Here is a 56,760-nt window from a genome sequence, read left to right on the forward strand (position 1 = left end):
GTTCGGCCGCGCTCGCCACGATGCCCCGCAGGACGTCGCGTACCGGGTCGACGCCGGAGTCCTCGGGCTGTCCGGCGCGTACGCAGTAGAAGGCGCCCGAGCGGTAGTGCAGCAGCGCCGGGTCGGTCCAGCGCAGTGCCTCGGCGACGGCCGCGTTGCCCTCGTGGCCGGCCGAGCCGATGGTGTAGTACCCCTCGCCGAAGCTGCGCAGCCAGCGGGCGGCCAGATCGAGATGGCGGCTGGTCATCTGGGCCTCGAACAGACGCAGGGCCCGGTCGGGATCGAGTGTGCCCCAGCCGCGTCCGGGCAGGGCGGGTGGCGCCAGCCCGGCCACGGTACGCCGGAACCGCTCGTCCAGATCTTGCGGAGTCGTCACGTTGGCCAGCATGGCTCGTCCGGCGGGCCGCTGCCAGCCCAGAGGTGATCATCGGACACGCCGCCGGTACGCGTGTCGTCGGTTTTGGACGGATTTACCGGCATCATGTGGGCGTGCATTGGCTGTTGGCGCTGCTGCTCGCCGCTTCGCCCGTCCCGTCCTCCGTCCCGAGCGGGCCGATTCCGCGGGCGGAGCGGACGGCCGTGCTGGTCGGCGCCGGGGACATCGCCGTCTGCGGCCCCGGCACTGAGGCGACCGCGAAGATCCTCGACCGCACGCCCGGAACGGTGTTCACCCTCGGCGACAACGTCTACCCCGACGGGAGTGCCGCCAACTTCCGGCGCTGCTACGACCCGACCTGGGGCCGGGCGAAGGCGCGTACGCGGCCGGCCGTCGGCAACCACGACTACCGCACGGAGCACGCGAAGCCCTATTACGACTACTTCGGATCCGCGGCGGGCGACCGGACGAAGGGCTACTACTCCTACGACCTCGGCGGCTGGCACATCGTGGTGCTCAACTCGGTGTGCGCCGAGGTGTCCTGCTCGGTGTCGTCCGCGCAGAACAGGTGGTTGCGGGCCGATCTGCGGCGCTCGACGGCCCGGTGCACGGCCGCCCTGTGGCACCACCCGCTCTACACGTCCGGCAAGGACCACGGCCCCACCGCCGACGTACGCCCGCTCTACCAGACGCTCTACGACAACGGTGCCGACGTGAACCTCACCGGCCACAACCACAACTACGAACGGTTCTCCCCGATGGACCCGTGGGGCCATGTCGACGCGAAGCGCGGCCTCGTGCCCTTCGTCGTCGGCACGGGCGGGGCGAGCCACTACGGCTTCCGCAGCCCGGCCCCGGGCTCGCTCGTCCGCGACGCCCAGACCTTCGGCGTCCTCAAGCTGACGCTGCACCCGGACGGCGCGGAGTACGCGTTCTTGCCGATCGCGGGCAGGAAGTTCACCGACTCCGGGCGCATCACCTGCCACTGATCCCGCCCCGTTGACTCTTCGGGGTCATGGGGTATTGAATGTTCAGAGAGTTCTGAACTTTCAGGAGGTACTGTGCCGGATCCGGTCCCCGCCGACGAACGCCGGTTCGCCGAGGAGATGGGCACCGCCCTGGCGGGCATGGGCGTGACCCCCGCCTTCGGCAAGCTGCTCGGCTGGCTGCTCATCTGCGAACCCCCGGCCCAGACCAGCGCCCAGCTCGCCGAGGCGCTGGGGCTGTCGAAGGGTTCGATCAGCACCGGGATGCGGCTGCTCGAACGGACCGGGTTCGTCCGGCGCGTACCGGCGCCGGGGCGGGGGCACGCGTACGAGCTGATGCCGAACGCCATGATCAGCGGAACCGACGCCGCCGCCACGTACGCGGCGATGCGGCACGTGACCGAGCGGGGCCTGGCGCTCCTGGCGGCCCAGGGGTTCGCCGAGGACCACGACCGCGCCCGGCGGCTGCGGATCAATCGCGACTTCTTCCTGTTCATCGAGGAAGAGGTGCCGAAGCTCATCGACCGGTTCAAACAGGAGAACGACCTTTAGGAGTGGGCATGGCTGCCGATACTGGCGCGACCTCCGGGGCCCGCCCGTCCAGCGCCACCGAAACGACCGGCTCGCGCGGCGGACTCCTCGGTCCGATGCGCGGCACCCCGGCCATCCAGACCCAAGGGCTCCGCAAGATCTACGGCCACGGCAAGGCGGCGAAGACGGCTCTCAACGGGCTGGACCTGACCGTCGAGCGGGGCGAGGTCTTCGGCTTCCTCGGGCCCAACGGCGCCGGCAAGACCACCACCATCCGGCTGCTGCTGGACCTGCTGCGCCCGAGCGCCGGGCGGATCAGCGTCCTGGGCGAGGATCCCCGGTCGCGGCCGGAGCTGCGGCGGCGGATCGGGTACCTGGCCGGCGACTTCGTCGTGGACGGCCGGCAGACCGGCGCGGACCTGCTCGCGTACCTGGGGCGGTTGCGCGGCGGCGTCGACCGGGAGCGGGTCGCCGCGCTGGCCGAGCGGCTCGACCTCGACACGTCGCGGCGGATCAGCGGGCTGTCGAAGGGCAACCGGCAGAAGATCGGCGTGGTGCAGGCGTTCATGCACGCGCCGGAGCTGCTCATCCTGGACGAGCCGACCAGCGGGCTCGACCCGTTCCTGCAGCAGCAGTTCGTCGAGCTGGTGCAGGAGGCGAAGGCCGGCGGGCAGACCGTCTTCATGTCCTCGCACGTGATGAGCGAGGTCCAGGCGACCTGCGACCGGGTCGGCATCATCAGGGGCGGCGAGCTCGCCGCCGTCGAGCAGGTCGAGGGGCTGCGGCAGCGGGCGTTCCGCAAGATCGAGATCACCTTCGCCCAGCCGGTCGACCCGGCCGAGTTCGCGGGGCTGGCCGGAGTCTCCGACGTCACCGCCGACGGCCCCGTCGTACGCTGCCGGCTCGCCGGGACGGCCGACGAACTCGTGAAGACGGCCGCCCGCCACACGGTCGTGGACCTGCTCAGCGAGGAACCCGAGCTGGAGGAGCTCTTCTTCGCCTACTACGCCCACGGTGAAGGGAGCCGGCGGTGAACGTCTTCCGGAAGTACCTGCGCGACAACCGCCGGTCGATCATCGGCTGGACGATCGCCATGTCGGTCGTGTCCGCCATGTACACGTCGTTCTACCCGACCGTCGGGCAGAACCCGGACATGGCCAAGGCGATGGACGCGTACCCGCAGGCGCTCAAGGACGCCCTGCACATGCAGGACCTGACCGATCCGGCCAACTACCTCGCCTCCACCGTCTTCGGCCTGCTCATCCCGGCCCTGGTGATCGTGATGGCGATCGCGTACGGGGTGAAGGCCGTCGCGGCCGACGAGGAGGCGCACACCCTCGACCTCGTCCTCGCCCATCCGGTCGGCCGCGGATCGCTGGCGCTGCAACGGGTCGCCGCCATCGGGGCGAGCCTGGCGATCGTGAGCGCGGCCGTCCTCGCCGTGACGCTGGCGCTGCGGAACTCGGCCGGGCTGTCGGCCGTCGCCCCGGACCGGTTCGTGGCCGTGTGCGTCCAGCTGCTGCTGTTCGGGCTGGTCTACGGCAGCCTCGCGTACGCCGTCGGCGCGATCACCGGCCGCCGGGGCCTCGCCCTCGGGGTGTCCGCCGGCGTGGCCGTGCTGTCGTACCTCGCGTACTCGTTCTTCGTCCAGGTCGACGCTCTGCAGTGGACGAAGAACCTCTCGCCGTTCCAGTGGTACCTCGGCGGCGAACCGCTCAAGCACGGCCTCCAATGGGGTGATTCCGGCCTGTTGCTGCTGGTCAGCGCGGTACTCGTGGCGGCCGGCACGGCCCGGTTCACCCGGCGGGACGTGGCGGTCTGACGGTAGTGTCGGACGGATGACGGACAGCTTCGAAGCTCCCATCGTCGCCGTGACCGTGTTCCCCGACCGCGCCCGTGTGACGCGGTCGGGGAAGGTCTCGCTGCGCGCCGGCGAGCAGCAGGTCACCTGCGGCCCCCTCCCGCTGGGACTGCTGCACGACTCGATCCGGGTGACCGGCCGCGGCCCGGCCACCGTCCTCGGCGTCGACGTCTCGTACCGGCGCGCCGCCGAGACCTCCGACGAGGTCGTGCTGGCCCTGGAAAGCGAGATCCGCGAGATCGACGCCGCCCTCGGCGCGGCCGACGACGCCGACCAGGTGGCCGTCGACCGGCTGGCGTTCCTCGACCGCCTGGCTGTGCGTACGGCGAAGGAGCTGGCGGGGGACCTGGAACGGGTGACGGGGTTCGCGGACGGCTTGGACGCGCAGCGTGCAGCGGTTCTGCGCGGCCGGCGCGAGCGCACGGTCCTGCGGGAGGACCTGCACAAGCGGCGCGCGGCGGCCGAGCGGCGGCTGGGCGACGTGCGCGGGCAGAGCCAGCCCGACCGGCTGGTGGCGGTCGTGACGCTGGCCGCGGACGAGGCCGCGGACGCCGAGCTGGATCTGTCCTATGTGGTCCACGGGGCGAGCTGGTCGAGCAGCTACGACCTGCGGCTGGCCGGCGACCGGCTCGGGCTGAGCTGGTTCGGCCTGGTCAGCCAGCACACCGGTGAGGACTGGCCGGAGTGCGAGCTGAAGCTGTCGACGGCGCGGCCGTCCGGCACGCTGGTGGTGCCGGAACTCGACCCGTGGTACGTCGGGGTGGCCCGGCCGATGGTGCTCGCGGCCTCGGCGGACATGTACGGCGGGGCCCCCGGCGGCGGTCCGGTGCCGGCGCCCGCCGCGGCCCCGCGCGCCGCCATGGCCAAGCTGGCGTCGGCGCCCATGCGCGAGGCGGTCGCCCAGGTCGAGGACGGCCCGGTCGCCGCCACCTACACCCCGCAGCGCCCGGTCGCCGTCCCCGCCGACGGCACCAGCCACCGTACGCTGATCGGCACCTTCGAGCTCGACACGAAGATCGACCACGTCACCGCCCCGGTACGCGCGGAGGAGGCGGTGATGCGCGCGACGGTCCGCAACAGCACCTCGCACACCCTGCCGCCCGGCCGGGCGGGACTGTTCCACGAAGGCGACTTCATCGGGTCGACGAACCTCGACCCCTGGGCCCCGAACGAGGAACGGGAACTGGCCCTCGGCGTCGACGACCGCGTACGCGTCGAGCGCGAACTCACCAAGCGGACGGCGACCAAGGCGACCCTCGGGATGAACCGCCGGACCGAGACGGAGTACGAGATCCGGGTGGCCAACCACAGTGGACGGCCGATCGACGTCACAGTCCTCGACCAGGTGCCAGTGTCGCGGGAGGCGGCGGTCACGGTCAAGGAGACGACGGCCCGGCCGGAGCCGGCGGAGCGGTCGGAACTCGGGGTCGTGACCTGGAAGCTGCACCTGGAACCGCAGGCAGAAGGAAAGATCGCGTTCGGCATCCGGGTGGAAGCGGCCAAGGGCGTCGACATCAGCGGCTGGCGCGACTGACCCGACGGCCGAGTTTTCGACGATCTTGCGCGAATGTACCGGCATTCCGGGCGAATGCCGCGAAATTCGGGGCATTCGCGCAAGATCGTCGGGAGGGGGCAGGCGGCGCGGGAGCCGACGACGGCGCGGAGGGCGGGAGCGGGCGGCGGGGCGGGAGCGGGCGGGGCGGGTCAGCCTCGGGAGCCGCGGGCCATCGCGAAGATGACCGCCACCACCAGCAGTCCCACGATGAGCATCGCCCGCGACGCGACCCAGTACGCCCCGCGGGCCGCCTTCCGGGCCGCCTTCGCCTTGGGAATGGCCGCCTTCGCTCCGGCGTACCCTTTGCGGGCGGCCTGCAGCTTCGTCCAGCGAAGGCCGACGAAGACTCCGAACGCTACTCCGAGTAGCCCCACCATCACGGCTGCCGAGCCCATGAGGCGACGGTACTCAGTGGACGTCCGCCGCTCCACCGGCCTTTCGGGCAAAGCTAGCGATGCCGGGCCAGGCGGCAGGCCTGGTATGACGGGGTGCGGAGTTACGAGGCCGCGAGGGCCTTCAACGCGTCGCCGGTGACCCGGTGCGGCTGCCATTCCGGCATCGCGATCGCGCCCATCGCCCGGTAGAACGCGCGGGACGGGTCGAGCGCCGGATCGTCGAGCACCCACCATTCGAGGCGGGCGTAGCCGCGTTCGACGCAGAGGGCCGCCAGGTTCCGCAGCAGCGCCTTGCCGTGTCCCCCGCCGCGGGCGGCCGGGCGGACGTACAGGTCTTCGAGGTAGATGCCGTGGACACCGCGCCAGGTCGAGAAGTTGAGGAACCACAGCGCGAAGCCGACGACCTCGCCGGTCCCGTCGTCGACGGCGACATGCGTGAAGACGTGCGGCTCCGCCGCGAACAGCGCCTCGGTCAGCTGCTCGACGGTCGCCTCGGCCTCCTGCGGCGCGTTCTCGAACTCGGCCAGCTCGATGATCATCGCGTGGATCGCCGGCACGTCCGCCGGTTGCGCGTACCGGATCACGGCTGCACCGCCAGCTCGCCGTCCAGCATCGTGACCGCACGGCCGCGCAGGCGTACGCGGTCCCCGTCGACCTCGACCTCGACGCGTCCGGAGCGGGCCGACGCCTGTACGCCGACGAGGGTGGCGCGGCCGAGCCGGTCCGCCCACAGTGGACCGAGGGCGGTGTGGGCGCTGCCGGTCACCGGGTCCTCGTCGATGCCCACCGCCGGGCAGAACACCCGCGACACGAAGTCGTGGTCGCCGTCGCCGCGCGCCGTCACGATGACGCACCGCTCGCCGAACCCCGCGAGGCCGCGCAGGTCCGGCGCCAGGCCGCGTACCGTGGCCTCGTCCGCCACGTCGACCACCAGGTCGCCCAGGGCACCGGTGTCGAAGACTTTCTCCGGGTACGCGCCCAGTGCCTCGGCCAGTCCCGGCGGCGCCTCGACGGGTGTGGGCGGGTTGGCCGGGAAGTCCATGGTGACCGTGCCGTCGGGCGCGCACGAGGTGACCAGGACGCCGCTGCGGGTCAGGAAGCGCAGCGGCGCGTCGCCGCCGAGGACGTGGGCCGTCGCCAGGGTCGCGTGGCCGCACAGGTCCACCTCGACGGCCGGCGTGAACCAGCGCAGGTCCCAGTCCGCGGCCGGGTCGCCGCTCGGCTTCGCGAACGCGGTCTCGGCCAGGTTCAGCTCGGCCGCGACCGAGGCCATCCAGGCTTCGGCGGGCCAGTCGCCGGCAGGCAGCAGGCACACGCCGGCCGGGTTGCCCCGGAACGGCGTATCGGTGAAGGCGTCCACGATCCTGATCCGCATGGCGTTCACCGTACCGCGCACGGATTTCCCGGCCGGGCCCGCACGGTAGAATCGTGATCATGAACTTCGGCACCGTCCTGTCGGTGAACCTGGCCGTCCCCCGCGCGACCCGAGCCAAGGAGCACGGCGTCACCGGCATCGACAAGCGCCCGACCCAGAAGCCCGTCGACGTACGCGCGCCCGGCCCCAAGCACGGCGGCCTCGGCAGCGGCCTCGTCGGCGACCAGATCTTCGACGTTCGCCACCACGGCGGTGACGAGCAGGCCGTGTACGCGTACGCCCGGGAGGACCTCGACTGGTGGTCCGAGCAGCTCGGCGTCGACCTGCCCGGCGGATGTTTCGGGGAGAACCTGACCACGCGGGGACTCGACGTGACCGAGGCGCGGATCGGCGAGCGCTGGAAGATCGGCGACGACCTCGTCCTGCAGGTGACCGTGCCCCGCATCCCGTGCGGGACCTTCAAGAACTGGATGGCCGAGCAGCAGTACGCGCAGGGCCGCTGGATCAAGTCGTTCACACAGGCGGCGCGGCCGGGGGCGTACCTGAGCGTCGTGTCCCCGGGCACGGTACGCGCGGGCGACCGGATCGAGATCGTGCACCGGCCGGAGCACGACGTGACGATCGGGCTGACCTTCCGGGCGATCACCTTGGAGCCGGACCTGCTGCCGCTGCTGCTGACCGCCGAGGAGACCGCCGACGACATCCGGGAGACGGCCGAGCGGCGGATCGCGCCCTACCCCGGCGAGCCGGAGTTCGAGCCCGAGCCGACCTCGTCGCCGGCCTAGGGCCTGTCTCCCGGATCGTTCGCGGCCCGTTGGCGGCCACCGGACCACGAGATCCGGGAGACAGGCCCTAGTCCTCCGCGGTGCCGCCGGCGTCCACGACGTCGACGTCGACCTCCGTGATGTCGGCGGTGAGGCGGCCGGCGAGCAGTTCCGCCTCCACCTCGGTCACGTCCACACCCAGGTCTTCGATGAGGGCGGCCTGGGTGAACAGCACCCGGTCCTGCGGGCTCACCTCGGCCTCCGGCAGGATCACGATCTCGCCGTCGACCAGGGCCAGCACCGGCTGGTCGTCGGCCGACTGGGCGAGTGCGCGTACGTCGTCGGCGGTCACGGTCGTCATGACGGGAGAATACCCGGACAAGCCAGGCACCAACCCCGAATCAGCCGAGCAGATGCCCGTTGATCTCCACGACCTTGTCCGCGTACGTGTCGAGGTGCACGACCTCGAGGCCCGCGGCGGTGAGCAGCTCGACGCCCTCGCACTCGACGAAGAGCGGTGGTTCGCGCAGCGCGTAGACCACCCGGCGGACACCGGCGTCGATGATGAGACGGGTGCAGGACTTCGGCCGGGACGCGCGGCGGGAGCACGGTTCGAGCGTGCTGTAGACGGTGGCGCCGGTGAGGTCCACATCGGACAGCTTGGCGAGGGCCGCCTCCTCGGCGTGCACGGTGCGGTCGGTCTCCCGGGAGAAGCCGTAGGCCAGGCACTCCCCGTCCAGCACGACCACGGCCCCCACGTTGTACGCGGTCGGCACCGGCGGCGACTGGCGCGACCAGTCCAGCGCGGCGCTCATCCAGACGTCGTCGTCGGGGCGGTTGCGGGAGCTCACAGCTCGTACCTCAGCAGAACGCAGTCGCCGATCGGACGCGCCTCGGCCAGCCGCATCGGGCGGGTGGAGGTGAAGGGGAACGGGCCTGGGTTCACGAACCGGGGCGCCTGCCCGTCTCCGACGAAGAACGGGGCCACCACCAGGTGCAACTCATCGGCGAGACCGGCCGCGAGCACCTGCGTGTGCACGCTCGTGCCGCCCTCGACCATCAGCCGGCGTACGCCGCGCGCGGCCAGGTCGGCGAAGACCTCGGCGATCCCGGCGGCGGGCACGACCGTGGCGACCCCGCCGAGGTGCCCGGCCGCCTTGTCGAGCGCCTCGTCCGCGCAGTAGACCAGCTTCTCGCCGGTCCCGGTGGTGAAGAACGCGGCCGCCGGATCGAGGTCGCCGAGGCGGGTCAGGGTCACCTTCACCGGCGACTCCGGCTCCCCGCGCGCGACCCGGGCGGCCCGGCGGTCGGCCGAGCGGACGAGCAGGCGCGGATCGTCCCGGCGGATCGTGGTCGCCCCGACGAGGATCGCGTCGACGCCGGCGCGTACCTCGTCGACCCGGTCGAAATCCTCGCCGTTGGACAGCAGCAGGCGCTCGGGTGCCCCATCGTCGATGTAGCCGTCGACCGACATGGCGCAGCTCAGGATGACGTGCATCAGGTGCCCCCTCCTGCACAACGGGTGAGCAGCCCGCCGACGACCTCGGTGATCGCGTCGGCCTCCGCACAGGTCCGCAGCATGGCGAAGTCGCCGTCGGGCATCCAGCGGCGCAACTCTACGTCGCGCTCCAGGAGAGCGTACGCGCGCCGGGCAGCACCCCCGCTCGCATTGATCGGAATCAGCGGTACGCCGGCCGCCAGCGCCAGGTCGGTCTCGTCACGCGTACCCCCGCCGCCGCCGACGATGACCGCGGCGACGACTCCCCGCACGACGTTGGGCCGGCCGAAGACCCCGGTCACGTGACTGAGCCCGGGCGGCCGGTAGTGATCGGCGACGTACGTGAGCACCTCCACGCCGACGCCCAACGGCCCGTGGCTGACGTCCAGCCCGGCCGTCATGCACAGCCGGCCGAGTCCGCGTACCGCGGCGTCGATGACACGGTCGTCGCTCTCCGGGCCGCGGCTGCCGCACACGGCCACCCGGCGCCGGACCGCCAGGCCCTCGGCGGTCTGATGGGGAACGGCGGCCACCTCCGGGAGGACGTCCGCTGCGTGGCCGGCAGTCGCCTCATGGGCGCCGGTGGCCTGATGGGGCGCGGTCAGGCCGAGGCCGAGGAAGTGCCGGGGAATCTCCAGCCCTTCGGCGATCCGCTCCAGCACCGTGTACGCCAGCACCTGCCGGCGGCCGGCGGCGATCTCGCGTACGCGGGCGTCGGGCAGGCTCACCGCCGTCGCGATCGCGAACCAGCTCCACCCGCGCTGGTGGAGGAACTGGAAGAGGCTGCCGATGTCGCGTTCGGCCAGCACCATCGGCAGCACTCTGTCGCCGATGGCGCCCTCGGTCCACCACCGCGGGTCGATATGCCGCTCCACCGATGGCAGCATAGGCGGATATCGACCATGATCGCCGCATACTGCCGCGCGTTGTACCGACATCGTGAGCCGACACGGTGTCTCTGTGCCGTCCTGGACGGTGTTGGGAGAGTGAAACGGGACGGGTGGGTGGGACCGCACCCCTGCCCGCCCGTCCCAAACTCCTCCCGCCCACCGCCCCACCGGCCGGCCCCTGCCGGCCCCGCCGGCCCCACCGGCCGGCCCCTGCCGGCCCCGCCGGCCCCGCCGGGCGGCCCGGCGCGGCCCCAAGATCCCGTTTGGATCAGGGAAATCACCCGAATCTTGGGCCATGATTACGTGCGAAACCGTGATCCAAACCAGATCATGGAGCGGGCGAGGCGGGGCGGGGGCGCGGCGCGCGGGGGCGCGGGCCGCGGGAGCGCCAGGGGCGGGTCAGCGCGGGAGGCGCAGGCCGTGCATGCCGCCGTCGACCGCGAGCGAGATTCCCGTGGTAGCACCGTTGCGCGGGCTGGCCAGGTACAGCATGGCCGCCGCCACCTCGTCCGCGGAGACGAGCCGGCCCATCGGCTGCCGCGCTTCGAGCCGCGCCTTCTCCCCCGCCGGGTCCTCCGTACGCGCCAGCAGCCGCGCGACCCACGGCGTGTCGGCCGTCCCCGGGGCGACGCAGTTGACCCGGATGCCCTCGCCGACCAGGTCGGCCGCGAGCGCGAGGGTCAGCGAGTGCACGGCGCCCTTGGAGGCCGAGTAGAGCGCCCGCTTGGGCAGCCCGGCGCCGGCGGCGATCGACGAGGTGTTCACGATCGCGGCGTGGGCGCTGCGGCGCAGGTACGGCAGGGCGGCGCGGGTCGCCCGCACGAAGCCGACCACGTTCACGTCCAGGACGCGCAGCCATTCCGCGTCGTCGTTGTCCTCGACCGTGCCGACCGAGCTGATCCCCGCATTGTTGACCAGGATGTCGATCCCGCCGAAGGTCTCCGCCGCCGTACGCATCGCCGCCTCGACCGAGGCCCCGTCGGTGATGTCGGCCGTCAACGGCAGGGACGCGGGGGCGGCGTACTCGCCGGGGTGGACGTCGAGGATGCCGACCCGGGCCCCGGCGGCGACGAAGGCCTGGGCGGCGGCCGCCCCGATGCCCGAACCGCCGCCGGTGATCACCGCTACCAGGCCGTCCAGTTCACCCATCGCGACTTGCCTCCTATAGATCCTATGAATCGGGCGGTCTTCTCGCCGTATCCTAGGTTCGACCAGGGAGCGATGGGAAGATACACCCGACGAATCTGCGGCCGACTATCGTGGACGCATGATCAAGGCGGTGGTGTTCGACGTCGGCGAGACCCTCATCGACGAGACCCGGATCTGGTTGCGCTGGGCCGACCGGCTGGGCGTACCGGGGTTCGCGTTCCTCGGCGCGCTCGGCGGCTGCGCCGCCCTCGACCAGCCCCACACGTACGCCTTCGAGCTCTTCCGGCCCGGCTTCGACGTCGAATCCGAGGTCGGGAAGTGGGCCGCCGAGGATCCGGACGGGCTGCGCGAGAACTTCGACGGCGACGACCTCTACCCCGACGTCCGGCCGTCCTTCCAGGCGCTGCGCGATGCCGGGCTGACCGTGGTCGTCGCGGGCAACCAGCCGCCCCAGGCGCGTACCGCGCTGGAGGCCATGCGGCTGCCGGTCGACGCGATCTTCACGTCGGCCGAGTGGGGCGTCGAGAAGCCCCATCCCGACTTCTTCACCAAGGTCGCCGAGGTCGCCGGGGCGGTACCGGGCGAGATCGCGTACGTCGGGGACCGGCTGGACAACGACGTGCTGCCCGCCGCCGACGCCGGCATGCGCCCGATCCTGATCCGCCGGGGCCCCTGGGGCTACCTGCACGCCGAACGCCCGGCCGCCGCGCGCGCCACGATCGTCGACTCGCTCGCCGAACTGCCCGCGCTACTGGCCGCCTAGCGCCCGGCTCACCTCGGCGGCCGCGGCCACCACCGCCGCGCCCAGCGTGTGCGGGTCCGGCAGGTCGTGGCTCAACGTCGACACGCTCACCCCGCCGATCACGTGCCCCGCGTGGTCGCGTACCGCCGCGCCGACGCAGACGATCCCCGCCTCGTTCTCCTCCGCGTCGATCGCGTACCCCCGGGTGCGTGTCACCGCCAGGTCCGCGCGCAACGCGCTCACCGTCGTCAAGGTTCCGGGAGTACGCCGGGTCAGCCCCACGCGTCGCGCGAAGCCGCGTACGTCATCGTCGGGAAGCGCGGCGAGCACCGCCTTGCCGATGGCGGTCGAGTGCAGCGGGATGCTCATGCCGACCCGCGACGACATCTGGTAGGGCCGCAGCCCGGTCGTCTTCGCGACGTAGACCGCCTCGTCCCCGGTACGCAGTGCGAAGTGGACGGTGTGCCCGGTCTCGTCGCGCAGCCGCCGCAGGGCCGGCTCGGCCTGCCGGGCGGGGTCGAGCCGCTGGGTGACCTTGCCGGCGAGGGTGAGGATCCGCGGCCCCGGCTGGTACGCCCCGGCGCCGTCGCTGCGCGCGAAGCCGCGCTCGATGAGGGCCTGCAGGATCCGGTGCACGGTCGACTTCGGCAGCCCGGTCGCGGCGGCGATGTCGGTCACCCGCTCGAACTCGGCCAGGCTCTCCAGCACGTCGAACGCCTTGTCGATGGCGGTCCCGCCGCGCGCCGCACCCGCCTCGTCCACCCGCCCAGCCTAGCGAAACCCGCCCGCCAACCTGCCTGCCCGCCACGCTCGCCCGCCGGCAAGATCCGGTTTGGATCACGGTTCCGCACGTAATCATGGCCCAAGATTCGGGTGATTTCCCTGATCCAAGCGGGATCTTGGGGCGGGATCTTGGAGGCGGGCGGGGCGGCGGGGCGGGAGGGGCGGGAGGGGCGGGCTGGGGATTTCAGTTGCCGCCGGCGACGCGGAGGTTGGCGCCGGTGGTGAAGGACGCCTCGTCGCTCAGCAGCCACGCGATCGCGTTGGCGATCTCCTCGGGCTCCCCCGCCCGGCCGAGCGGGATCGACGGGCCGACCCGGTCGGCGCGGCCGGCCTCGCCGCTGCCCGCGTGGAACTCCGTGCGGATGATGCCGGGCGACACCGTGTTCACGCGGATGCCGCGCGGCGCGAGCTCCTTGGCCAGCCCGACGGTCAGCGTGTCCACCGCCGCCTTGCTCGCGGCGTAGTGGATGTACTCGCGCGGGCTGCCGAGGGTGGCCGCGCCCGACGAGACGTTCACCATCGCCCCGCCCTCGGCCATCCGGCGGGCCGCCTCCTGCGCGCAGAAGATGTAGCCGGCGACGTTGACGTCGAGGACCCGGCGTACGTCCTCCTCCGTCAGGTCGACGAACGGTCCGATGCGGCTGCTGACGCCCGCGTTGTTCACCAGGCCGGTGACCGGGCCCAGGGCCGCCTCGGTCAGCTCGAACAGCTCTGTGACCTGGGCGCGTACGGACGTGTCGACCGCGACCGCCACCGCCGGTACGCCGATCGCGCGGACGGCCGCGACGACCGCCTCGGCGGCCTGGGCGTCGCTGCGGAAGCCGACCGCGACCGCGTGGCCGTCCCGGGCGAGCCGGCGGCAGGTGGCCGCGCCGATCCCCCGGCTGCCGCCGGTCACCACGGTCACCTTCATGGGCTGCTGACTCATGCGGGTCAACGTAACCCCGGATCCCCGCGACCGGACCGGTTGCGTGGCGCGCGCCACGGAACCTTTTTCGTCAGGCCGCCACCTTCTCCTGCGGCGTACGCGTACGCCGGAAGCTGCCGACGAACATGACCAGGCCGGCGATGAACAGGATCGGGCCGACGATGCCCACGACCGACTCCAGGGCGGTGGTCGGCAGGTAGACCTGGCCGCCCCAGCCGGACGCGTCGACCTTGGCGGTCCGGCCGAGCAGTTCCGGCGTGACGTCGGGGCCGTGCAGCGTGACGCCGCGGGTCGGGCCGCCGGCCGGGTGGGCCTCGGCGGCGCAGGAGCCGTAGAGGCCGGCGAGCGGCGGCGCGGCGACGGGTGAGGTGCATTCGTACGAGTCGAACTGATGCGTCACCGTCAGCTCGTCCCCGCTCAGCCCCGCCACCAGCGGAACCGTGGCGTTCACCATCGGTACCAATGAATACAGGACGAGCAGCAGGCCCAGCCAGCGTCGCATGGCTTGCAGCGTAAGCCCAGCGGACGATGACCGAGGCCAGCCGTTCAGCCGATGCCCGCGTGGAGCGGTCGGCCCAGCGCGGTGTGGACGACCGGCCACCCGATCGTCCACACACGACTCCTATCGGGCCACGACCAGCACCGGGTGCTCCGCGAGCTGGATGTCCGCCGACGATCCCGGGGTCAGGGCGGCCGCGTCCCGGGTCGCCAGATCAGCCTTCACGGGTACGCCGTCCGCCAGCGTCAGGAACACCCGTGTGGTGGCGCCGAGGAACGATGAGGTCACCACACGGGCACCGCCGCCGGCCGCCGCGCGTACCCGGATCTCCTCCGGGCGGACGAGGACGTCGACGTCGGGGCCGGCCGGCACCGCACCCGTCACCGGCAGCCGCTGACCGGCCACCTCGACCTCGCCGCCGGTCAGGCGCCCCGGGATCCGGTTCATCGTGCCGACGAACTCGGCCACGAACGCGGTGGCCGGGCGCGCGTACAGGTCGACCGGGACGGCCACCTGTTCGAGCTTCCCCTCGCGCAGGACGGCCACCCGGTCGGCGATCGACAGGGCCTCCTCCTGGTCGTGCGTCACGAACACCGTGGTGATCCCCAGCTCCTTCTGCAGGCGGGAGATCTCCTCGCGCAGGTTCACGCGTACCTTCGCGTCGAGGGCGGACAGCGGCTCGTCGAGGAGCAGGACGCGCGGGCGCAGGGCGAGCGCCCGGGCCAGGGCGACGCGCTGCTGCTGGCCGCCGGAGAGCTGGTGCGGGTAGCGGTCCGCCTGGGTGGGCAGGCCGACCAGCTCCAGCAGCTCGACCGCGCCGCGGCGGCGCTCGCGCGCGCCCACCTTGCGGATGCGCGGCCCGAAGGCCACGTTCTCCGCGGCCGTGAGGTTCGGGAACAGGCTGTAGGACTGGAAGACCATGCCCACGTCGCGCTTGTTCGCCGGTACGCCGACGATGTCGGACCCGTCCAGCAGGACGCGGCCGGAGTCGGGCTGGTCGAAGCCGGCCAGCATCCGCAGGGCCGTCGTCTTGCCGCAGCCCGACGGGCCGAGCAGGGCCATCAGCTCGCCGGGCTCGACGGTCAGGTCGAACCCGTCGAGCGCGACGGTGTCGCCGAACGTGCGGCGCAGTCCCTGGAATTCGACTCTCGTCACGGTGACTCCTTCGGGCGGGTGCCGGCGCCGGCCACGACCAGCAGCAGCAACCAGGTGATCAGAAGGGAGAGCAGGGAGACCGCCACCGACAGCCGGGCGTAGTCGCCGCTCACCTTGACGATCCACACCGGGAACGTCTCGAAGTTGAGGATCCGGGCCACCGTGTACTCGCCCAGCACCAGCGCCAGCGTCAGGAACGCCGCGCTGGACAGCGCCGAGCGCAGGTTGGGCAGCAGCACCCGGAACAGCACCTGCCACGAGTTCGCCCCGCAGCTGCGGGCCGCCTCGGTCAGGGTGGGCACGTCCAGCGTACGCAGGCCGGCGTCGAGCGAGCGGTGGACGAACGGCAGGGCCAGGATCACGTACGCGAGCACGAGCGCGACCGGGAAGTCCGTGTCCTGCACCGCGAGGAACGTGCTGTAGAGCGGGGTCGTGGCGAGCTGGTTCGGCCCGAGCTGCAGCACCGTGGAGATCCCGGCGACGAACGCGATCGGCGGCACGACCAGCGGCAGCGTGCAGACCACCTCGACGACGGCCGCCAGCCGGCCCGGGCGCAGCCGGATCGCCACCATCGCGGGCACGACGAGGAGGAGCGTGATGAGGATGGTGGCCGCGCCGAGGCCGAGCGAGCGCAGCAGCGCCGCCCCGAATCCGGGCGCCCCCAGCAGCTGCGTGTACGCCGACCAGTCCAGCCCCTTCCCCGGAATGTCCACTGTGAACACGAAGGACGCGGCGAGCGGGGCGACGAAGTAGACCGCGGCGAGCAGCAGGACGAGCGCGGACCAGGCTCGGGCCCGGCGGGACCGGGTCAGCGCAGCCATCGGGCGCTCCGCCGTTGCAGGGGCAGGTACACGGCCATCACGAGCAGCGCGACGATCACCATGTCCAGGGCGAGCGCCAGCGCGACCCCCTCCTGCCCGACGAGGACGTTGCCGGACAGGGCGTCCGCGATCTGCAGCGTCACGAGGGGCAGCGCGGCGCCGACCATGGCCGCCGCGGTCGCGTACGCCGCGAACGCCGTCCCGAACAGCAGGACGAAGCCGCCCAGCAGGGACGGCGCCAGCACAGGCAGGCCGACGTGGCGCCAGAACCGCCACGGGCTCGCCCCGCAGTTGGCCGCCGCCTCCCGCCACTGTGGACGGAGCCCGTCCAGGGCGGGCGCGATCACCAGCACCATGAGCGGCACGAGGAAGTACAGGTACACCACGGCGAGACCGGTCTCGGTGTAGAGGCTCCAGCCGAGCGAGTCGAGCCGGAACAGCTGGGTGACGACGCCGGAGATGCCGAGCGTGGCGATGAACGCGAACGCCAGCGGCACACCGCCGAAGTTGGCCAGCACTCCGGACGCCGTCGTCACCACCGTCCGCAGCCCGCGTACGCGACTGGCCACGACGGCCTGCGCGAGCAGCGTACCGAGGACGATGCCGAGGAAGGCGGTGATCGCGGAGAGCCGGATGCTGCTCACCATGGCCGTCCAATAGGGACCCTGGAGCGAGTGGGCCAGGTGGGCGGTGGTGAACGACGTGGTGTCCGTCTTGCGGTCGGTGACCGAGAAGGCGCCGACCAGCACGGCCAGCAGCGGCAGGCCGAAGAAGACCGCCGCGAACAGCAGGAGGGGTGCCGAGGCCAGCAGCGCTGCCCGGCCGCCCGAGCGGGTACGCGCCCGCGCCCGGCCCGGGACCGTGACGGCCTCCGGACCGGGCAGCGGGGCGACGACGGCGTCGGCCATGGTTACGCGAGGGCCTTGGCCCAGTTCGCGACGATCGCGGCCTTGCCCTTGTCGTTCTGGTCGGGCGTCGGGAAGGCCGGCTCGCCGTCCACCTTCGGCAGCGCGGCGACCAGGTCGGCCTGAGCCGTGCCGTCGGTGGTCATCGCCGGCAGCAGCACCGGCCGGGCGAAGCCCTTCAGCCACAGGTTCTGGCCCTCGACGCTGTAGAGGTACTCCTCCCACAGGCGCGCGGCGGCCGGGTGCGGCGCGGTCGCGTTGATCGCCTGCGAGTAGTAGTTGGCGTACTTGCCGTCGGCGGGGACGGCGACCTTCCAGTCCACGCCCTTCGACGCGAACTCCTTGGCGTACCCGGCGTTGAGGTAGTCCCAGTCGATGCTGATCGGGGTCTCGCCCTTCTCCACCGTCGCCGGGGTGGACTCGACCGGGATGAAGTTGCCGGACTTGTGCAGGCCGGCGTAGAAGTCGATGCCGGGCTGCACGTTGTCGAAGCTGCCGCCGTTGGCCAGCGCCGCGGCGAAGACGGCCGCGACCGCCGAGCCGGACTTGGTCGGGTTGCCGTTCATCGCGACCTTGCCCTTGTACTCCGGCTTCTTCAGGTCCGCGAAGGTCTGCGGGCAGTTGGCGATCTTCTTGGCGTCACAGCCGATCGACACGTAGCCGCCGTAGTCGTTGAAGTAGAGGCCGGTCGACTCCTTCTGGGCGGCCGGGATCTTGTCCCACGCGGCCACCTTGTACGGCGCGAACAGGCCCTCCTGCGAGCCGCTGATGGCGAACGCGATGCCGAGGTCCAGCACGTCCGGCGCGCGGTCCTGGCCCTTGAGCGTCTTCACCGCGGTGATCTCGTCCGCGCTGGAGCCGTCGGGGTTGTCGCTGTTCACCTTGATGCCGTACTTGTCGCTGAACGCCTTGATGATCTCGCCGTAGTTCGCCCAGTCCGGCGGGAGGGTGATGACGTTGAGCGTGCCCTCCTTCTTGGCCGCGGCCACCAGGCCGTCCAGGCCGCCGAAGTCGGCGAGGCTGCTCGCCTTGTCCGCGCTGACGCCGGACGCCGTCGGGGACTCTTCCTTCTTCGCCCCGCACGCGGCGGCCGACAGGGCCGTCACGGCGGTCAACGCCACGATCGCGGCCAGGCGGCCGGTGCGGCGGATCTTCAGTGAGTTCACGTCGAGCTCCCAAGCTGTGGTTGCCGTGCAGAAGCGCGCTCAGTAGGCACGAGGTGGATGGCGCGCAGTTGAACGACGGACGAGCACTCCGCCGCCCCCGTCTGAACTCGGCAGCCTGACCACCGTGGATGTGCCTGGCCTCACAACGCCCGAGCTCGCGGGCTCAGATCATCGGCGACCCCCGACTGACTGTCCGGTCAGGACATCATCACGCCCCGGACGGGTTAGCATCCGGAGCGTGAATCCGGCTACCCTCCCGGCGCCCGCCCAGCGCCGAGCGCCGACCGCCCACTTCGTCGTCTGCGGCCACGACGGGCTCGCGTACCGGCTCGCGGAGCAGCTCACCGACCGGTACGACACCGATGTGGTCGTCCTCATGACCGCCGAGCAGCGCCGCCAGGCCCGCGGCGACTTCGCCGAGATCGACCGCGTACGCGTGGTCGTGGTCGAGCGGCTCGACGAGCGCTCGCTCGCCCAGGCGGATCTCGCCGGGGCGGCCGGGGTGGCGCTGACCGTCCAGGACGACGTCGCCAACATCCACCTGGCGCTCCAGGCCCGGGAGTCCGCGCCGGGACTGCGCATCGTCGTGCGGATGTTCAACACGAGCCTGGCGCACAGCATCGAGCCGCTGCTCGGCAACTGCAAGGTGCTGTCGGACTCCGAGATCGCCGCCCCCGCGCTGGTCGCCTCGGCGCTGCGCGAGGTCGCCGTCAACCCGGTGCGGGTCGGGCAGCGGACGCTCATCGTCGCCCGGCGCGCCGACGTGCCGGCCCGGTCGATCGTCTGCGCCATCGCGAACACGACGACCCATCCGCACCCGCACGTGCTGCCCGCCGACGAGATCCACGCCGATCTCGTGCTGGCCGACATGCAGCCGGCCGACGTCGAGGCGACGCTGCGGATCGCCGAGGCCGTCAAGGCCCGGCGGCTGGTGCTCGCCCGGACGTTCCTGGGCGCGCTGGTGTCGCGGAAGTCCCGGATCGCGGCGACGGTCGTGGTGGCCGTCATCGCGGTCGCCGCCCTGGCCCTCGGCATCAGCCTGCGGATGTCCCCCGGCGACGCGCTCTACAACGCGATCGGCACGGCCATCGGCGGCATCCAGCTCGACGACGACTACACGACGTGGCAGCGCGTCCTGCAGCTGACCATCGGCAGCGCCGGGCTGGCCCTGATCCCACTGCTCACCGCGCTCGTGGTCGAGGGCATGGTCCGGGCCCGGCTCGCCGTCGCCCAGGTACGCCTGACCCAGCCGCACTCCAACCACATCGTCGTCGCCGGGCTCGGCGGCGTCGGTACGCGCGTCCTGCGCCTGCTGCACGACCGGGGCATCACGGTCGTCGCCATCGCGCACGACGAGCAGGCGCGCGGCGTACCGCTGGCCCGGGAGCTGAACATCCCGCTGGTGTTCGGCGACCCCGGCCGGGAGTCCACGCTGCGGCTGGCCGGCGTGGAGAACGCCCGCGCCCTGATGGCGATCACCAACTCGGACGCCTCGAACCTGGAGACCGCCCTGCACGGGCGCAACCTGCAGGGCCGGCTGCACGTCGTGCTCCGGTTGTTCGACGGCGACCTGGCGCGGCGCGTACGCCGGACCTTCAACCTGCCGTCGAGTCGCAGCGTGTCGTATCTCGCGGCGCCGGCGTTCGCGGAGGCGCTGATGGACCGCGAGGTGATCGGGACGATCTCGGTCGAGCGGCGGGTGCTGCTGGTGGCGAGCGTGGTGGTGGCGGCGCGGTCGGAGCTCGACGGCGCGCGGGTGACCGACGCCGACGCCGAGGGCCTGGTACGCGTGATCGCGCTGAACGAGTTCGGCGAGCCGCGCCCGCTGTGGCGCCCCGCGGTGAACAAGCGCCTGCGGGCGAACGACCGTTTGACGATCGTCGGTACGCGCGACGGCCTCAGCCAGTTGATCAAGCAGGCCGGGCCCCCGGCGCCGTGACGGCGAGCCCCGCCGCGGTGATGGCACAGCGGCGGGACAAGGGCGGGACAACCTGGGGAACGTGGCCGAAGTTACTGCTCAGTAGGCGTGTCCGGGATCGCATCCGTACGCGTTCCGCGTGACGCGGACCCGGTTCGCGAGGCAGGATGAACGTGACGAACTCCAAGTTCACCACAAGAGCAGTTCACAACGAATATTCATCCAGCACACAAACGCGAGGGAACGCCTGTGTCCACCGAACGCAAGCGCCCGGTCATCAGCGACGGCCTGCCAAGCCAGCTGCCGGACATCGACCCCCAGGAGACCGCTGAGTGGGTCGAGTCGCTGGACGGAGTCATCGACGAACGTGGCGCCAAGCGCGCCCGGTACGTCATGCTCCGCCTGCTCGAACGCGCCCGTGAGCGACAGGTGGGTGTCCCCCCGCTCACGACGACCGACTACATCAACACCATCACACCGGAACGCGAACCCTGGTTCCCCGGCGACGAGCACGTCGAGCGGCGGCTGCGGGCGTACATCCGGTGGAACGCGGCCATGACCGTGCACCGCGCACAGCGCCCCGGCATCGGCGTCGGCGGCCACATCTCGACCTTCGCGTCCAGCGCGAGCCTCTACGAGGTGGGCTTCAACCACTTCTTCCGGGGCAAGAACCACCCCGGCGGCGGCGACCAGATCTTCTACCAGGGCCACGCCTCCCCCGGCATGTACGCGCGCGCGTACCTGGAGGGCCGCCTGACCGAGCAGCAGCTCGACGGGTTCCGCCAGGAGCTCTCCCACCCGGGCGGCGGCCTGCCGTCGTACCCGCACCCCCGGCTCATGCCGGACTTCTGGGAGTTCCCGACGGTCTCCATGGGCCTCGGCGGCATCAACGCCATCTACCAGGCCCGGTTCAACCGCTACCTGCACCACCGCGGCATCAAGGACACGTCCGACCAGCGAGTATGGGCGTTCCTCGGCGACGGCGAGATGGACGAGGTCGAGTCGCTCGGCGCGATCGGCGTGGCCGCCCGCGAGGAGCTCGACAACCTGACGTTCGTGATCAACTGCAACCTGCAGCGCCTCGACGGCCCGGTACGCGGCAACGGCAAGGTCATGCAGGAGCTGGAGGCCTTCTTCCGGGGCGCCGGCTGGAACGTGATCAAGGTCGTCTGGGGCCGCGAGTGGGACCCGCTGCTCGCCGCCGACACCGACGGCGCGCTCGTGAACCTGATGAACGTCACGCCCGACGGCGACTACCAGACGTACAAGGCCGAGTCCGGCGCCTTCGTCCGCGAGCACTTCTTCGGCCGCGACCCGCGTACGCGCAAGATGGTCGAGACCATGTCGGACGACGAGATCTGGAACCTCAAGCGGGGCGGCCACGACTACCGCAAGCTGTACGCGGCGTACAAGGCGGCCACCGAGCACACCGGCCAGCCGACCGTGATCCTCGCCAAGACGATCAAGGGCTGGACGCTCGGCTCGCACTTCGAGGGCCGCAACGCGACGCACCAGATGAAGAAGCTGACGCTGGACGACCTGAAGTCCTTCCGCGACCGGCTCTACCTGGACATCCCGGACTCGGTCCTGGAGGCCAACCCGTACGAGCCCCCGTACTACAAGCCGGCCGAGAACAGCCCGGAGCTGGCGTACCTGCGGGAGCGGCGGGAGGCCCTCGGCGGCTACCTGCCCAGCCGCCGGCGCGACTTCAAGCCGCTGACCCTGCCGGGCGACGACACGTACAAGGACGTCAAGCGGGGTTCGGGCAAGCAGAAGGTCGCCACCACGATGGCCTTCGTCCGGCTCTACAAGGACCTCATGCGGGACAAGAACATCGGGCCCCGCTGGGTGCCGATCATCCCGGACGAGGCGCGGACGTTCGGCATGGACTCGCTGTTCCCGACCGCGAAGATCTACTCGCCGCACGGCCAGACCTACACGTCGGTCGACCGCGAGCTCTTCCTGTCGTACAAGGAGTCCACCGCCGGGCAGATCCTGCACGAGGGGATCAACGAGGCCGGCTCGGTCGCGTCGTTCACCGCGGCGGGCTCCTCGTACGCCACCCACGGCGAGCCGATGATCCCGCTCTACATCTTCTACTCGATGTTCGGCTGGCAGCGTACGGCCGACGGGCTGTGGGCGGCCGCGGACCAGATGACGCGGGGCTTCCTGCTCGGCGCGACGGCGGGCCGCACCACGCTCAACGGCGAGGGCCTGCAGCACGAGGACGGCCACTCGCTGCTGATCGCGGCGACGAACCCGGCGGTGATCTCCTACGATCCGGCGTTCAGCTTCGAGATCGCCCACATCGTGCAGGACGGTCTGCGGCGCATGTACGGCGAGCAGCCCGAGGACATCTACTACTACCTGACGGTCTACAACGAGCCGATCTTCCAGCCCGCGGAGCCGGCGGAGGTCGACGTGGAGGGCCTGCTCAAGGGCCTCTACAAGTACGCGCCGTCGACCGCCGAGGGCCCGAAGGCGCAGATCCTGGCGGCGGGCATCAGCATGCAGTGGGCGCTGCGCGCCCAGGAGCTGCTGGCCCAGGACTGGGGCGTGTCGGCCGACGTCTGGTCGGCGACCAGCTGGGCCGAGCTGCGCCGGGACGCGGTTGACTGCGAGCGGCACAACCTGCTCAACGTCGACTCGCCGCGGGTGCCGTACGTCACGCAGAAGCTCGCCGACGCCCCCGGCCCCAAGGTCGCGGTCTCGGACTTCATGCGGGCCGTGCCGGACCTGATCTCGCGCTGGGTTCCGGGCGACTACACCTCGCTCGGCACCGACGGGTTCGGCCTGTCCGACACCCGCTCGGCGCTGCGCCGCCACTTCCACGTGGACGCCGAGTCCATCGTGGTGGCGACGCTCGCCCAGCTGGCGAAGGCCGGCGAGGTCCCGGTGAGCGTGGTCACCGACGCCGCCCGCAAGTACGCGATCGACGACGTGATGGCCGCGCCGGCCGGCGAGACCGGCGGCGACTCCTGATCGCCTGATCACATCCAGGGGCGGGGCCGTTGCCGGCCCCGCCCCTTTTTGCCGCCCGCCGGGCCCACCCCTTGATCCCGTTTGGATCAGGGAAATCACCCGAATCTTGGCCCATGATTCGGGTGAAAAACCTGATCCAAACGGGATCTTGAGGGACAGCGGCGGCGGAAGCGTGAAACAGGCCCCCACGGCGGGCTTGATCATCTGTATGCTCCGCGTCCGTGACGCAGACCGCCCCCATCACCACCGACCAGGCCTGTCCCCAGTGCCACGCCCGCCTCGTCAGCGAGTACGACGCGACGCCCTGGTGTGAACGCTGCGAATGGAACCTCGGCGCCTTCGAGCCGGACAAGCACGACGGCTGGTTCGCCCGGCGTCAGGCGACCTTCATCCACGACGCCGGCTACGACCTGAGCAGCTCGCTCTTCACGCAGCTGGCGGGGCGTACGGCCGGCGCGCCCGGGCTCGGGCTGCCGCTGGTCGTGCTGCTGCTCATCTCGGGCGTCATGCTCGCGATCTTCCTCGGCGTGATCGCGGTGGGCGCCTGGCTGGTCGTCACCCAGCCCTTCCTCGTGAAGATCGTCGGCCTGCTGCTCATCGGCTTCGCACTGCCGTTCACGCCGAAGTTCGGCTCGCCCCGCAAGCGGCGCGCGGCCATCGACGAGCTGTCTGAAACCGAAGCGCCGCACCTGTACTCGCTCATCCGCCGCACGGCCGAGGCCGTCGGTGCACCGATGCCGCACCACATCGGCGTCGAGGCGCAGTGGAACGCGTCCACGGCCGTGCTGGGTCTGCGGCGACGCCGGTTCCTGGTGCTCGGCCTGCCGCTGTGGCGCGCCGCCCGGCCTCAGGAGCGGGTCGCGCTGCTGGGTCACGAGCTCGGTCACTTCGTCAACAACGACGTGGCGCGGAGAGTGGCGGCGTACCCGGCCCTCAACAGCTTCGGCACCGCCGCCGACCTGATCCACCCTTCCCAGCTCAGGCGTCTTGCGGCCGGCGCGACCGGGTGGGCCGGCGGTTTGATGATGCTCTGCCTGCTCCTGGCCTACCCGTTCCTCTGGCTGGCGTCCAACCTCCTGTGGCTGGCGCACCTCGGTGCACACGCCATCGGCGCCCGGAGTTCGCAGCGTGCCGAGTACTACGCGGACGACCTTGAGGCGTACGCCGCCGGAACCGCTGCCGCGCTGAGCCTGGAGGAGCTGCTCACCCTGTCGCAGGGGCTGATCGCCGTCATCGGCGGCCGGTCGCGGTCACGGCAGACGGGTGACGGCTGGCGCCAGGGCGTCGAAGAGGCCCGCAGCCGCAATGCCGAGCGGATGCCCCGGCTGCTCCAGCTGACCATCCGGACGGAGGCCTCGATCTTCGCGACGCATCCGCCGCAGGGGCTGCGGCACCGGATGCTGACCGCCGCCCCGTACCGGGAGCCGCGCGTCGTGCTCACCGAGGGCGAGTCCGCCGCGATCGACGCCGAGCTGGCGCGGTTCGAGGAACGCTACCGGCGGGAGATCGCCGAGAGCTGGTGACGTGATTCATTGCCGGAGGCGCGGTCGATGGGTTACGGTGGTGGCTGAGCAAGGTACCGGCGGTCGAGTTCACTCCCGCTGACGCGCTCAACCCCACCATCACCGGCACCGCTTCTCCGTATCGCGACGTGGTCGCGCGGACCTCGGTGCCGGAGCTCCGCGCGACCCACCGCCTCCCGGCCGCCGATCCTCCGGCAGGCCGAAGCGCCCGGCGGGTCCCGCCCGACCCACCACGGGAGTCCAGCATGACCACATCCAGATCCGTCAGCGGCATCGCCGACATCAAGGATCATCGCGGCTTCGTGCGTACCGACGGTTATCTTCCGGCCGACGGCGACGCGTTCCTGCCGCCTTCCCTCATCGACAAGTACGCGTTGCGCCGCGGCGACCTCGTCACGGGTACCGCCGGAGAAGCCCAGGGCCGCAAGGCTTCTCCGATGACCACAGTGGACACGGTGAACGGCGTACCGGTCGACCAGCTCGGCCGGGACCGGCCCGACTTCTACGCGCAGACGCCGATCTTCCCCGACGAGCGGATGCGCCTGGAGACCGATCCCCGGCTGCTGGCCACGCGCGTCATCGACCTCGTCTCCCCCATCGGCAAGGGTCAGCGGGCGCTCATCGTCTCCCCGCCGAAGGCCGGCAAGACGACCGTGCTGCAGGCGGTCGCGAAGGGGATCAGCGAGAACCACCCGGACGCGTACCTCATGGCGCTGCTCGTGGACGAGCGGCCCGAGGAGGTGACCGACATGCGCCGCACCGTACGCGGAGAGGTCGTCGCCTCGCCGTTCGACCGCCCGCCCAGCGACCACATCGCCGTGGCCGAACTGGCCGTCGAGCGCGCCAAGCGCCTGGTCGAGGCCGGGGCCGACGTCGTGCTGCTGCTCGACTCGATCACCCGGCTCGGGCGCGCGTACAACCTCGCGGCCCCGTCGAGCGGCCGGATCATGTCCGGCGGCATCGAGGCGGGCGCCCTGCACGCGCCGAAGCGGTTCCTCGGCGCCGCCCGCAACCTGGAGGGCGGCGGCTCGCTGACCATCGTCGCCACCGCCCTCGTGGAGACCGGGTCACTGGCCGACACGGTCATCTTCGAGGAGTTCAAGAGCACCGGAAACTCCGAGGTACGCCTCCTGCGCGGCCTCGCCGAGCGACGCATCTTCCCGGCCGTGGACGTCGACGCCTCCGGTACGCGTCGCGAAGAGCTCCTCTTCACCCCCGCCGAACTCGAACTGGTACGCCGACTCCGCCGGGCGTTGAGCGCGGCCGACTCCCAGCACGCGGGCGAGCAGCTGGTCGAGCGGCTCGCCAAGACCTCCTCGAACGCGGAGTTCCTGATGCAGCTCGCCCGCGCGTAATTCGGTGGCGGCCGGGGACCGGTCCCGCTAGGTTGATCGACATGCGTACCCCGCCCGGCTTTTCCCCACTCAGCGCCCTGCTGAGTGCCGTGGCGCGTACGTGCCGACTGGATAGCTGACTCTTCTCCCCGCCGCAGCAGGACGATGGGAGGAGAGTGTCCTCGCGCGCCCCTGACTTCAGGCGGCGCGCCGCGTTCTGGCGCGATGGTGCCGACGGCAGTGCCGTCGCGTTCGGCCGAAGGCCGCATTTCCCAGTCGGACAAGGATTTCATCATGGGCAAGAGCAGCTTCGCGCGGACGAAGCCGCACCTCAACATCGGCACGATGGGGCACGTCGACCACGGCAAGACGACCCTGACGGCCGCGATCACCAAGGTCCTCCACGACCGCGACCCGGAGCACAACCCCTTCACGCCCTTCGACGCGATCGACCGGGCTCCCGAAGAGCAGGCGCGCGGCATCACGATCAACATCGCCCACGTCGAGTACGAGACGGACGCGCGGCACTACGCGCACGTCGACATGCCCGGCCACGCCGACTACGTGAAGAACATGATCACGGGGGCGGCCCAGGTCGACGGGGCGATCCTGGTCGTGTCGGCGCTCGACGGCGCCATGCCGCAGACCCGGGAGCACGTGCTGCTCGCGCGGCGGGTCGGCGTACCCCATCTGGTCGTCGCCATGAACAAGGCGGACGCCGCGCCGGACGCGGAGCTGCTGGACCTCGTGGAGCTGGAGATCCGGGAGCTGTTGTCCCGCAACGGCTTCCCGGGCGACGACATCCCGGTGGTCCGCGTCTCCGCGCTGAAGGCACTGGAGGGCGACCCGGTGTGGGAGCAGTCCATCATGGACCTGCTGACCGCGGTGGACGCGTATGTCCCCGTCCCGCCCCGGGAGCTGGCGGTGCCGTTCCTGATGCCGATCGAGAACGTCCTGACCATCTCGGGCCGCGGCACCGTGGTCACCGGCGCGGTGGAGCGCGGCACCCTGCGTGCCGGCGACACCGTCGAGGTCGTGGGCCTCGGGCCCACGATCAGCACCGTCGCGATCGGGCTGGAGACCTTCGGCAAGGTCCTGGAGCGGGCCGAGGCGGGTGACAACGCCGCGATCCTGCTCCGCGGGATCAAGCGCGACCAGATCCGCCGGGGTCAGGTCGTCGTCGCGCCCGGCACGCTGCGCCCGCATCACCGCTTCACCGCCCGGATGTACGCGTTGAGCAGCGAGGAGGGCGGCCGCCACACGCCGTTCCACGCGAACTACCGGCCGCAGTTCTACTTCCGGACGACCGACGTCCCGGGGTCTATCGACCTTGGCGACCGGCCCGAGATGGCGCCGGGCGAGTCGGCGGACGTGACGGTGGTGCTCGGCTCGGCGGTGCCGATGGAGGCCGGCCTGGGCTTCGCCGTCCGTGAGGGCAACCGCACGGTGGCGGCGGGCACCGTGGTATCCATATTGGAGTAACGAAAACCGGCCCGGGTCACACCACCCGGGCCGGTTCGTTTTCGGATGCGTCAGGCGATGAGCTGCCAGAGAGCCGGCACGTTCGGCGGCTCCCAGCCGGTGAGCGACGTGTGCGGCTGGAGGCACTTGTACGTGTGCCCGCCGTACGTCACGATGTCGCCCGCCTTGTACGCGTGCCCCGCCGTCCAGGCCGGGTAGCTGCCGGAGGCCGTCGGGGACGGTGACGCCGGCGTGCTCGGGCTGACCGACGGCGACGGTGAGGCCGACCGGCTCGGGCTGGCCGACGGCGACGCGCTGGCCGAGGTGCTCGGACCGCACGGGCCGTTGTCGGTCCACGGCTTGCCGTCACCGGTGTTCAGGTCGGGCTGGTCGCCCTGCGTCCACCACTTGGCGGTGTACTTGTGGCCGTTGTAGGAGACCACCGCCCCGCCGTTGTACGCGGTCGTCGACACCCAGGCCGCCGCCGTGCACGAGCCGGTCGGCGACGTGGACGGGCTCGGGCTCGCGCTCCGCGAGGCGCTGGGCGAGGCGGACGGCGACGTCGGGTTCGAGGCGCTCGCGGACGGCGACGTCGTGGTCGTGCCGCTGGTGAACGGCTCGAACGCGTGGCTGAACTGCCACTGCGTCTGGCTCACCCCGGAACAGGTGTCGCTGCCGGCCGTGCCCGGGCAGCCGCCGTTGTCCCGCTGCAAGGCCCAGTACGACAGCTCGGCGATGCCCTGCTGCGCGGCCCACGCCTCGACTATGGGCGCGTCGGCGGTCTGGAACGTCTCCGCCGCACCGAAGTCGTCGATGCCCATCATCTCGGTGACGCCGACCATGCCCCACAGCTCGGCGTCGGTCTTCGCCGGGTACAGGTTCTTGAGCTGGTTCTTCAGCCCGGTCGCCGCCGTCTTGGTGTCGTTGGCCATGTTGTGCGTCGCGTTGTCGTAGTAGTCGAACGTCATGAGGTTCACGATGTCGACCTTGACGCCGTTGGCGATCGCGTTGGTGATGATGTTCAGGCCGCTGCTGGCCAGACCGCTGGTCGTGGTCGGCAGGGTGAACACGATCTGCAACGGCCGGCCGTTGGCCGCCGCCCAGTCCTGCGTCTTCTTGATGGCCTGGCTGCGGCGGGTGATCCCGGCGCTGTTGGTCAGCGAGTTGTCCTCGATGTCCATGTCCAGCCGGGTCACGTTGTACGTCGTGATGACCTTCTCGTACTGCGCCGCGATGGAGTCCACATTGGTGCAGCTGTCCGCGATCTCCGTGGCGCCGTTGTCGGCCGCGTACCCGCCGAAGGACGGGACCACGTCACCGCCCCGGCCGCGCAGGGCGTCGATCTGCGAACCGAAGCTCGACGCCGCGATCGGCGTACCGGTGTCGCCGTCCCAGTAGACCGTGCACGAACCGGTCCGCTCGGTCTGCACGAAGGCCATCGTCAGATAGTTCGCGCCGGACTGCTGCGACAGCGTGTTCAGATTGTCACCCGAGTACGCCTGGAAGTACGGGGCGAACACGTGCGCCGGCAGCAGCGTACCGGCGGCGTGGGCGGACGGGGAGAGGGTCAGGACGGCGGCGGCACCGGCGGCCACCGCCGCGACGCCCGCCGACAGGGCCGCGCGCAGCAGCCCCTTGCGGATTGTGGTCACGTTGGCTCGCTTTCGGAACGGGGGAAACGAAAAGGAGCTGGGGATCCGAAGTGAGGAGGGGGTTTACTTTTAGTTAAGTTTCCTAAAATATTCACGACCTTACGTCCGGCCCATCGAAGGTGTCAAGGGTTCTACAGTGGGCCCGTGGACAGCATCGTGATCACCGTGCGTACCGGCTCGCGGCCCTCGGTCAGCGACATCACCGCAGCCTGTGCGGACTTCACCCGGGACAAGGGAGACGGCCTGCTGCACGTGTTCGCGCCGCACGCGACCGCGGGTATCGCGATCATCGAGACGGGCGCGGGAAGCGACGACGACCTCCTGACCGCGCTCGACGACGTCCTGCCGACCGACGACCGGTGGCGCCATCGGCACGGCTCACGGGGACACGGGCGGGACCACGTGATGCCGGCGTTCGTGGCTCCCTACGCATCTCTACCCGTCCTGGGTGGACAGATCGCGTTGGGGACGTGGCAGTCGATCTGCCTGGTGGATCCCAACGGGGACAACCCGACCCGATCCGTCCGCCTCAGCTTCCTCGCCGGCTGACCCACTCGGCGATCACGTGCAAGATCCCGTTTGGATCACCCGCAAGATCCCGCTTGGATCAGGGAAAACACCCGAATCTTGGGCTCTTCGGTCGCTTGTGTGGGTCCGGATCGCCCTGGACCTCGATCCAGTGCCCGGATTCTGTAGTAGTGGATCTCCACGGCTTGATCAAGTTCCCTGGAGCTGCGGAATCGGCCCGTTTTCTGCAGGATCCGGGAACTTGATCATGCTTTCCCGTCGTGATGGAGTGGCCCGCTGGTGAACAGCCCGCCGTGGAGTGATCATTTACCGCCATTTCGGCAGTCCACGGCGCGTCTCCTTGATCAAATACCGGCTATCCGGCAGGGAGGTGCGCTCTCGCCGTAATGACGGTATTTGATCAAGGTGATCGGCGTCGTGATGCCGCAATAGTGGTATTTGATCAAGTCTTCGAACCCGCACCGGGACTGCCGTCCGCGAACGAGGTCGGCACGTTCCATACCGGATGGTCGCGACAAAGCCCGGGCCGGGTCAGGCGATCCGGCGCGATGGATCGCCCCGCCCCGGATCACATGAGGAACCGATCCGTTGCGATCCCGATCCGGACGATCGCCGCAGGAGCCGCCCACAAATACGGGCGGGGAGCCGAATCTTGAGCCAAGATTACGTGCGAAAACCTGATCCAAACGGGATCTTGGGTTGGCTACCCGGCCGCGATCAGAGGTCGCCAGCGGCCCAGAGTAGGCCGCGTTCGGTGAGGCGCCGGATCGATGGCTCGTCGAGGTCCGCCATGTGGTGTCCCACAGTGGACACGAAGACCCGCCCCCGCCCCCAGCGCCGCGTCCACACGGCCGGATGGGTGACAGGAGTTCCCCATGGTTCTTCGGCGGGGAAGGTGATCTCGGCGAGGACCTCGTTGTGCGCGTCCGTCAGGAGCCAATACCGTTCCGTGTCAAGGGAAACGGTCGATATGCCGGCCACGACGGGATGGTCGGGGCGCGTCACCGTCAGCGTGTGCGGCACGAAGTCGCCCGGGTGGGCGAGGAACCAGCCCCCGGTCAGCAGCTGGTAGCCCCGCTGCGGGAAGGCCGCGACGATGCCGCCGTGCCAGCCGGCGAATCCGGCGCCGGCGCGTACCGCCGCGTCCAATCCGGACAGCTGGTCCGCCGTCAGGTCGCCCTCGGTCCAGCAGTTGACGATCAGTCGCGTACGCGCGAGCAGCCCCTCGTCGAGGTACACGTCCAGGGATTCGGCGATCTCGACGGCGTACCCGGCGGATTCGAGGAAGGGTACGAAGCTGTCGGTGGCCTCGACGGGCTGGTGGATGTCCCAGCCGCCGCGCACGATCAGGGCCTGTTTCACCGCTCCCCCCGCAGCGGCAGCCCGGCGGCCCGGTACGCGTCGTCGATGATCGTCATCGTCCGCACGGCGTCCTCGGCGGTGGTCAGGTTCGCCGAGGAGTCCCCGCCGACCGCGGCCGCGAAGGCGCGCAACTGGTACTCGTAGGTCGGCGCGCCGGGGACCTTCTCCGATCGGCGTACGCCGTCGACCGTCACCCGGAGGCGGTGGAACAGCTGCGGTGCGGCGAAATTGGTCACGACCATCTCGCCCCGTTCGCCGACGACCTTCGCCTGGATCTTGAGCAGGGTGCCCGACCACATCGAGGTCTGTACGCGTCCCGTCGCACCCGTCGGGTACCGCAGGTCGATCGTCATCGCCCGGTCGATCCGGGGATCCTTCTTGAGCAGCAATGCTTTCGCGTCGGCGACGACGGGTTCGCCGGGGCCGAGGAGGCGGGCGCAGTGCACGGCGTAGCAGCCCGCGTCCATGAGCGCGCCGCCCGCGAGGGAGTACTGGTAGCGGATGTCGGAGAACCGGGGCAGCGGGAAGCACATCGCGGTCTCGACCCGGCGTACCTCGCCGAGTTCGGCGACGATCTCGCGCATCCGCTCGGCCAGCGGATGGTAGCGGTAGTGGAAGGCTTCCATGACGGTCACCGGGGAGGCGGCGGCCGCGTCGGCGACGGTACGCGCCTGCGCCGCGTTCGACGTGAACGGCTTCTCGCAGAGCAGGTGCTTGCCGGCCGCGATGGCCGCCAGCGCCCACTGCTCGTGCAGCCCGTTCGGCAACGGGATGTAGACGGCGTCCAGTTCCGGGTCGGCGATCAGCTCGTCGTAGCCGCCCACCACCCGGGGGATGCCGTGCTTGGCCGCGAAAGCGGCGGCGCGGTCCCGGTCGCGGGCGGCCACGGCGGCGACCGTGACGCCGTCGACCGCGGCCGCCGGCCGGATCAGCGCGGCGGGGGCGATCCGGGCCGCGCCCAGGACACCGAGACGAAGGTCAGACACGCGCATCAGGATGTCACGCCGGCGAGACGAGCAGTTGGTTGGCGGCGAACTCCCGGTACAGGGGGCTCGTCTCGACGAGTTCCGCGTGCGTGCCGACGGCGGCCACCGAGCCGTGCTCCAGGACGACGATCTGGTCCGCGTCGACCACTGTGGACAGCCGGTGCGCGACGATCAGCAGCGTACGCCCGACGGCCACGGTGTCGATGGCGGATCGCAGCGCCGCCTCGTTACGCGCGTCGAGGTTGCTCGTCGGCTCGTCGAGCAGCAGGATCGCCGGGGCGGCGAGCAGCGTACGCGCGATGGCCAGCCGCTGGCGCTCCCCGCCGGAGAGCAGCACGCCGCCCTCCCCCACCTCGGCGTCCAGTCCCGCCTCGGTACGCGTCGCCAGGTCGCCCAGGTTCACGGCGGACAGCACGTCGAGCATCCGGTGTTCGGAGACGCCGGGCGAGGCCAGCCGGAGATTGTCGCGCAGGGTGCCGGCGAGCACGGGCGCCTCCTGCTCGACGTAACCGAGCTGGGATCGCAGCACGTCGTAGGGCATGTCGCGGATGTCGACCCCGTGCACGAGGACTGCTCCGGACGACACGTCGTAGAAACGCTCCACCAGGGACAGCAGCGTGGACTTCCCCGCACCCGACGGCCCCACCAGCGCGGTACGCGATCCGGCCGGCACGCTGAAACTCACGTTCGTGAGGATCGGAGCGCTGCCCTGCGCGTACTCGAAGGAAACGCCGCGGAACTCGACGGCGGGCGCGGCCGGGACCACGGCGAAGCCCGCGCCTGGCTTGTCGGTCTCGGCGGGGAGCGCGAGGATCTCCTCCATCCGGCCGAGCGCGCCGAGGCCGGTCTGCAGTTGGGTGTACGCGTTCATGGCCTGGCCCAGCGGCATGACGAGGAAGAAGACGTAGAGGACGAAGGAGACCAGGTCGCCGACGGAGATGGTGCCGTGCGCGACGCGTGCCCCGCCGACGCCCAGGACCAGCAGGAACGAAGCCTGGATGGTGGTGACCATGACCGGGCCGAGGGTGGACTGCAACCGCGCGATCCGCAACCCGGCCTGGTACGCCCGCCGCGCGCTGCCGTTGATCGCGTCGGTCTCGCGTTCCTCGGCGCGGCTGGCCCGGATCGTGCGCGCGGCGGAGATCGCGCGCTCGACGGCGGAGGTCATCTCGCCGATGCGGGCCTGCGCCTCGACCGACAGGCCGCGGATGCGCCGCGCGGTGATGATGCCGCCGGCGAGGCCGATCGCGAGGGCGACGATCGTGACCCCGAACAGCACCGGATCCAGCAGGATCATCGCGGTCGTCGCGCCGACGACCATCAGCGCGCCGGTCACCGTCTCGAAGAGCCCCGACGTCACCACCGCGCGCAGCAGCGTCGTGTCCGCGCCCACGCGCGAGAGCAGGTCGCCGGTACGCCGGGCGTCGTACTCGCTGATCGGCAGCCGCAGGATCCGGGCGGCCATCCGCTGGCGGGCCGTCAGCACGAGCCCCTCGGCCGTGCGCTGCAGCAGATATCCGCGTACGCCGTCCAGCGCGGCCACGACGATCAGGGCCGTGACGAGCAGGACGACGGTCGCCGAGACGGCGTGGCCGGCGGAGATGCCGTCGATCACGTTGCGGGTCAGCAGCGGCTGGATCAGGGTGGCGGCGGAGCTGACCAGGGAGAGCACGGCGACGACGAGGAGGCTCGTGCGGTGGTCGCGGACGTAGGGCCAGAGGGAGCGCAGACCGACCTTCGGGGGCATGGCCGCGATTCTACTTGCCGACCGGTAAGTTGCCCACCGCCTCCTCCATCAGGCCCCTCCCCCACCGCCAAGATCCCGTTTGGATCAGGTTTTCCACCCGAATCTTGGGCCATGATTCGGGTGATTTCCCTGATCCAAACGGGATCATGGGGGAAAGGCAGGTGAGGGTCAGGCCCACTCGGCGCCGGACGGATAGGCGAAGCGGGACAGGGCCTCCGGGTGGATCTCCGCTGAGAACCCCGGTCGCGTCGGCGCCGCGTACCGGCCCTTGACGATGGAAACCGGGTCGACGAAGTGCTCGTGCAGGTGGTCGACGAACTCGATCCGCCGGCCGGACAGCTCCCCGCTCACCGCGACGTAGTCGAAGAACGACAGGTGCTGCACCACCTCGCAGAGCCCGACGCCGCCCGCGTGCGGGCAGACCGGCTTCCCGTACGCCGCGGCCAGCAGCAGGATCGCGAGGTTCTCGTTGACCCCCGCCACCCGGCAGGCGTCGATCTGCACGACGTCGATCGCGTCCGCCTGGAGCAGCTGCTTGAACATGACCCGGTTGTGGACGTGCTCGCCGGTCGCGACCCGGATCGGCCCGCCCGACGGACCCGCCGTACGCAGGCCGGCCCGGATCGCCGCGTGTCCCAGGATGTCGTCGGGGCTGGTCGGCTCCTCGATCCAGTACGGGTCGAGCGGGGCCAGCTCGCGCATCCAGTCGATCGCGTCGGGGACGTCCCAGCGCTGGTTGGCGTCGACCGCGATGTGGATGCCGGGGCCCACCGCCGTCCGGGCCGCCCGGAAGCGGCGCAGGTCGTCGGCGAGGTCGGCGCCGACCTTGAGCTTGATCATGTCGAAGCCGCCGTCGACCGCCTCGCGGGCCAGCCGGGTGACCTTGGCGTCGTCGTAGCCGAGCCACCCCGCCGACGTCGTGTACGCGGGATACCCCTCGGCCGCGATCTGCGCGGTACGCGTACCCCGGCCGGGGAAGGCATCCGTGAGGAGGTCCACCGCGGCGGCGGGGGTGAGGGCGTCGGTGAGATAGCGCCAGTCGACGAAGTCGACGAGCTGCTGCGGGGAGAAGCCGGACAGCAGCCGCCAGACCGGCAGGCCGGCGCGGCGGGCGGCGAGGTCCCAGGCGGCGTTGATGAGCGCGGCCGCGGCGAGGTGCATGACGCCCTTCTCCGGGCCGAGCCAGCGCAGCTGGGAGTCGTGCGTCAGGCGGCGGGAGAACTCGCCGAGGTCGAGCCCGTCCAGGTCGGAGCCGACCACATAGGATCGAAGCGATTCGATAGCGGCGACGCACACGTCGTTGCCCCGGCCGATGGTGAAGGCGAACCCGTGGCCCTCCGTGCCCCCGTCCGTCACCAGGGTCACGTACGCGGCCGAGTAGTCCGGGTCGGGGTTCATCGCGTCCGAGCCGTCGAGCGTGCGGGACGTGGGGAAGCGGACGTCGCGTACGCGCATGTCGATGATCTTCACGCCGCCGCCGTCCGTACGCGCTGCCGGCCCAGTCCCTCGACCTCGACCTCGACCAGGTCCCCGGGGACGAGGTAGGGGAAGCGGCCGGAGAGCGCGACACCCTGCGGCGTACCGGTGTTGAGGACGTCGCCCGGCTCCAGGACCGTGAACTGCGACAAGTGCTGGATGAGGGTGGCCACGTCGAAGATCATGTCCGCTGTGGACGAATCCTGGCGCGGCTCCCCGTTGACCCAGCTCCGCAGCTGGAGCTTGCCCGGCTCGGGCAGCTCGTCCGGCGTCACGAGGTAGGGACCGAGGGGGTTGAACGTCTCGCAGCTCTTGCCCTTCGACCACTGGCCGCCCGACACGTCGAACTGGTACGCCCGCTCGGTGAGGTCGTTCGAGACGGCGTACCCGGCGACGCAGGCGAGCGCCTCCTGCGGCGAAGAGAGGTAGCGGGCCCGGGCGCCGATGACGACGGCCAGCTCGACCTCCCAGTCGGTCTTCACCGAGCCGCGCGGGATCAGGACGTCGTCGAACGGCCCGGACAGGGTGTTCGGCGCCTTGTAGAACATGATCGGCTGCTCGGGCGGGGCGCTGCCGGACTCCGCGGCGTGGGCGGCGTAGTTCTGCCCGATGCACAGGATCACGCCGGGCCGGGCGATCGGCGCGCCGATCCGCTGCCCGGCGACGTCGATCTCGGGCAGGCCGGTCGGCCGGAAACCGGCGGTCAACCGGGCCAGGAACGCCCCGTCGACGTCGGCGGTCACCGGGCGCAGGTCGTAGTAAGTCAGGTCGTCCAGCAGCACCGGGATCTCGGCACCGGCCGGCCCGACTCTCAGCAGTCTCATTCTCAGTCCAATCCGTACGTACGAACGGCGGTACCGCCGAAGACGGCCGCGTGCAGGTCTTCCGGTATCAGGTCGAGGGCGGCGGCCAGCCAGCGCCGGTAGCCCCCGGCGAGGTCGACGACGGGCCAGTCCGAACCCCATATCAGGCGGTCCGGGCCGAACAGCTCCAGCGCGGCGGACGCGTACGGGCGCAGGTCGTCGAGGGCCCAGCCGGCCGGGTCGGCCTCGGTGACCAGGCCCGAGAACTTCGCGGTCACCCCCGGGTACGCGGCGAGCGCGTCGAGGTCGCGCCGCCACGCGTCGAACCCGCCGGCCGCGATCGGCGGCTTGCCCAGGTGGTCGAGGACGAGCCGGGCGCCGGGCAGCGCACGGGCCAGGGCCGCCGCGGACGGCAGCTGCGCCGCCCGGATCACCAGGTCGAAGGCGAGGCCCGCGTCGGCGACCGTGGCGATGCCGCGGACGACGGCGGGATCGGTGAGGTAGCCGTCGCCGAAGCCCTGCGCCTGGGCCCGGATGCCGACCAGCTTGTCGCCGCCGGGACCCGCCCGGTGCGCGGCCAGCTTGCCGGCCAGCCCCGGGTCGGCCGGATCCGCCCAGCCCACCACGCCGGCGATCCGGGGCGTCCGCGCGGCCAGGGCCAGGAACTCGGTGGTCTCCCCGTCGTCGCAGCGGGCGGCCTCGACGAGCACCGTACGCTCCACCCCTGCACCGTCCAGCGTGGACAGCAGGTCGGCCGTCGTGTAGTCCCGGCGGATCGCGGCCAGCCCCGGGTCCTGCAGCCAGGCGTACGAGGAGGTCCAGAGGTGGTGGTGGGCGTCGATCATGCCAGCGCCGCCCACAGCTCGGCCGGGACCGGATGCGCGGCCATGGCCACCGCGTCGCGTACCTCGTCCGCCGAGCGCACGCCGACGAGCACCGAGGTGATCGCGGGGTGGCGCTGCGCGTACTGGATGGCGGCCGCCCGCAGCGGGACGCCGTGGGCCTCGCACAGGTCGCGCAGCGCGATCGCGCGGTTCAGCAGCTCGCCGTCGGCCTGCGCGTAGTCGAAGCGCGCGCCGGGCTTCGGATCCGCGAGCAGCCCCGAGTTGAAGACCCCGCCCGCGATCACGGCCACACCGCGCTCCGCTGCGAGCGCCAGCAGCGGCTCGCCGGTCCGGTCCAGCAGCGTGTACCGCCCGGCCAGCAGCACCACGTCCAGGTCGCACCGCTCGATCAGGTGGGTGAGGACGGCGCCGCTGTTGGCCCCGGCGCCGAGGGCCGCCACCAGGCCCTCCTCCTTCAGCTTCACCATCTCCGGGTACGCGTCGCGGACGGCCTGGTCCAGATGATCATCCGGGTCGTGCAGGTGGAGGACGTCGATCCGGTCGACGCCGAGCCGCTCCAGGCTGTCCTCGAAGGACCGGCGGATGCCCGCGGCGCTGAAGTCGAAGACGGGTGCGACCGCCGGGTCGACCCCGGCCCAGAAGTCCTGCCCGCCGCCGTCCGGGACGCTCGTGATGACCCGGCCCGCCTTGGTCGACAGCACGAACTCCGTACGCCCCGCGAGGGCCGCCCCGGCCCGCGTCTCGCTGCGGCCGAAGCCGTAGAGCGGAGCGGTGTCGAAGAAGCGTACGCCGAGGTCCCAGCCGGTCTCGACGGCGTCACGGGCGTCCTGCTCGGACACGTCGGTGTAGAGCCCGCCCAGCGGGGCGAGGCCGAGCCCGAGCTCGGTCACGCTCAGGCCGGTCCTGCCCAGTGGAACGCGTCCCGTCGGCGTCACGTTGCCTCCCAGCGGTACGGTCTTGACCTTCGGATGGAGCAGAATCCTATAGGATTCTGCGGCGATCCTATAGGATGTGCCCTGAGGCTGGAAGTGGCTGGCAGAAGAGGACGAGATGGGCAACCGGACGACGCTGAGCGACGAGGTCTATGAGGCCGTCAAAGCGTTGATCATGGACCACGCGATCGCGCCCGGCGCCCGGGTCACGATCGACGCGGTCAGCCGCCAGCTCGACGTCAGCCCGACGCCCGTGCGCGAGGCACTGGCCCGGCTGGAGTCCGACGGCCTGGTGGTCAAGCGCCCCATGGCCGGCTACACCACCACTCCCCTGCTGACCCCGGGCGAGTTCGAGCAGCTCTTCGAGGTACGCCTGCTGCTGGAGTGCGCGGCGGCGGCGCGGGCGGCGACCCAGGAGACGAGCGGCGTGGACTTCCCCCGGCTGCCCCGGCCGGTCGCCGACCGCGGGTACGCCGGCCATGCCGCCTTCACCGCCGCCGACGCGGCCTTCCACGACGCGGTGGCCGTGGCGGGCGGCAATCCGCTGCTGCGCGACGCGATCACGCGGCTGCACGCGCACCTGCACGTCCACCGGATCTCCTTCCCCGGAGCCGGGACGACCGAGGCCGAGCACGCCGCGATCGTCGCCGCGATCCGCTCCGGGGACCCGTCCGGCGCGGACTCGGCCATGCGCGCGCACCTGGAGGCGGCGCGCGATCGGCACCGGCTGCGGACGTAAGCTGTGCGGGTGACTGTTCGCGTACGCTTCGCACCCTCCCCGACGGGGATGTTCCATGTCGGCTCGGCCCGGTCCGCCCTGCACAACTGGGTGGTGGCCAAGCAGTCGGGCGGCACCTTCGTGCTGCGGATCGAGGACACCGACGCGTCGCGGAACCACCCCCGGTGGGTGGACGGCATCGTGCGCGCGATGGAGTGGCTCGGCATCGACGGCGACGGTTACGAGGGCCCCTACTTCCAGTCCTCGTACGCCGGCGAGCACACCAAGGCCGCCCAGCAGCTCTTCGACGCGGGCAAGGCGTACTACTGCGACTGCACCCGGGAGACGCTGGAGCAGCGTACGGGCAACAAGTACGGCGGCTACGACGGCTTCTGCCGCGACCGCGGCCTCGGCCCGGGCGACGGCCACGCGCTGCGCTTCCGCACTCCCGACGAGGGCGTGACGATCGTCAAGGACCTGGTCCGCGGCGAGCCGACCTTCGAGAACAACCTCATCGAGGACTTCGTCATCGCCCGCGGCGACGGCTCGGCGGTCTTCCTGCTGGCCAACGTGGTCGACGACATCACCATGGAGATCACCCAGGTGATCCGGGCCGAGGAGCACCTGCCCAACACGCCCAAGCAGCAGATGCTGTGGGAGGCGCTCGGCCACACCCCGCCGGTCTGGGCGCACGTGCCGATCATCGTCAACGAGAAGCGGCAGAAGCTGTCCAAGCGCCGCGACAAGGTCGCCCTGGAGATGTACCGCGACGAGGGCTTCCTCGCCGAGGCGATGCGCAACTACCTGATGCTGCTGGGCTGGGCGCCGGCCGGCGACCGCGAGATCGTGCCGTGGTCGGTCGTCGAGGAGGAGTTCAGCCTGGCCGACGTCAACCCGTCGCCGGCGTTCTTCGACGTCAAGAAGCTGACCGCGTTCAACGGCGAGTACATCCGGGCGCTGCCGGTCGAGCAGTTCATCGAGCGCTGCCGGCCGTGGCTGACCGGCCCGTTCGTCGACGCCGAGGAGAAGGGCGAGACCGGTTTCGGCATCACGCCGCCGCCGTGGGCGCCCGAGGCGTACGACCCGGCGGTGTTCGCGGCCGTGGCCGAACTGGCCCAGACCCGTATCGCGCTGCTCGCCGAGATCGTGTCCTACGTGGACTTCTTCTTCCTGGACGCCCCCGTCGTCGACGAGGCGGCCTGGGCGAAGGCCGACCTGACCCTGCTGCCGGACGTGATCGCCGCGTACTCCGAGGTGGACTGGAACGCCGAGGCGCTCAAGGAGTCGCTGCTGGCCGTCGGCGAGCAGCGGGGCCTCAAGCTCGGCAAGGCCCAGGCCCCGGTACGCGTCGCCGTCACCGGCCGGTCGGTCGGGCTGCCCCTGTTCGAGTCGCTGGAAGTGCTGGGCCGCGAGCGTACGCTCGACCGGCTCCGGGCGGCGGTCGCCCGCGCCTGAACGGTCGTGTTTGCACCGTTGTGCAATCGTGACCTGATACTCGCAACGCAAGCAAGCTCCCAGGTGTCTTCTGGTTCAGGCGCGGGAAAAGGTCGTCATGCTCCCGCGTCTGGTCATCCCTCACCGGTCTTCATCACACAACGGGGCTCACATGGTTCGCACGGTGGCTCGTCGCCTGCTCACAGGTGGCGCGGTCGTCCTCGCAGTCGGGGTGTTCGCCCTGGCCGGCGGGTCGGCCTGGGCCGGACCAGGTCCGGCGGGGTACGCGGCGGCGCCCAGCGCGCCCGCCGCACCGACGTCGGCCACGATCACGGGCGAGGGGCTCGACGGCCCCCTGACCGTGTCGGCCGACACCAACGAGGACGCGTTCGACAACCTGATCACCGAGATCGACTACCTCGCCACCTACCCGAACGTCCTCACCGCCCCCAAGCCGGACAAGCTCGGTCCGAAGTACACGGTCGTCGTCAGCTTCGGCACGGTCGCCCGCCAGCAGTACGACCTCTACCCGCTCGCGGCGGGCGGACCGAAGGCGTACCGGCCGGCGGCGCAGCCGGACAAGCACAAGACGACGGCCGCGTGGATCTACGGCCGGCTCACCATGCCGACGACGCTGCGCGGTGTCGGCGTACCGGTGGCCGGGGGCGCGGTCGGCGGTGGCGGTGGCGGCGTCGTGCAGAGCACCAAGGCGGCGGCCGCCGACATCGGCGAGGTCATGGGTGAGTGGCGCCGGGTCGTGGCGCTGAACGGGGCGATCGTCGTGCTCATCGCGGCGGGCCTGTTCGGCATGGCGTTCCTCATCCGCCGCAAGATCTGACCGCCGTCCCCCCACCTCGACGATCTTGCGCGAATGTACCGGCATTCCGGGCATAACCCCCGGATTTCCGAGCACTCGCGCAAGATCGTCGGGGTGGGGGCGGGGCGCATTACTCTGTTCGCCATGTCACCCCGGACCCCTCGTACCGCGTTCGCGCTCGCCGTGGCCGCCCTGCTGTTCGCCCTGACCGGCTGTATGAAGATCGACGCCCAGCTGACCGTGGGCGCCGACGACACCGTCAGCGGCACGATCGTCATGGGCGTCGACAAGCGCCTCGCCGGGCTCACCGGCCAGACCGAGGACCAGCTGGTCGCGAGCATGGGCCTCGACACCGCCAAGCTGCCCACCGGCGCCACCGTCGAGAAGTACGCCGACGACGGCTTCGTCGGCCGCAAGATCGTCTTCTCCGGTACGCCGCTCAAGGACTTCACCGGCACCGGCGACAAGGACACGTTCTCGATCGTCCACTCGGGACACGAGTACGTCTTCAACGGCGTGGTGAACCTGAGCCTGGTCCAGCTGGACAACCCGGCCGTGAAGCCGTTCGCCGACATGTTCGGCGTCACGTTCGCGGTCACCTTCCCCGGCAAGGTCATCGAGCACAACGGGGAGCTGAACGGGCGTACCGTCACCTGGAAGCCCAAGGCCGGCCAGAGCTACGCCATGCGGGCCCGGGCCGAGGAGCCCACCAGCACCGCGTGGATCCTGCCGGTCGTGCTGTCGGGCGTCGGCGTACTCGCGGTGGTGGCGATCGTGCTCGTCGTGCTGGCCGGCCGGCGTCGTCGCGTACGCGCGGGAGACGGCTCGCAGGTCGCGGAGAAGGCGGACGCGACGCTGGCCGAGCCGGACACGAGCGATCCGTGGGCGGCGACCGAGGCGCGCCGGCCCGAGGAGAACGCGGAGCAGGCCCCGCAGGGCGCGCCAGTGGGAACCGACCGGGACCGGACGGGGATCGTGACGCAGGCGCGGCCCGACGAGCCCACCCAGCCGGCGGTCTGACCGAGCGAGCGAGGGCGGCGCGTACGCAGCGTGACATGCTGTGAGGCATGACCGACGTGCCCGCCCTCGCCGCCTCGCTGAAGCGGATCGAGCGCGCCGCGGGTACGCTCGCCACCGCCAGCGTGGCCCGGATGGACGAAGTCCTGCCCTGGTTCCGGGGCATGCCCGCCGACCAGCGCGCCTGGGTCATGCTCGTGGCCCAGTCCGGCGTGCAGTCGCTGGTGGAGTGGCTGCGCGGCGACCAGGGCGCCGGCAAGCAGCAGGTCTCGGACGAGATCTTCGACGCGGCCCCCCGCGCGCTGGCCCGCATGATCAACCTGCAGCAGACGGTGGCCCTCATCAAGGTGACCATCGACGTCGTCGAGGAGCAGGTTCCCGCGCTGGCCGAGCCCGGCGAGGAGAGCGCGGTCCGCGAGGCGATCCTGCGCTACTCCCGCGAGGTGGCCTTCGCCGCCGCCCGCGTGTACGCCCGCGCGGCCGAGACCCGCGGATCCTGGGACGCCCGGCTGCAGGCGCTGCTCGTCGACGCCCTGTTGCGCGGCGACTCCTCCGACGTCCTGGCCAGCCGGGCGGCCGCGCTCGGCTGGTCGGACGCGCCCCCGGTGGCGGTGACGGTCGGCCGGTCCCCCGGCGGCGAGGCTTCGGCCGTGCTGCACGCCGTGCACCGGCTCGCCCGGCGGGTCGGCGTCGAGGTGTTCGGCGGCGTCCACGGGGACCGGCTGGTCCTCGTCCTCGGCGGCGCGCCCGATCCGCTCGGCACCGCGGAGAAGCTGTCCGGCGGGTTCGGGGACGGCCCGATCGTCGTCGGGCCGGCCGTGCCCTCCCTGGACGAGGCGAGCACCTCGGCCCGCGCCGCCCTGGCCGGGTTCCGGGCGGCCGCCGCCTGGCCCGCCGCGCCCCGCCCGGTGGCCGCCCAGGACCTGCTGCCGGAGCGAGCGCTCGCCGGGGACGCCGACGCCCGGCGCACGCTGCGGCAGGAGATCTACGGTTCGGTGCAGCGGGCCGGCGGCGAACTGCTGGAGACCCTCGACGCGTTCCTGACCCACGGCGGCGCGCTGGAGGCGACGGCGCGGGCGCTGTTCGTGCACCCCAACACGGTGCGCTACCGGATGCGGCGGGTGGCCGAAATCACCGGGTACGCGCCGCTGTCGCCCCGGGACGCGTTCGCCCTCCGGATCGCCCTCGCGCTCGGCCGGCTGGAGCCCGGACATGGCGTCTGAGCTGCGTAAACAAGGCGGGCTACAGTTCACCCGTGGGACCCGTGTGCGACATCGTACGTCTATCTTTGTGGAGACCATACAAAGGCATCGGTAGGATTTGGTGGCGCGCGTCAACGACGTCGCCCTGAGTGATCCTTCAGGGTGGAAGGCGTGCTCGCCGTTCTTTCTCCCGGCCAGGGTGCTCAGAAACCCGGCTTCCTGACCCCGTGGCTCGCCCTCGACGGCGTCGAGGACCAGCTGCGCTCGTGGTCCGCGCTCGCCGGCGTCGATCTCGCGTACCTCGGCACCGCCGCCGACGCCGACGAGATCAAGGACACCGCTCGCACCCAGCCCCTGCTCACGGCCGCCGCCCTGATCGCGGCGACCCGGCTGCGGCTGCCCGCGACGTGCGTCGTCGCCGGCCACAGCGTCGGGGAGCTGGGGGCGGCCGCGGTCGCCGGCGCGCTCACGCCCGAGGACGCGGTGGCACTGGCCGGCGTACGCGGCCGCGAGATGGCGGCCGCCTGCGCGCTCGAGCCGACCGGCATGGCCGCCGTCGTCGGGGGCGACGAGACCGAGGTGCTCGCGGCGATCGCCGACAACGGGCTGTTCCCGGCCAACCGCAACGGCGCCGGTCAGATCGTCGCGGCCGGCCCGGTCGGCGCGATCGAGAAGCTGGTCGCGGCCCCGCCCGCCAAGGCCCGGGTGATCGCCCTGCAGGTGGCGGGCGCCTTCCACACGCCCTTCATGGCACCGGCCGAGCAGGCGCTTTCCGCGTACGCGGCCGGCATCGTGCCCGCCGACCCGGCCCGTACGCTGCTGTCCAACCTCGACGGCACGGCCGTGACCTCCGGGACGGAGCTGGTCGGCCGGCTCGTCCGCCAGGTGACCGCGCCCGTGCGATGGGACCTCGTGATGGCCTCGCTCGCCGGTCTCGGGGTCACCGCCGTGATCGAACTGCCCCCGGCCGGTACGCTGGCCGGGCTGGTCAAGCGCGCCGTCAAGGGGCTCGAGATCGTCACCGTCAACTCGCCCGACGACCTGGCGACGGCCCAGGACCTCATCCAGCGCCACGGCACCGAAGGAGCGTCCGCCTGATGGGCAGCAAGATCGTCTCGCTCGGTCACTACCAGCCCTCCCGGGTCGTCACGAACGACGACCTGGCGCAGATGGTCGACACGAACGACGAGTGGATCCAGTCCCGCGTCGGCATCAAGGAGCGGCGCGTCGCCGACACCGAGACCGTCGCCGACATGGCCGCGATCGCGGCCGAGAAGGCGCTGGCCGGCAGCGGCCTGCACGCCGACGACATCGACCTGGTGATCGTCGCGACCTGCTCGTCGGCCGACCGCAGCCCCAACGTCGCCTGCCGGGTGGCCATGAAGCTCGGCCTCGGTACGCCGGCCGCGTTCGACGTCAACACCGCCTGCTCCGGCTTCTCCTACGCGCTCGCGCTCGCCGACCAGGCCATCGGGGCCGGGGCGGCGCGGCACGCGCTCGTCATCGGCGCCGAGAAGCTCTCCGAGATCACCGACTGGACCGACCGGTCGACCTGCGTCATCTTCGGTGACGGGGCCGGCGCGGCGGTCGTCAGCCGGACCGCCGACGGCGAGGAGCCCGGCATCAGCCCGGTCGTCTGGGGCTCCGCGCCGGGCGACGCGATCAGGATCGAGAGCTGGCGCCCGTACATCACCCAGGAAGGCCAGGCGGTCTTCCGCTGGGCCACGACGGCCATCCCGCCGATTGCCCGCGAGGTCTGCGAGAAGGCCGGCTACGAGCCCGCCGACATCGCCGCGTTCGTGCCCCACCAGGCCAACCTGCGCATCATCGAGCCGGTCGCCCGCAAACTCGGCGTGGTCAACGCCGTGATCGCCCGCGACATCGTGGAGTCGGGCAACACGTCCGCGGCGAGCATCCCGCTCGCGCTCTCCAAGATGGTCGAGCGCGGCGAGATCAAGGCGGGCAGCCCGGTCCTGCTCATCGGGTTCGGCGGTGGCCTGACCTACGCCGGTCAGGTCGTCCGCTGCCCCTGACCCCCCTACGCTCGGATTGGCCGACTGGCCGGTTCCGTGTCCACCATGATGAAGGGAAAGACATGACCCGCGAAGAGATCACCGCCGGCCTCGCCGAGATCCTCGAGGAGGTCGCCGGGGTGAACCCGGAGGACGTGTCCGAGGAGAAGTCGTTCACCGAGGACCTGGACGTCGACTCGCTGTCGATGGTCGAGGTCGTCGTCGCCGCCGAGGAGAAGTTCGGCGTGAAGATCCCGGACGACGAGGTGCAGAACCTCAAGACCGTCGGCGACGCCGTCAACTTCATCCTGAAGGGCTGAATCCTCCCTTGTCTCGTCGTGACGTAGTCGTCACCGGGCTCGGCGCGACGTCCCCGCTGGGCGGGGATGTCGCGTCCACCTGGGACGCCATGCTCGCCGGTCGCTCCGGGGTCAGGCCGCTGACCGATGAGTGGGCCGCGCAGTTGCCGGTGCGGATCGCGGCCAAGGTCGCGGTCGACCCGTCCGAAGTCCTCGACCGGGTACGCCTGCGCAAGCTCGACCGGTCCGAGGCGCTGGCGCTCATCGCCGCGGCCGAGGCATGGAAGGACGCCGGGCTGGCCGACGCCGGCCTGGACACCGAACGGCTGGCGGTCGTCGTCGGCTCCGGCATCGGCGGCGCGCAGACGCTGCTCGCCCAGGACGACATCCTGGAGGCGTCCGGGCCCCGCCGGGTCAGCCCGCACACGGTACCGATGCTGATGCCGAACGGTCCCGCCGCGTACGTGGGGCTCGATTACCGGGCGAAGGCCGGCGTACACGCGCCGACCAGCGCCTGCGCCACGGGTGCCGAGGCGATGGCCTGGGGCCTGGACATCATCCGGTCCGGCCGGGCCGACGTCGTCATCGCCGGCGGCACGGAGGCCGTGATCCACCCGCTGCCGATCGCCGGGTTCGCCTCGATGCGGGCCATGTCGACGCGCAACGACGACCCCGAGCGGGCCTCCCGTCCCTGGGACAAGGGCCGCGACGGCTTCGTCCTCGGCGAGGGTTCCGCCATCGTCATCCTGGAGTCGGCCGAGCACGCCGCGGCGCGCGGGGCACGCGTACACGCGGTGCTGGCCGGGGCCGCCATGACCTCCGACGGCTACGACATCGTCCAGCCGCATCCGGAGAGCGAGGGCGGCGGCCGGGCCATGCGGGCGGCGCTGCGCGACTCGGGCCTGACCGGCGCGGACATCAAGCACGTCAACGCGCACGCCACGTCGACCCCGGTGGGCGACATGGCCGAGGTGTTCGGCGTACGCCGGGAACTGGGCGACCACCCGGTGCTGACCGCGACGAAGTCGATGACCGGTCACCTGCTGGGCGCGGCGGGCGCGCTGGAGACGATCGCGACCGTGCTGTCGGTCCGCGACGGCATCATCCCGCCGACGATCAACCTCGACGACCCCGACGACGCCCTCACCCTGGACGTGGCCATGCACAAGGCCCGCCAGATGGACGTCCCCGCGGCGCTGAACAACTCGTTCGGCTTCGGCGGGCACAACGTCGCGCTGATCTTCCACCGCGCCTGAGGCAGGCCCTACTCCGCCTCGGCGCACGCACTCCTCGGCAGGCCGTTCACCGCGACCGGTGAGCGGCCTGCCGCTTTCTGCTTGCCGGCGAGCACCGCCGCCAGCCCTTCCAGCGAGTACGCGCTGGAGCTGTACGTCGCCAGCAAGGTCGGGGACGGCGAGTGCGCCAGGATGCCGGGCAGGTCCATGGCCACCGTGATGTCGGCGTCCTTGCGCAGATCGGGGGCGGCGTCTCCGTAGCCGACGAGGTGCACCACCGTGCCGCCCTTCGCCACCACCTGGACGCCCTGCTGGACGAGCGCCCGGGCGAGCAGGTCCTGGCTGGCCTGCCGGCCGTCCGAGGCGCTGATCGTGACCGGGCCGGTGACCAGCGGGCCGCCGTCGCAGCGCCCCTTGAGGATCGTCACGGCCGCCGCCGCGAGCGGCGCGACGGTGCTCTTCGCGGCGGTCGTGGCGAGCTGATCGGCGGCCGGCTGCGGCGTGGCCGTGACCGCCTTCTTCAGGTCGAGCAGGCGACGGACCGAGGCGCGCAGCAGGTCGCGCGGCAGCTGCCCCGACTTCAGCGCGTCCAGGATCCCCTGGTACGCGCCGACCGGGTCCGGCGGCATCAGCAGCAGATCGTTGCCGGCGAGCAGCGCCCGGACGGCCGCCTCCCCGGACGGCCACCGCATCGCGGGGCTCATGTTGAGCGCGTCGGTCACGACGACGCCCTGGTAGCCCAGCTTCTCGCGGAGCAGCCCGGTCAGCACCTTCGACGAGAAGCTCGCCGGTACGCCGGGATCGACCGCCTGCACGTCGAGGTGGCCCGACATGACGAGCCTGGCGCCGGCCGCGATCCCGGCCTGGAACGGGACGAGATCGGTCTTCTCCAGCTCGGCCTGCGACTGGTCGAGCCGCGGCAGATCGGAGTGGCTGTCGGCGGCCGGCCGGCCGTGCCCCGGGAAGTGCTTCAGCGTCGCCGCGACACCGGCCGACTGGAGACCGCGTACGGCGGCGGAGGCCTGCTCGGCGACGCGCTCCGGTTCGTCGCCGAACGAACGCGACCCGATGACGCCCGAGGCGCCCTGCACGTCGGCGTCGGGCGCGAAGTCCACGTTGACGCCCATGGCGGCCAGCTCCGTCCCGGCGACCTTCCACGCGGCCTCGGTCAGCTCCGGCTGGTGGGCGGCCCCGGCGGCCAGCGCGCTCGGCAGCACGGTGACCCCCGACTTCACCCGGGTCACCACCCCGAACTCCTGGTCGGTGGCGATCAGCAGCGGCTGGGCCGACGCCTGGCGCAGGCCGGCCGTGAACGCGCGTACCTGGGCGGCGTCGACGATGTTGGCCGTGTTCTTCGCCGTCGGGTCGCCGGCCTCGAAGCCGACCAGCACGACGCCGCCGAGGTGCAGCTTCTGGACCAGCTGCGCCGGGGTGTCCACGCCCGCCAGCTTCTGGTTCGACCGGGCGGCCCCCTCGGAGACCTTCGTGGCGCCCTGGCCGTACGCGTACGGCATCAGCACCTGGCCGGCGAGCTCCTCGTCGGACATGGCGGCGACGGGATCGGCCGGATCCGCCGAGGCGGCCGGTTCGTCGGGGGCGGTGCCGCAGGCGGCACCGGAGAACAGAAGGAGACCGACCAGGAGGACTGCTGCCGTACGCCGCATTCCAGCGATCTCATCACACGGGGGACCCGGCCGCCACTCTGGCGCCGCCGCGCCGCCGCGAATCGGTCCCAGATCACCCGGCCCGCTGGGTGAGCAGCGTGAACGGCGCCCCGTCACCGGCCCAGCGGTACGGCTCCAGTTCGGCGTCCCAGGCCGAGCCGAGCGCCCGGTCGAGGGCCTGGGACAACGCTTCCGGCGTACGCGCCTGGGCGACGAGCGTACGCAGCATGTCCTCGCCGAGCTGGATGTCACCGGCGGCGCCGGCCGTCGCGCGGTGCAGCCCGCGGCCGGGCACGTGCATGTAGCGCTCGCCGTCGACGCCGGGGCTCGGCTCCTCGGTGACCTCGAACCGGAGCATGTTCCACTGGCGCAGCTCAGCGGCGATCTCGGCGGCGGTACCCGGGCGGCCGGTCCAGCCGCACTCGGCCCGGCGGGCACCGGAATCGACGGGTTGCAATGTCCACTCCAGGCTGACCGGGGCCGCCAGGACACGGGCTATCGCCCACTCGACGTGAGCGCACACGGCGAGCGGGGTCGAATGGACGTATACGACGCCTCGCGTGGGCACGGTGACCTCCCGGTGACGACAGGTGCGTCTTCCCCTACGACCTGGCGCCTGTGGGCGGTAATGCCCCCTTTATGGGTGTCTGAGACTGATGTTGACGACGGGTCCATGATGACGCCTGAGGCCGACGAGACGCCAGAGAATCGGAAAACTCACCGGAGATTCTGCCTCTTGTCCCCGCCTTGTCCCCGTCGTATGACCGTGACTTGGGCCGGACCGGGTCCGGACGCTATATTGGGTGATGGCCCGCGCGTCGGGCCCCTTTTCTGCTGGGCTGGCGACCAATCGGCGCCGGCACAGCGTCAGAAGACTGCCAAGCTTTAAGACTGCCAAGGAGTAGCCCGGTGGCGAGTAGCACCTCGAAGACCGCGCGCGCGTCCGTCCGGGCCGGTGAGGCCAAGGGCGGCGCGCTCAGCGTGCTCGGTGAGTTCAAGTACATCATCCCGCTCAACAGCGGGAAGCACGTCTACGTGCGGAACCTCACCAACGGCAAGACCACGCACCTGAGCACCACCTCGGACGCCTTCGTCGAGGAGATCCGGGCACTGGCCGCCGCCGGCCACGGCGCGAAGATCCGTGCCGAGCTGGTCGCCCTGGAGTCGACGCACCCGCGCGACGGCTGGGCCGCCACCGAGAAGCGGCTGGCCGACGCCGGCGTCTTCGGCGAGGCCTGATCCTCGCCGCGAGCACACGAAAGCCCCCCACCGCATCCGGTGGGGGGCTTTTCCATCTCCGCCCCCGCCCCGCCCCCGCCCCGGCCCCGGCCCCGCCCGCGAGGCCGCAAGGCCGTGAGTCCCGGCGATCTTGCGCGAATGTACCGGCATTCCGGGCATACGCCGCGAAATTCGGGGCATTCGCGCAAGATCGTCGGGAACTGGCCGCGTCGGCGGACGGGCCGTGTCGGGGACTGGCCGTGTCGGGGGACGGGCCGTGTCGGGGAGGGGTCAGATGAGTTGGACGATGCCGGTGTCGAGGTCGTAGACGGCGCCGACGACGCGTACGGGCGGGTCGGCGGTCAGGGATTCCTTGATCCCCTCTTCGATCTTGAGCAGCTCCACCGTCCGCTGCACGTGGATGCGCAGCGCCCGGGCCTCCACGTCGGGCTCGTCCAGCCCGGCCGCGAGTACCGACGGCGCTATCTCGTGCACGAGGTAGCCCAGGGAGCCACGCGGCTTGCGGCCCGCGCGCAGCGACTGCACCGTCGCCGAGATCGCTCCGCAGCGCTCGTGCCCGAGCACCATCACCAGCGGTACGCCGAGTTCCTGCACCGCGAACTCGACGGAGCCGGCGATGGCCCGGTCGAGGACGGCGGCGCCGGAGCGCACGACGCAGATGGAGCCGAAGTTCTGGTCGAACACCGCCTCCAGCGGAACCCGGGAGTCGATACAGCCCACGACGACGGCGTAGGGCTGCTGGCCGCCGGAGGACGCGGCGGCCGCCGCGATCTCGTGGCCGTACTGGGGCTGCCCGGCCACGAATCGGCCGTTGCCCTGCAGAAGTTCGGCGAGCGCCTCGGACGCTCCGCGAGGGCGTACGCCCGGCGAAGACGGCGTCGCGGTCGGTGACTGCGGCGTCATATGCCCATGCTCGGGCAGATCTCCCGAACGCGAAAGAGAATGACGGAATACTGCGACTCTGATCACGGAAAAACTCCGGTCATGAGAAAAGTCCGGTCGGGGGAATCTTGGGGGATGTCACCCATGGCCCGCACCTGACGGCCTCGGCTAGCCTCGACGCGACAGGTAGCAGCCGGGAGGGGCGATCGGTGGGACACGTTCAGGACTGGCTGGCCGGATTCCCACCTGCCGTGATCTACCTGTTGGTCGGCTTGATCATCATGATCGAGAGCATGGGCATCCCGCTGCCGGGCGAGCTGGCGCTCATCGGCGCGACCCTGCTGACCGCGGCCGGCACCGGCAATCCCGTCTATGTCGCCATCGCCGCCTCGATCGGCGCCATCGTCGGCGACTCCATCGGGTACGCGGTCGGCCACCGGGGCGGCCGGCCGCTGCTCGTCCGGGCCGGCAAACGGTTCCCCAAACACTTCGGACCCGCGCAACTGGCCAAAGCGGAGGCAGCCTTCGGCCGGTGGGGCGTCTGGGCGGTGTTCTTCGGCCGGTTCGTCGCCCTGCTGCGGATCCTTGCCGGGCCGCTGGCGGGCGCGCTGCGCGTACCGTATCCGAAGTTCCTGATCGCGAACGCGGCCGGCGGCATCGTGTGGGCCTCGGGGACCGTGGCGCTGGTGTACTTCCTGGGTGAGGCCGTGGAGAAGTACCTGAAGGACTTCTCGTGGATCGCGCTGGGCGTCGCCGTGCTGTTCGGGCTGGGCACGACGTGGTGGTTGAAGCGCAAGGCCCACCGGCAGGTGGCCGACGGTGACGATGACGACACAGTGGTCGCGACGACGGGCCGCGACCACTAAGCTTTGACGGCATTAATTCGCAGCCCTCCGGGCGCGAAGGCGCGAGCAGCCGGGAGCCGCATGTCCGAGACGCCAGTCAGCCCGCTCGAGCAGGAGATCGCTGTCGAGCAGCGGCACGTCGATCGGGTGTACACGCAGCTCGGGCGCGATCGTGAGGCGGTCACCCGGCTGGAGAAGGGCGGGTACGGCCTGGCCGGAGCCGGCGTGCCCGGTTCCCTGGTCGACCGCGACGCGATGGTGTTCCACGCGGCGCGGCGCCGGTCGGTGCTCGACGCCGAGCACGAGGGACTCGTCTTCGGGCGCCTCGACCTGCTCGACCACAAGGTCGCCCGCTACGTCGGCCGGATCGGCGTACGCGAGGAGGGCGTCGTCGGCGACGACATCGAACCGCTGGTCGTCGACTGGCGCGCCCCCGCCGCCGAACCCTTCTACCGCGCCACCGCCGCCCAGCCGCTCGGCGTCATCCGCCGGCGCATGATCCAGTCCTCCGGCGAGAAGGTCACCGGCATCGAGGACGACCTCCTCGATCCGGAGGCCGCCCCGCCCGGCATGACCGTCATCGGCGACGGCGCCCTGCTCGCCGCCCTCTCCCGCGCCCGCGGCACCGGCATGCGCGACATCGTCGCCACCATCCAGCAGGAACAGGACGTCGCCATCCGCGCCCCGGGCGGCGGCGTCACCGTCGTCGAGGGCGGCCCCGGCACCGGCAAGACCGCCGTCGCGCTGCACCGCGCCGCGTACCTGCTCTATCGCGACCGCGCCCGGTTCGCCGGCGGCGGCGTCCTCATCGTCGGCCCCTCCCCCGTCTTCGTCTCCTACATCTCCGCCGTCCTGCCCTCCCTCGGCGAGGAGAGCGCCACGCTCCGGTCCCTCGGCGAGATGATCGACGGCGTACGCGCGACCCGCGAGGAGCCGGCCGCCCTGCACGCGATCAAGGGGTCGGTGCGGATGCGCAAGGTGCTCCGGCGGGCGGCCGAGGACGCCGTCCCGGACCAGCCTCAGGGCCTGCGTATGCGTTTCCGGGGCGGCTGGCTCGAACTGCCGGCCCGCGAGGTCGAGCAGCTGCGCCGGCAGATCGTCCGCGGCCAGCGCCGCAACGAGATCCGCGGCCGCGCGTTCGGCGCCGTCCTCGACACGCTGTGGAAGCAGGCGCAGCCGAACCTGCCCGGCTGGGAACAGTCCCGGTTCGACGAGGAGATGACGGAGAACGAGGACTTCCGCACCTTCCTCAAGCGCTGGTGGCCGTATGTGCGCCCGCTCGACGTCCTCTCCTGGCTCGCCGACCCCCGCCGCCTGTCCTGGTACGCCTCCGGCATCCTGTCGGCCGCCGAGCAGAGCCGCCTCGCCGCCGCCGTACGCCCCGACGAGCTGTCCATCGACGACATCGCGCTGCTCGACGAACTCGACGAGCTGATCGGCCGGCCACCGCGACGCAAGCGCCGGACGAACGGGGGCGGATACCGCGTCATCGGCACCCGGGCCTCCGGCCAGGAGAAGGTGGCAGACCGCACCGACTACCGCGACTACGCCCACATCATCGTCGACGAATACCAGGACGTCACGCCGATGCAGTGGCGCATGGTCGGCCGCCGCGGCGAGATCGCCAGCTGGACGATCGTCGGCGACCCCGCCCAGACCGCCTGGACCGGCGACCCCGGCGAACCCGGCCGCGCCCGCGAGGCCGCGACCGGCCGCCGCGAACGGCACCAGTTCGCGCTCACCACCAACTACCGCAACCCCGCGGAGATCTTCGAGGTGGCGGCGGCGGAGATCCGGCGTATCGCCCCGAACCTGCCGCTGCCCCGGGCCGTCCGATCCACGGGGGTATCCCCGGTGGCCTTGTCCGTCCCTCGGTCCGAACTGCGGTCCGCGGTCGTGTCGGCGGCAACCGCGTTACTGGACGAGGTGGACGGGACGGTCGGGGTCATCACCCCCGAGGGCAGGACACGGGACGACGCCCGGAACTGGCTGCCGGAGAACAGCCGCCTCCAGGTCGTCACCGGGTTGGAAGCCAAGGGGATGGAGTACGACGGGGTGTTGGTGGTTTCTCCTGCCCGGCTCCGGGAGGAGTCGGGGGTGCGGACGTTGTATGTCGCGCTGTCGCGAGCTACTCAGCGGCTCACCACCATCGAAATCGCGTCGTAGCGTTCGTCGGCGAGCTTGCGATAAATATAAGCTAGACTTATATTTGAGCAGTGTGGGAGGTCAGCCTTCATGCAGAGGTCGAGGCATGGTTCCTCGAACTCTGCGACGCCGACCCGGCGACCGCTGACCTCGTCGCCGAAGCGATCGACCTACTCTCCGAGCAAGGCCCGGCACTCGGACGCCCGCTCGTCGATCGGATACAGGCCAGCAGGTTCCACAATATGAAGGAGCTCCGTCCAGGGTCGGCCGGCGCGACCGAGATACGCCTGCTGTTCGCGTTCGATCCGCACCGCGAAGCGATCTTCCTCATCGCCGGCGACAAGTCCGGGCAGTGGAAGAAGTGGTACCAGTCGGCCATTCCCATCGCCGACAACCGGTATGAAGAGCACCTGACCCAGTTGAAGGAGGAGCAGCCATGAGTACGCCGTCCAACTGGCGCGAAGTCAAGGCCAAGGCTCGCGCCGCCGATCCGACCTGGGACAGTGACGAACGCACCAGCCGACGAGCCCAGATGCGTGAGGAAATGCTCGCGTCCGTCAGTGGCGCGCAGCTGGCCGAAATCCGTAAGCAACTGGGCATGACGCAGACCCAGCTCGCCGAATCCGCGGGTATCTCGCAGGCACGGGTCAGCCAGATCGAGAACGGTGTCGCCACCAGCCTCGAATCACTCCGCGCCTATGTCATGGGCCTGGGCGGCCACCTCGACATCGTGGCCCGTATCGGCAATATCCAGCTGAACATCGCCTGACGCCGATATCACGTCAGGTCCGAAAGCAACCGCCTCCACTCAGCGGCCATCGCGTTGCTGGACGAGGTGGACGCGGACGGTTGGCGTCATCACCCGAGGGCAGGACGCAGGACGCGACTGCCGGCTCGTCTCAGACGCCCGTCAGCCAGATCGAAACGGTGCCGCCATCCGCAGGGAGCACGATGCTCACAAAATCGTGTTCCGCAGCCATCGGGCGTTCTGCTCCCGAGCGGGGTCTTCCTCGCCGCGCACGATGTAGATCAGCGCATCCGTGAACGTCTCACCCAAGTCCCACATCACGAGCGGACCGACTGCGATGGTCCGTCCGCCCGGCGCGACATAGGCGCGAAACTGGCTACTCCACATGCCCAGTGGGGTAAAACGCTCCCCTTCATGTTCTGCGAGCACCCTCGCTTCGTCGATCATGTCGATACACGCGTCGACCGGGTCGACGTACAACGATGACGGCGGCTCTCGGTGGGCGGAGCTGGCGATCAGGAGATCACCGAACTCCGCCCATATCCGTAGCGCCAGATGGCTTACCTCGAACCCGACGGCCCGGAGGCGTTCGTTCCAGCGGGTGGTCTCGTGGGATCTCCCAGCGAACCAACCCGCAGACCGCAACGCCTCCAGGACGAACGGATCGTCACCTGCCAGGGACTTCGTCGTAACTGCCATACACCTTGCCGATCAGCGTCTTGCACGACTGCTTGCACGGATTGAACGGTTCTCCGTGCGGCTCCGGGGAGCCCATGGGCCGAACTCTGAGCGTACTGAAGGAGCCACCGAAGATCGCTGTATCGCCCTCCGCCTTCTGCGCCTCGTTCATGGCGCAGACCTCTGAACAGGTCCGACGATGGCTGGCACCGAGAACATCGTCCAGCGCGGAACCCGGCTCGATGTCCGTGTCGCCCTGGGTGCGGCCGTAGTAGCGCTTGCCTGACGGCGATGTGTATTCCGTGACGAAGTCCGGCGTCGCGGCCTGGTTCGATCCACGGTTCGCGTCGGCGTAGTCCCTCAGCGTCGTCCCCTCCGGAGCGGGACCGGGCTCGGGGCTGCAGGCAGTCGTGTTGTGTACGAGGACCGGGGTGTTGTTGGCGAGGACGTAATAGGTGTGGATGTCCTGGACCGTGAGGTCCCGCATCCACTTGAGCCCGGTCCAGACCTTGATCCCCGTGACGACCTGGGCCGTCTCCCCGTCCGCGCTGCGCAGGTGCGTACCGACCTGGAGGTCGACAGCCTCGGTCCACCGATTCTGCGAGGCGTTCCAGAACGGGTGGTGCCAGGTCGTGTGGAGCACCGTGGACTTGCCCGACTTCGTGTCCTTGACGGTGACGTCGGCCAGGTCCTTGTCGTCGTTCTTGTGGAGCACCGTGACCGGTTTGGCCTCCGTCTTGCCGGTGGCCGGGTCGGTCGCCTTGACCTTGTCGCCGACCTTCACGTCCTCGATACGCCGGGTCGTGCCGTCGGCCATGACGACCCGCGTGCTCGGGTCGAAGCTGTGGCAGCCCTTGGCCCGGGCCCCGCCGGCCGCGCCCATCACGCCGCCCATGACGGCGCCGCTGATGGTCGAGTTCTTGACGGAGTTCCAGTCGATGCCCTTGCCGGTGCCCCAGTTGTTGTAGACCTGCATGCCGATGTCGGTCAGGCCGCCGCCGATGCCGCCGCTGATGGCGCCGGAGGCCGCCCCGACCGCCATGCGGCCGAGCAGGTTGGTGCCGACCTTGGCGCCGACGCCGCAGAGGAGCTTGCCCGCGACCGCGCCGCCGATGCCGCCGGTGACCAGGCCGAGGGTGCCGGAGACGGCGTTGACCGCCAGTGACTTGCCGAAGTCGCTCAGCGAATGGATCTTGCCTTGGGCCGCGTCTTTGGCGACGTTGATCGCAATGCCGACAAGCAGGCCGCCCACCGGGCCGAGCGTCACCGTGGCGACGACGGTCAGGGCGATCGCGGCCACCTCGATGATGGCGTCCTTGTGTTCCTTGACCCATTGTTTGGCCTTGCTGGCGGCGTCCTTCAGCTTGTTGAGCTTCTTGGTCACCGAGCGCTGGACCTGTTGCTTGAGCTGATGTCCGGCGACCTTGGCCTTGGCCTTCTCGACCTGGTACGCGCGGTGGTGCTCCTCAGCCTTCTTGGCCGTGTACGTGCGGCCCTTGTTCGCCAGATTCTCCAGGCCGGTCCAGCCGGCGGAGTGGGCGGCCGACGAGACCTTGCTGAGGCCGTAGTTGAACGCCGAGTAGGTGTAGGAGGCGGCCTGGTTGTACGCGGCCGAGACGGTGTGGTTGACGGTCTGGCCGAGGGCCGAGTTGTTCCACGCGTTGGCCGCCTTGCACACCGCGTTCCACCAGGAGCAGTGGCCGCTCGGATCGGTGTGCACCAGCGGGTTGTCGTCCGCGTACGCGTACCGGTTGGCCGAGACCGAGGTGGGTACCGGGTTGTTGGCGTACGAGTCGCGGTTGTCGAACTGGCCGGTGTCGGTGTTGTACCAGCGGGCGAGCATGTTCACCCGGCTGGTGAACGTGTCCGTCCACTCCGACTGGTAGCCCAGGTTGCC

55 protein-coding genes and 1 pseudogene (2 of these 56 cut by a window edge) are annotated in these 56,760 nt (G+C 71.1%); 27 read left to right on the top strand and 29 right to left on the bottom strand.

Features of this window, described 5'->3' with window-relative positions; genetic code table 11:
* A protein-coding gene (locus G401_RS0100775) for a transketolase C-terminal domain-containing protein (RefSeq protein WP_027340990.1) crosses the window boundary here: on the bottom strand, nucleotides 1-388 show its 5' end (the start). It extends 1,913 nt beyond the left edge of the window; 388 of the gene's 2,301 nt are visible here — the first part of the coding sequence; its start codon is at nucleotides 386-388; the stop codon falls past the left edge of the window.
* 101 nt (nucleotides 389-489) lie between these two features.
* Between G401_RS0100775 and G401_RS0100780 the strand changes: the two genes are divergently transcribed.
* From G401_RS0100780 to G401_RS0100800, 5 genes are all read left to right on the top strand, one after another.
* The gene (locus G401_RS0100780) at nucleotides 490-1,365 is read left to right on the top strand and encodes a metallophosphoesterase family protein (RefSeq protein WP_245601564.1); all 876 of its coding nucleotides are present in this window, start codon (nucleotides 490-492) and stop codon (nucleotides 1,363-1,365) included.
* Between the two features lie 117 nt (nucleotides 1,366-1,482).
* Nucleotides 1,483-1,914, top strand: coding sequence for a GbsR/MarR family transcriptional regulator (locus tag G401_RS0100785; protein WP_051366033.1), 432 nt, complete (start codon nucleotides 1,483-1,485; stop codon nucleotides 1,912-1,914).
* 95 nt (nucleotides 1,915-2,009) lie between these two features.
* The gene (locus G401_RS0100790) at nucleotides 2,010-2,927 is read left to right on the top strand and encodes an ABC transporter ATP-binding protein (RefSeq protein ID WP_027340993.1); all 918 of its coding nucleotides are present in this window, start codon (nucleotides 2,010-2,012) and stop codon (nucleotides 2,925-2,927) included.
* Nucleotides 2,924-3,715, top strand: coding sequence for an ABC transporter permease subunit (locus tag G401_RS0100795; protein WP_027340994.1), 792 nt, complete (start codon nucleotides 2,924-2,926; stop codon nucleotides 3,713-3,715). Before G401_RS0100790 ends, G401_RS0100795 begins: the two co-directional genes overlap by 4 nt.
* A gap of 16 nt (nucleotides 3,716-3,731) precedes the next feature.
* Nucleotides 3,732-5,288, top strand: coding sequence for a DUF4139 domain-containing protein (locus G401_RS0100800; RefSeq protein WP_027340995.1), 1,557 nt, complete (start codon nucleotides 3,732-3,734; stop codon nucleotides 5,286-5,288).
* A gap of 170 nt (nucleotides 5,289-5,458) precedes the next feature.
* On the opposite strand, the gene G401_RS0100805 is transcribed toward G401_RS0100800, so the two are convergent.
* The 3 genes from G401_RS0100805 to G401_RS0100815 all read right to left on the bottom strand — a co-directional run bounded on the left by G401_RS0100805 (nucleotide 5,459) and on the right by G401_RS0100815 (nucleotide 7,079).
* Nucleotides 5,459-5,704, bottom strand: a complete 246-nt coding sequence (locus G401_RS0100805) for a hypothetical protein (RefSeq protein WP_027340996.1) — start codon at nucleotides 5,702-5,704, stop codon at nucleotides 5,459-5,461.
* A gap of 101 nt (nucleotides 5,705-5,805) precedes the next feature.
* Nucleotides 5,806-6,288, bottom strand: coding sequence for a GNAT family N-acetyltransferase (locus tag G401_RS0100810; protein ID WP_027340997.1), 483 nt, complete (start codon nucleotides 6,286-6,288; stop codon nucleotides 5,806-5,808).
* The gene (locus G401_RS0100815) at nucleotides 6,285-7,079 is read right to left on the bottom strand and encodes a PhzF family phenazine biosynthesis protein (protein WP_027340998.1); all 795 of its coding nucleotides are present in this window, start codon (nucleotides 7,077-7,079) and stop codon (nucleotides 6,285-6,287) included. Before G401_RS0100815 ends, G401_RS0100810 begins: the two co-directional genes overlap by 4 nt.
* Before the next feature lie 59 nt (nucleotides 7,080-7,138).
* On the opposite strand from G401_RS0100815, the gene G401_RS42600 reads away from it, so the two are divergent.
* Nucleotides 7,139-7,864 (top strand): MOSC domain-containing protein, encoded by a 726-nt coding sequence (locus tag G401_RS42600; protein ID WP_051366034.1) that lies wholly within the window; start codon nucleotides 7,139-7,141, stop codon nucleotides 7,862-7,864.
* Between the two features lie 67 nt (nucleotides 7,865-7,931).
* Here G401_RS42600 and G401_RS0100825 read toward each other — a convergent pair whose 3' ends face one another.
* From G401_RS0100825 to G401_RS0100845, 5 genes are all read right to left on the bottom strand, one after another.
* The gene (locus G401_RS0100825) at nucleotides 7,932-8,204 is read right to left on the bottom strand and encodes a hypothetical protein (protein ID WP_027340999.1); all 273 of its coding nucleotides are present in this window, start codon (nucleotides 8,202-8,204) and stop codon (nucleotides 7,932-7,934) included.
* 40 nt (nucleotides 8,205-8,244) lie between these two features.
* Entirely contained in the window at nucleotides 8,245-8,694 is a 450-nt protein-coding gene (locus tag G401_RS0100830) for a deaminase (RefSeq protein ID WP_027341000.1), read from the bottom strand.
* Nucleotides 8,691-9,341: a RibD family protein gene (locus G401_RS0100835; protein ID WP_027341001.1), complete on the bottom strand. Its 651-nt coding sequence runs from the start codon at nucleotides 9,339-9,341 to the stop codon at nucleotides 8,691-8,693. Before G401_RS0100835 ends, G401_RS0100830 begins: the two co-directional genes overlap by 4 nt.
* Entirely contained in the window at nucleotides 9,341-10,216 is an 876-nt protein-coding gene (locus G401_RS52215; protein ID WP_157545161.1) for a hypothetical protein, read from the bottom strand. The genes G401_RS0100835 and G401_RS52215 overlap by 1 nt, the downstream gene beginning before the upstream one ends.
* Before the next feature lie 414 nt (nucleotides 10,217-10,630).
* On the bottom strand, nucleotides 10,631-11,380 hold the full coding sequence (locus tag G401_RS0100845; protein WP_027341002.1) for an SDR family NAD(P)-dependent oxidoreductase: 750 nt from the start codon (nucleotides 11,378-11,380) through the stop codon (nucleotides 10,631-10,633).
* Between the two features lie 118 nt (nucleotides 11,381-11,498).
* Between G401_RS0100845 and G401_RS0100850 the strand changes: the two genes are divergently transcribed.
* Nucleotides 11,499-12,143, top strand: a complete 645-nt coding sequence (locus tag G401_RS0100850) for an HAD family hydrolase (RefSeq protein ID WP_027341003.1) — start codon at nucleotides 11,499-11,501, stop codon at nucleotides 12,141-12,143.
* Here G401_RS0100850 and G401_RS0100855 read toward each other — a convergent pair.
* The 7 genes from G401_RS0100855 to G401_RS0100885 form a co-directional block, all read right to left on the bottom strand.
* A complete protein-coding gene (locus tag G401_RS0100855) occupies nucleotides 12,129-12,884 on the bottom strand; it encodes an IclR family transcriptional regulator (RefSeq protein WP_027341004.1) in 756 nt (251 codons plus the stop codon). The two genes, G401_RS0100850 and G401_RS0100855, sit on opposite strands and share 15 nt — an antisense overlap.
* 205 nt (nucleotides 12,885-13,089) lie before the next feature.
* Nucleotides 13,090-13,833, bottom strand: a complete 744-nt coding sequence (locus G401_RS0100860) for an SDR family oxidoreductase (RefSeq protein WP_245601565.1) — start codon at nucleotides 13,831-13,833, stop codon at nucleotides 13,090-13,092.
* A gap of 70 nt (nucleotides 13,834-13,903) precedes the next feature.
* Nucleotides 13,904-14,335, bottom strand: coding sequence for a hypothetical protein (locus tag G401_RS0100865; RefSeq protein WP_027341006.1), 432 nt, complete (start codon nucleotides 14,333-14,335; stop codon nucleotides 13,904-13,906).
* Between the two features lie 120 nt (nucleotides 14,336-14,455).
* Nucleotides 14,456-15,487 carry an ABC transporter ATP-binding protein gene (locus G401_RS0100870; RefSeq protein ID WP_027341007.1) on the bottom strand — a complete coding sequence of 344 codons (1,032 nt, stop codon included), beginning with the start codon at nucleotides 15,485-15,487 and terminating at the stop codon, nucleotides 14,456-14,458.
* Entirely contained in the window at nucleotides 15,484-16,308 is an 825-nt protein-coding gene (locus G401_RS0100875; RefSeq protein WP_027341008.1) for an ABC transporter permease, read from the bottom strand. The genes G401_RS0100870 and G401_RS0100875 overlap by 4 nt, the downstream gene beginning before the upstream one ends.
* A complete protein-coding gene (locus G401_RS0100880) occupies nucleotides 16,296-17,216 on the bottom strand; it encodes an ABC transporter permease (protein WP_027341009.1) in 921 nt (306 codons plus the stop codon). Before G401_RS0100880 ends, G401_RS0100875 begins: the two co-directional genes overlap by 13 nt.
* Nucleotides 17,217-17,218: 2 nt before the next feature.
* A complete protein-coding gene (locus G401_RS0100885) occupies nucleotides 17,219-18,379 on the bottom strand; it encodes an ABC transporter substrate-binding protein (protein ID WP_245601566.1) in 1,161 nt (386 codons plus the stop codon).
* 238 nt (nucleotides 18,380-18,617) lie between these two features.
* Between G401_RS0100885 and G401_RS42610 the strand changes: the two genes are divergently transcribed.
* The 5 genes from G401_RS42610 to tuf all read left to right on the top strand — a co-directional run bounded on the left by G401_RS42610 (nucleotide 18,618) and on the right by tuf (nucleotide 27,618).
* On the top strand, nucleotides 18,618-20,318 hold the full coding sequence (locus G401_RS42610; RefSeq protein WP_051365973.1) for an NAD-binding protein: 1,701 nt from the start codon (nucleotides 18,618-18,620) through the stop codon (nucleotides 20,316-20,318).
* A gap of 228 nt (nucleotides 20,319-20,546) precedes the next feature.
* Nucleotides 20,547-23,279 (top strand): pyruvate dehydrogenase (acetyl-transferring), homodimeric type, encoded by a 2,733-nt coding sequence (gene aceE, locus G401_RS0100895; protein WP_027341011.1) that lies wholly within the window; start codon nucleotides 20,547-20,549, stop codon nucleotides 23,277-23,279.
* Between the two features lie 221 nt (nucleotides 23,280-23,500).
* Entirely contained in the window at nucleotides 23,501-24,802 is a 1,302-nt protein-coding gene (locus G401_RS0100900; RefSeq protein WP_027341012.1) for a M48 family metalloprotease, read from the top strand.
* A 245-nt stretch (nucleotides 24,803-25,047) separates the two neighbouring features.
* Nucleotides 25,048-26,157: a transcription termination factor Rho gene (rho, locus tag G401_RS42615; protein ID WP_034590367.1), complete on the top strand. Its 1,110-nt coding sequence runs from the start codon at nucleotides 25,048-25,050 to the stop codon at nucleotides 26,155-26,157.
* Between the two features lie 273 nt (nucleotides 26,158-26,430).
* Nucleotides 26,431-27,618 (top strand): elongation factor Tu, encoded by a 1,188-nt coding sequence (gene tuf / locus G401_RS0100910; protein ID WP_027341013.1) that lies wholly within the window; start codon nucleotides 26,431-26,433, stop codon nucleotides 27,616-27,618.
* A 50-nt stretch (nucleotides 27,619-27,668) separates the two neighbouring features.
* On the opposite strand, the gene G401_RS42620 is transcribed toward tuf, so the two are convergent.
* Complete coding sequence (locus tag G401_RS42620) at nucleotides 27,669-29,249, bottom strand: carbohydrate-binding protein (protein ID WP_064741647.1); 1,581 nt, start codon at nucleotides 29,247-29,249, stop codon at nucleotides 27,669-27,671.
* A 144-nt stretch (nucleotides 29,250-29,393) separates the two neighbouring features.
* On the opposite strand from G401_RS42620, the gene G401_RS0100920 reads away from it, so the two are divergent.
* On the top strand, nucleotides 29,394-29,798 hold the full coding sequence (locus tag G401_RS0100920) for a YjbQ family protein (protein ID WP_027341014.1): 405 nt from the start codon (nucleotides 29,394-29,396) through the stop codon (nucleotides 29,796-29,798).
* Between the two features lie 696 nt (nucleotides 29,799-30,494).
* On the opposite strand, the gene G401_RS0100925 is transcribed toward G401_RS0100920, so the two are convergent.
* The 7 genes from G401_RS0100925 to G401_RS0100955 form a co-directional block, all read right to left on the bottom strand.
* The gene (locus tag G401_RS0100925; protein ID WP_027341015.1) at nucleotides 30,495-31,139 is read right to left on the bottom strand and encodes a ThuA domain-containing protein; all 645 of its coding nucleotides are present in this window, start codon (nucleotides 31,137-31,139) and stop codon (nucleotides 30,495-30,497) included.
* Nucleotides 31,136-32,125, bottom strand: a complete 990-nt coding sequence (locus tag G401_RS0100930) for a Gfo/Idh/MocA family protein (protein WP_245601567.1) — start codon at nucleotides 32,123-32,125, stop codon at nucleotides 31,136-31,138. Before G401_RS0100930 ends, G401_RS0100925 begins: the two co-directional genes overlap by 4 nt.
* A 13-nt stretch (nucleotides 32,126-32,138) precedes the next feature.
* Entirely contained in the window at nucleotides 32,139-33,872 is a 1,734-nt protein-coding gene (locus G401_RS0100935) for an ABC transporter ATP-binding protein (protein WP_034590369.1), read from the bottom strand.
* 168 nt (nucleotides 33,873-34,040) lie between these two features.
* Complete coding sequence (locus G401_RS0100940; RefSeq protein ID WP_211240648.1) at nucleotides 34,041-35,327, bottom strand: enolase C-terminal domain-like protein; 1,287 nt, start codon at nucleotides 35,325-35,327, stop codon at nucleotides 34,041-34,043.
* 11 nt (nucleotides 35,328-35,338) lie between these two features.
* On the bottom strand, nucleotides 35,339-36,172 hold the full coding sequence (locus G401_RS0100945; protein ID WP_027341019.1) for a fumarylacetoacetate hydrolase family protein: 834 nt from the start codon (nucleotides 36,170-36,172) through the stop codon (nucleotides 35,339-35,341).
* Nucleotides 36,173-36,174: 2 nt separating this feature from the next.
* On the bottom strand, nucleotides 36,175-36,996 hold the full coding sequence (locus G401_RS0100950; protein WP_034590478.1) for an amidohydrolase family protein: 822 nt from the start codon (nucleotides 36,994-36,996) through the stop codon (nucleotides 36,175-36,177).
* A complete protein-coding gene (locus tag G401_RS0100955) occupies nucleotides 36,993-37,931 on the bottom strand; it encodes an aldo/keto reductase (RefSeq protein WP_027341021.1) in 939 nt (312 codons plus the stop codon). The genes G401_RS0100950 and G401_RS0100955 overlap by 4 nt, the downstream gene beginning before the upstream one ends.
* 115 nt (nucleotides 37,932-38,046) lie before the next feature.
* Here G401_RS0100955 and G401_RS0100960 point away from each other — a divergent pair, with 115 nt between their 5' ends.
* From G401_RS0100960 to fabF, 9 genes and pseudogenes are all read left to right on the top strand, one after another.
* The gene (locus tag G401_RS0100960) at nucleotides 38,047-38,667 is read left to right on the top strand and encodes a GntR family transcriptional regulator (protein WP_027341022.1); all 621 of its coding nucleotides are present in this window, start codon (nucleotides 38,047-38,049) and stop codon (nucleotides 38,665-38,667) included.
* A gap of 9 nt (nucleotides 38,668-38,676) precedes the next feature.
* A complete protein-coding gene (gene gltX, locus G401_RS0100965) occupies nucleotides 38,677-40,101 on the top strand; it encodes a glutamate--tRNA ligase (RefSeq protein WP_027341023.1) in 1,425 nt (474 codons plus the stop codon).
* A gap of 151 nt (nucleotides 40,102-40,252) precedes the next feature.
* A complete protein-coding gene (locus tag G401_RS0100970) occupies nucleotides 40,253-40,918 on the top strand; it encodes a hypothetical protein (RefSeq protein ID WP_027341024.1) in 666 nt (221 codons plus the stop codon).
* Between the two features lie 123 nt (nucleotides 40,919-41,041).
* Complete coding sequence (locus G401_RS0100975; protein ID WP_157545164.1) at nucleotides 41,042-41,917, top strand: LppM family (lipo)protein; 876 nt, start codon at nucleotides 41,042-41,044, stop codon at nucleotides 41,915-41,917.
* Nucleotides 41,918-41,964: 47 nt separating this feature from the next.
* Nucleotides 41,965-43,137, top strand: a complete 1,173-nt coding sequence (locus G401_RS0100980; RefSeq protein WP_027341026.1) for a PucR family transcriptional regulator — start codon at nucleotides 41,965-41,967, stop codon at nucleotides 43,135-43,137.
* Nucleotides 43,138-43,287: 150 nt separating this feature from the next.
* Nucleotides 43,288-44,190 (top strand): annotated as a pseudogene (locus G401_RS0100985) (ACP S-malonyltransferase); the annotation flags it as partial.
* 20 nt (nucleotides 44,191-44,210) lie between these two features.
* On the top strand, nucleotides 44,211-45,149 hold the full coding sequence (locus G401_RS0100990; RefSeq protein WP_027341028.1) for a beta-ketoacyl-ACP synthase III: 939 nt from the start codon (nucleotides 44,211-44,213) through the stop codon (nucleotides 45,147-45,149).
* Nucleotides 45,150-45,211: 62 nt separating this feature from the next.
* Nucleotides 45,212-45,448 (top strand): acyl carrier protein, encoded by a 237-nt coding sequence (locus tag G401_RS0100995; RefSeq protein WP_027341029.1) that lies wholly within the window; start codon nucleotides 45,212-45,214, stop codon nucleotides 45,446-45,448.
* Between the two features lie 8 nt (nucleotides 45,449-45,456).
* Nucleotides 45,457-46,683 carry a beta-ketoacyl-ACP synthase II gene (gene fabF, locus G401_RS0101000; protein ID WP_027341030.1) on the top strand — a complete coding sequence of 409 codons (1,227 nt, stop codon included), beginning with the start codon at nucleotides 45,457-45,459 and terminating at the stop codon, nucleotides 46,681-46,683.
* An 8-nt stretch (nucleotides 46,684-46,691) separates the two neighbouring features.
* Here the strand turns inward: fabF and G401_RS42625 are convergent, their stop codons facing one another.
* Both G401_RS42625 and G401_RS0101010 read right to left on the bottom strand, forming a co-directional pair.
* Nucleotides 46,692-48,326: a glycoside hydrolase family 3 protein gene (locus G401_RS42625; protein ID WP_034590372.1), complete on the bottom strand. Its 1,635-nt coding sequence runs from the start codon at nucleotides 48,324-48,326 to the stop codon at nucleotides 46,692-46,694.
* A gap of 73 nt (nucleotides 48,327-48,399) precedes the next feature.
* Nucleotides 48,400-48,894 (bottom strand): DUF3145 domain-containing protein, encoded by a 495-nt coding sequence (locus tag G401_RS0101010; protein WP_027341031.1) that lies wholly within the window; start codon nucleotides 48,892-48,894, stop codon nucleotides 48,400-48,402.
* A gap of 341 nt (nucleotides 48,895-49,235) precedes the next feature.
* Here G401_RS0101010 and G401_RS0101015 point away from each other — a divergent pair, with 341 nt between their 5' ends.
* Nucleotides 49,236-49,565: a hypothetical protein gene (locus tag G401_RS0101015; RefSeq protein ID WP_027341032.1), complete on the top strand. Its 330-nt coding sequence runs from the start codon at nucleotides 49,236-49,238 to the stop codon at nucleotides 49,563-49,565.
* Nucleotides 49,566-49,835: 270 nt separating this feature from the next.
* Here G401_RS0101015 and G401_RS0101020 read toward each other — a convergent pair whose 3' ends face one another.
* Entirely contained in the window at nucleotides 49,836-50,468 is a 633-nt protein-coding gene (locus tag G401_RS0101020; protein WP_027341033.1) for a carbonic anhydrase, read from the bottom strand.
* 188 nt (nucleotides 50,469-50,656) lie between these two features.
* On the opposite strand from G401_RS0101020, the gene G401_RS42630 reads away from it, so the two are divergent.
* Genes G401_RS42630 through G401_RS0101040 form a run of 4 tightly spaced genes read left to right on the top strand, consistent with a single transcriptional unit; the run spans nucleotide 50,657 to nucleotide 54,206 of the window.
* A complete protein-coding gene (locus G401_RS42630) occupies nucleotides 50,657-51,313 on the top strand; it encodes a DedA family protein (RefSeq protein WP_051365975.1) in 657 nt (218 codons plus the stop codon).
* 60 nt (nucleotides 51,314-51,373) lie between these two features.
* Nucleotides 51,374-53,458 (top strand): HelD family protein, encoded by a 2,085-nt coding sequence (locus tag G401_RS0101030; RefSeq protein WP_027341034.1) that lies wholly within the window; start codon nucleotides 51,374-51,376, stop codon nucleotides 53,456-53,458.
* Between the two features lie 50 nt (nucleotides 53,459-53,508).
* Entirely contained in the window at nucleotides 53,509-53,877 is a 369-nt protein-coding gene (locus G401_RS0101035) for a type II toxin-antitoxin system RelE/ParE family toxin (RefSeq protein ID WP_027341035.1), read from the top strand.
* Nucleotides 53,874-54,206 carry a helix-turn-helix domain-containing protein gene (locus G401_RS0101040; RefSeq protein WP_027341036.1) on the top strand — a complete coding sequence of 111 codons (333 nt, stop codon included), beginning with the start codon at nucleotides 53,874-53,876 and terminating at the stop codon, nucleotides 54,204-54,206. Before G401_RS0101035 ends, G401_RS0101040 begins: the two co-directional genes overlap by 4 nt.
* Before the next feature lie 186 nt (nucleotides 54,207-54,392).
* On the opposite strand, the gene G401_RS0101045 is transcribed toward G401_RS0101040, so the two are convergent.
* Both G401_RS0101045 and G401_RS55515 read right to left on the bottom strand, forming a co-directional pair.
* A complete protein-coding gene (locus G401_RS0101045) occupies nucleotides 54,393-54,884 on the bottom strand; it encodes an SUKH-3 domain-containing protein (RefSeq protein WP_027341037.1) in 492 nt (163 codons plus the stop codon).
* Nucleotides 54,853-56,760 carry the 3' portion of a LamG-like jellyroll fold domain-containing protein gene (locus tag G401_RS55515; RefSeq protein WP_157545167.1) on the bottom strand. Its footprint extends 9,063 nt past the window's final position, so 1,908 of the gene's 10,971 nt are visible here — the last part of the coding sequence; its start codon lies off the right edge, out of view; it ends in the stop codon at nucleotides 54,853-54,855. The genes G401_RS0101045 and G401_RS55515 overlap by 32 nt, the downstream gene beginning before the upstream one ends.

The organism is Hamadaea tsunoensis DSM 44101, assembly GCF_000428945.1.
Taxonomy (GTDB): Bacteria; Actinomycetota; Actinomycetes; order Mycobacteriales; family Micromonosporaceae; genus Hamadaea; species Hamadaea tsunoensis.

Excerpts from the sequence above, each read along its gene's own strand:
- G401_RS0101045 (WP_027341037.1), bottom strand. The coding sequence starts at position 54,884 with ATGGCAGTTACGACGAAGTCCCTGGCAGGTGACGATCCGTTCGTCCTG.
- G401_RS0100860 (WP_245601565.1), bottom strand. The coding sequence starts at position 13,833 with ATGAGTCAGCAGCCCATGAAGGTGACCGTGGTGACCGGCGGCAGCCGG.
- G401_RS0101040 (WP_027341036.1), top strand. The coding sequence starts at position 53,874 with ATGAGTACGCCGTCCAACTGGCGCGAAGTCAAGGCCAAGGCTCGCGCC.
- G401_RS0100995 (WP_027341029.1), top strand. The coding sequence starts at position 45,212 with ATGACCCGCGAAGAGATCACCGCCGGCCTCGCCGAGATCCTCGAGGAG.
- G401_RS0100850 (WP_027341003.1), top strand. The coding sequence starts at position 11,499 with ATGATCAAGGCGGTGGTGTTCGACGTCGGCGAGACCCTCATCGACGAG.
- G401_RS0100875 (WP_027341008.1), bottom strand. The coding sequence starts at position 16,308 with ATGGCTGCGCTGACCCGGTCCCGCCGGGCCCGAGCCTGGTCCGCGCTC.
- G401_RS0100835 (WP_027341001.1), bottom strand. The coding sequence starts at position 9,341 with ATGCACGTCATCCTGAGCTGCGCCATGTCGGTCGACGGCTACATCGAC.
- G401_RS42625 (WP_034590372.1), bottom strand. The coding sequence starts at position 48,326 with ATGCGGCGTACGGCAGCAGTCCTCCTGGTCGGTCTCCTTCTGTTCTCC.
- G401_RS0100880 (WP_027341009.1), bottom strand. The coding sequence starts at position 17,216 with ATGGCCGACGCCGTCGTCGCCCCGCTGCCCGGTCCGGAGGCCGTCACG.
- tuf (WP_027341013.1), top strand. The coding sequence starts at position 26,431 with ATGGGCAAGAGCAGCTTCGCGCGGACGAAGCCGCACCTCAACATCGGC.
- G401_RS0101020 (WP_027341033.1), bottom strand. The coding sequence starts at position 50,468 with ATGACGCCGCAGTCACCGACCGCGACGCCGTCTTCGCCGGGCGTACGC.
- G401_RS0100945 (WP_027341019.1), bottom strand. The coding sequence starts at position 36,172 with ATGAGACTGCTGAGAGTCGGGCCGGCCGGTGCCGAGATCCCGGTGCTG.
- G401_RS0100950 (WP_034590478.1), bottom strand. The coding sequence starts at position 36,996 with ATGATCGACGCCCACCACCACCTCTGGACCTCCTCGTACGCCTGGCTG.
- G401_RS0100785 (WP_051366033.1), top strand. The coding sequence starts at position 1,483 with ATGGGCACCGCCCTGGCGGGCATGGGCGTGACCCCCGCCTTCGGCAAG.
- G401_RS42600 (WP_051366034.1), top strand. The coding sequence starts at position 7,139 with ATGAACTTCGGCACCGTCCTGTCGGTGAACCTGGCCGTCCCCCGCGCG.
- G401_RS0100975 (WP_157545164.1), top strand. The coding sequence starts at position 41,042 with ATGTCACCCCGGACCCCTCGTACCGCGTTCGCGCTCGCCGTGGCCGCC.
- G401_RS0100790 (WP_027340993.1), top strand. The coding sequence starts at position 2,010 with ATGCGCGGCACCCCGGCCATCCAGACCCAAGGGCTCCGCAAGATCTAC.
- G401_RS0100800 (WP_027340995.1), top strand. The coding sequence starts at position 3,732 with ATGACGGACAGCTTCGAAGCTCCCATCGTCGCCGTGACCGTGTTCCCC.
- G401_RS0101030 (WP_027341034.1), top strand. The coding sequence starts at position 51,374 with ATGTCCGAGACGCCAGTCAGCCCGCTCGAGCAGGAGATCGCTGTCGAG.
- G401_RS0100815 (WP_027340998.1), bottom strand. The coding sequence starts at position 7,079 with ATGCGGATCAGGATCGTGGACGCCTTCACCGATACGCCGTTCCGGGGC.
- G401_RS0100960 (WP_027341022.1), top strand. The coding sequence starts at position 38,047 with ATGGGCAACCGGACGACGCTGAGCGACGAGGTCTATGAGGCCGTCAAA.
- G401_RS0100940 (WP_211240648.1), bottom strand. The coding sequence starts at position 35,327 with ATGCGCGTACGCGACGTCCGCTTCCCCACGTCCCGCACGCTCGACGGC.
- G401_RS0100970 (WP_027341024.1), top strand. The coding sequence starts at position 40,253 with ATGGTTCGCACGGTGGCTCGTCGCCTGCTCACAGGTGGCGCGGTCGTC.
- G401_RS0100980 (WP_027341026.1), top strand. The coding sequence starts at position 41,965 with ATGACCGACGTGCCCGCCCTCGCCGCCTCGCTGAAGCGGATCGAGCGC.
- G401_RS0100845 (WP_027341002.1), bottom strand. The coding sequence starts at position 11,380 with ATGGGTGAACTGGACGGCCTGGTAGCGGTGATCACCGGCGGCGGTTCG.
- G401_RS0100935 (WP_034590369.1), bottom strand. The coding sequence starts at position 33,872 with ATGCCCCCGAAGGTCGGTCTGCGCTCCCTCTGGCCCTACGTCCGCGAC.
- G401_RS0100805 (WP_027340996.1), bottom strand. The coding sequence starts at position 5,704 with ATGGGCTCGGCAGCCGTGATGGTGGGGCTACTCGGAGTAGCGTTCGGA.
- rho (WP_034590367.1), top strand. The coding sequence starts at position 25,048 with ATGACCACATCCAGATCCGTCAGCGGCATCGCCGACATCAAGGATCAT.
- G401_RS0100825 (WP_027340999.1), bottom strand. The coding sequence starts at position 8,204 with ATGACGACCGTGACCGCCGACGACGTACGCGCACTCGCCCAGTCGGCC.
- G401_RS0100865 (WP_027341006.1), bottom strand. The coding sequence starts at position 14,335 with ATGCGACGCTGGCTGGGCCTGCTGCTCGTCCTGTATTCATTGGTACCG.